The organism is Mucilaginibacter pineti, from assembly GCF_900101875.1.
Taxonomy (GTDB): Bacteria; Bacteroidota; Bacteroidia; order Sphingobacteriales; family Sphingobacteriaceae; genus Mucilaginibacter; species Mucilaginibacter pineti.
Map to the genome: position 1 here is coordinate 403,699 of NZ_FNAI01000002.1, position 57,671 is coordinate 461,369.

Genomic DNA, 57,671 nt, shown 5'->3' on the forward strand with positions numbered 1-57,671 from the left:
TTGGCAAATTGGGCGACGAACAGCTAACCTGGCTGGAAACCGAACTACAGCAAACTCCGGCCAATACGCCGGTGCTGGTTATGTCGCACATACCTATTTTAACAGCTACCAACCTTATTGATGATGATACGGTTAATAAATGGGTAATGCTTGGTGGCGATATGCACACCGATAATGCTAAGATCATTAAACTGTTTTACAAATACCCCAACGTAAAACTATGCCTGAGCGGGCATATTCACCTGCGTGAAAAACTGGTTTACAATAACGTTACCTATCTTTGCAACGGTGCGGTAAGCGGTGGCTGGTGGGAAGGTAACAGGAGAGAAACCCCGCCGGGCTACGGATTAATAGACCTGTACGCCGATGGTAACTTTGAGGAGCGCTATATCACTTATTAAATAATATACTTCATAATCGGCACCCAGCCGTAAATTTTTGGTGCTTTAGCTTAGTATTACGCTGTACGCCGGCATAACTTGTTGGTATATAATGTAATATTATTGATGTCTTGCAATACCTTCCGCTGTTTTTAGTTTATTTTAACGTGTGATTAAATTGTTATTATGCATCAACAAAATGTTAAATAACCTGCTAATATCATCTTGGTAAAATACGGTTATTGTATGCTAAATTGTTATACTAATGTGGTAAAGCATAACATTAATTTTGAAAAAAAATATTTAACCGATGATAACTTTTGAATGGAAAGGTGTAATGCCCGCGGTAACAACAAAATTTACCGATAATGACGAACTTGATTTTGAGGCATTTGATGTTAACTTAAACGCACAGCTTGAAGCCGGTGTCGATGGCTTTATTTTAGGTGGCTCATTAGGCGAAGCCAGTGTGTTGAGCGATGATGAAAAGTTTTCATTACTAAAACATACCGTTGCTTTTGTTAAAGGAAAGGTACCCGTAATACTTAACATAGCCGAGCAAACTACCAAAGCCGCTATAGCCTGCGCTCAAAGAGCACTTGATAACGGTGCCGATGGTTTAATGCTGTTGCCGCCAATGCGCTACAACAGCGAAGAGCGCGAAACACTGGCTTATATAGGTGCAGTTGCTAAAAGTACTCCGCTGCCAATTATGATATACAATAACCCGGTTGATTATAAAATTGAGGTTACGCTTGATATGTTTGAGCAGCTTGCCGTGTATGAAAACATCCAGGCTGTTAAAGAATCTACGCGCAATGTATCAAACGTAACGCGTATGTTTAACCGTTTTGGAAACCGTTACGCCATATTTACCGGTGTTGATCCGTTGGCTATGGAAAGTTTGGTAATGGGTGCCGATGGCTGGGTTGCCGGTTTGGTTGATGCCTTCCCTAAAGAAACCGTTGCTATTTACCGTTTGGTAAAAGCAGGCAGAATTGCTGAGGCGCTAACCATTTACCGCTGGTTTTTACCGGTGCTTGAATTAGATATTCATGCAAAACTGGTACAATACATTAAATTGGCCGAGGTTGCTACAGGTATAGGTACCGAAAATGTACGTGCCCCGCGCTTACCTTTAATTGGCGAAGAACGTGTTAAAGTACTAAAGATCATCAATGATGCGATAGCTATCCGTCCGGAATTACCTGTTGGCAGCTGGGGAAAGCTAAACGAAGTTGAAGCATAATACCCCTTTTATTTATAACAACAAAGGCAATCGGCTTTTAGCCTTTTGCCTTTAGCTTTAGGCTTATATATGAGCAGTAAAACTTTTTTTTGTATAGATGCGCATACCTGCGGTAACCCGGTAAGGGTTGTTGCCGGCGGCGGCCCCACTTTAAAGGGCGATAACATGAGCCAAAAGCGCCAGCACTTTTTAAAAGAGTACGACTGGATACGCACCGGCTTAATGTTTGAACCACGCGGGCATGATATGATGTCGGGAAGTATATTGTTTCCGCCCCATGATCCTGCTAATGATGTGGCTGTACTTTTTATTGAAACCAGCGGTTGCCTGCCTATGTGCGGGCATGGTACTATAGGTACCATAACCATTGCCATTGAAGAAGGATTAATTACCCCGCAGGTGCCCGGCGTAGTACGCATGGAAGCACCTGCCGGTTTGGTATTAATTGAGTACAAGCAGGAGGGTAAAAAGGTTACTTCCGTAAAACTCAGAAACGTTGCGGCCTATCTTGCAGCAACCGATTTGCAGGTGGAGTGCCCCGATCTGGGGATGCTTACCATCGATGTATCATACGGTGGTAACTATTATGCCATTGTTGATCCGCAGCCAAATTTTGGTGGTATTGAAAATTATACCGCCGGCCAGCTGATTGCCTGGAGTCAGGTATTACGCAAACGCATCAATGAAAAATACCAGTTTGTTCATCCGCAGGACCCTACCATTAATACCTGTACGCATATCCTTTGGGCCGGTGCCGTGTTAGACGAAACATCCACCGCCCGTAACGCCGTTTTTTACGGCGATAAGGCTATCGACAGGTCGCCTTGTGGTACGGGAACATCTGCACGTATGGCGCAGTGGTATGCCAAGGGTAAGCTAAAAGTAGGCGAGCCTTTTATTCATGAAAGCATCATCGGCAGTAAATTTATTGGTAAGGTAGAGGAAGTAGTGAAGGTGAATGATTTTGACGCCATTATACCAAGTGTTGAAGGCTGGGCCAAGGTTTACGGCTATAACACCATTAAAATTGACGACGACGATCCGTACGCACACGGCTTCCAGGTAATATAGAAATAGAAATAACATACGCATAAACCTGCCATTTCGGGTTTTAAAATCCGGGGACTCCAAAGGGATGACAAAGAGGCGAAAGACTTACGAAGTTTTTAAAACTTCGTAAGTCTGGGATCTACAACTTGTCATTTCGAAACGAGGTACGAGTGAGAAATCTTAGACGTGCGATGTACTGTACAATCGGCATGGAGATTTCACTAATGACAAGTGGTTTAATACAATAAAGATTTTTTAAATAAGCCCTTAGCATTACGCTTTGGGCTTTAAGCTTCAAAATAACATGTCAAAAGTGCTGATAATAGGTGGTGGAATAGTTGGTTTAAGTTCGGCGTATTACTTACATAAGGCCGGGCATCAGGTAACAGTGCTTGATAAAGGCGATCTTACCGATAGCTGTTCGTATGGTAATGCCGGTATGATAGTGCCAAGTCACTTTATTCCGCTGGCTACGCCGGGTATGCTAACACAGGGTATTCGGTGGATGTTTAACAGCAAAAGCCCGTTTTATGTACGCCCCTCACTAAATATGCAACTGATTTCATGGGGACTGAAATTTGTTCAGAAAGCCAATGCAGGGCATGTTGAACGTTCGGCAACACCATTAACCGAACTTTCGCTGTTGAGCAAAAAGCTTTATGAAGATTTGAGCAAAGAGCCAGGTTTTAACTTCGATCTGGTAGAAAAAGGCATCCTGATGTTTTATAAAACCGAGAAAGCCGGTGAAGAAGAAGCCCTCATGGCCGCAAAAGGCCGGGAGTTAGGCCTGGATATGGCAGTGCTTAGTGCAGACGAATGCCGTAAGCTACAGCCCGAATTGGAGCTTGATGTGCTGGGCGCGGTACATTACCGCTGCGATGCACATTTGTCGCCAAATAAATTAATGACGGCCCTTATAAAATACCTGAAAGGTGCGGGCGTAAGCCTGCTTACCAATAAGGAGGTTACCAAAATTGAAACATCTGCAGGTAAAGTAGGGCGTGTTTTAGCCCATGATGAAGCATTTACGGCAGATGAGGTAATTGTGGCCACCGGTTCATGGTCGCCGGCTATTGGCAAATTGTTGGGCATTAACATATTATTGATGCCGGGTAAAGGCTATTCCTTTAACGTTGCTGATGAGCATCCGGCTATGCACATACCAGCCCTGCTTGCCGAAGCCCGTGTAGCTATTACCCCAATGAATGGTGGTTTGCGCTATGGCGGTACTATGGAGCTGGATAAGATCAACAGCCGTATTAATATGAACAGGGTAAAAGGTATTGTGGAGTCGGTACCTAAATATTTCCCCGGTCTTAAACCGGCTGTACCTGCCGAAAAAGATATCTGGTTTGGTTTCCGTCCCTCATCTGCAGATGGCTTGCCTTACATTGGCCGCAGTAAAAAATTCAGCAATCTTACTATTGCTACAGGGCATGGCATGATGGGTTTAAGCTTAGGCGCAGGTACGGGGGCATTAGTGAGCGAAATTATTTCAGGAACTGCTCCATCTATCAATATAAATAGCTTTATTCCTGATAGAAAGTAATTAAAATTGCAAACTTTGCAGGAATTGCTGTATCTTAAGCTAAAATCTTCTATTAGATATGCTTTATTCTTGAAAAAAAGGTTTATAAATGTCAATAATACGCTTTTAAGCTATTATCGTTCTTTAAAGAGCTTATTTTTCGTTTTTATCTATTCTATATTATAATATTTAGAAATAAATATGCGATTTTTTTGAAATGTTGTAAAATTATCGTTGCAAAACAATAAAAAGTTGTAAATTGAGACTGGATTAACAAACAGAAAGATGAAGGTTTTACAATTTACTATTCCTCTTACCCATGATAAGAGTGTAATTGCAGAAAAAGTTTATCAGTCGCATCATTATCCGCACCTGCACCGGCATAATGAAATTCAGATTACATGGATAAAGAATGGTGAGGGCACATTAATGGCTGGTAATAACGTACACGATTATTCGTCTGGAGATATCTTTGTATTAGGCGCCAATCTTCCTCATGTTTTCAAAAGTCACCCCGAATACTTTGTACAGAATACCAATACTCAGGTAGAAACACTGACAATTTATTTCAACCCCGAAGGTACACTGGCCTCCATGTTTGACCTGCCCGAGTTAAGATCAAGCAAAATGTTCATGCAGCAGCATCAGCAGGGATTTAAAGTACCGCTCAATATTTCTGATGATGTATCGCAGCTGATGATCGGCATAAAAAATGCTTCGGGTTTCGATCAATTGATCCAATTTCTTAACCTTGTTAAAGGACTTACCAATATTAAAACCCGGTTAGATCCGCTTTCGTCTTACAGTAATCTGCCAAGTATCACCGAAAATGAGGGCATCAGGATAGGGAACATCTATAGTTTTATAATGCAAAACTTTAGTGAGCAGATTACCTTAGAAGATGCCGCCAAGGTAGCCTTTATGACACCCGAGTCGTTTTGTCGTTATTTTAAAAAGCATACCGGGCACACATTTATCTCCCTGCTTAACGAAATAAGGATTAATGAGGCCTGCAAAAAACTGATATCCCATAAATTTGAAAGCATAAATACCATAGCCTACAAATGCGGGTTTAAAAGTATTACCAACTTTAACCGGGCATTTAAATTCATAACCGGCAATTCGCCGCGTGGTTATGTAGAAGCTTACAATAATAATCTCATAAACCTTAACAGGGCTGCAAGTTAAATTATACCGTTTGATTATAAATTTACTTTAATTTTACCTTAAATATTGATGGCGTACAGGTTATAAGTCTGTACGCCATGTTTTTATAATATATTTATAAAAGACAAAATATAGCAATAACATGTTAATTTTCGTCAAAATACCGGGTTCAATAACGGTAATATTGTGTTTTACCCTCGGTATATTATCATACAAGTCATGAATATGCCCAAGGTATACTAACCCGCCAATTTTATGTAATGTTCATTAAATTGCGTTACCGGGGCAATCAATATCATGCGTAAAATTTTTTTAAGAATCTTTTTTTTGGTGTGCTTATCCTTAACCGCTTTGGCGGCATTGGCGCAAACCCAATCTGCTATTACTCCCGGTAACGGCAACCCGCTAATCCCAGGTTATTTTGCCGACCCAACCGTCAGAAAGTTTGGCGATACCTTTTACATTTACGCCACAACAGATGGCAATGGGGGCGGACATGGCCCGTCGCAGGTTTGGACGTCCAAAGATTTTGTTAACTGGACGATGAAGGACATGAACTGGCCCACAACAAATTATTACTGGGCGCCTGATGTTATTAACGGTAACGACGGCAAGTATTACATGTACTACTGCCAGCCTGTAGAAATATATGGTGCTTCGTCAGCAACTCCCGTTGGTCCGTGGACGCCGTTATTGCCCGACGGCAAAGCTATGATCCCCAATTATTTTATCCCTGGTGTTATTACGCTTGATGGGCAAACCTTTAAAGATGACGACGGGAAAATCTATATGTTTTGGGGAACCTGGGGCATTTACCCGGATCATGGCTGCGGTGTTGGTTTACTGAATGCCGATATGCACTCATTTGCCAAAACGGCTAAAATTCCCAATACCATAGCTAAAGATTTCTTTGAAGCGCCGTTTATGTTTAAACGTAAGGGCATCTATTATTTAACCTATTCATCCGGTGCTTGCGAAGATTCAACCTATCGGGTACAATATGCCATAAGTCGCACCGGCGCAATGGGGCCTTTTGAATTTGGTAAAAATAATCCTGTATTAAGTACTAATAGCGATGGCACCATTCATGGCCCAGGCCATGAATCGGTTGTACAGGTGGGCGATGATTTTTATATGGTTTATCACCGGCACAATAATCCACATTCAACAGGGGGCTATCACCGGCAGGTATGTGCCGATAAGCTGGTGTTTGATAAAGATGGCAACATCGAAAAGATGGTGCCCACGCATACAGGGGTAGGCTTATTGGGTAAAAACGAAATTATAACGCCAAATCTGGCTTATCAAAAAAAGGTGAGTGCATCTTCCTATTACAACGAAAATTACCGCCCCTCATTCGCGGTAGATGACAATAACGGAACGCTCTGGAAGCCGGCCGATAACAGCACGCAACCCGCCTCAATTACCATCGACCTGGGCGGGGTTATACCGTTTAATACCGTTGCTACCCAATTTGAATACGCAACCTGGTATTATCAGTATACTATTGAAACATCAGTTAACGGAACCGACTGGCAAGCATTCGCTAATCAATCAACAAATACGCATCATGGTTCACCCATGGTTGATTATGGCGATGTAAAGGCCCGGTTTATCCGCATCACCGTTACCGGTACAGAATATCCCGGTTTGTATAAGGCCATCTGGAACGTGAAAGTTTATAACAATAAAAAACTTGCTTCGGGCACAATTAAAGCAAATGTTTCAACTGATGCCAGTATCCAGCCGTATCAACAAAAAGGCCTGTTAATTGATTTGGATGCAAGCCAGTTTCAACCGGGCACAGTGGTTAGCGAATGGACGAATAAGGGCCTGCTGGGCGGTAAATTTATTGCAGGCGGTAAGCCACCATTAACTGATATCATTGGCGGTAAAAAAGCGCTGGTTTTTAACGATGCGCAGTCGCTGCAATCAACCGTGACTGTACCGGCTTCGCTGTATGGCAATAATAGCTATACCGTTGATTTTTGGGCATACAATACAAAAACAAAAGATGAAAACCCGGTTTTAAGCTGGACAAGGGGCGAATCTGACCATACGGGTGCTAATTTTGGTTATGGCAGCAACCGGGTATTTGGTGCCGCACAGCACTTTGGCGCTTCAGATTTTCAATACAAAGGAATACCTGAACCAAAAAAATGGCATCACGTTATTATCACTTTCGACGGTATTTTTGAAAAACTGTATGTAGATGGTGTGTTGAACAATATTGAAAATAAAATGCTGTTTTTGAGGGCTGCGGATAAATTCATCATTGGGGCAAAAACAAACCGGTCGGCCTTTTTTACCGGCGCTATTGCATCCTTAAAAGTATACGACAGACCTTTGGCTGATACAACCATACAACGCATTTCAAGCCAAACACAGCAGGCAGATATTGCGGTTTACCTTAATGCTTCTAAACTAAACTACGGTAGCCTCGGTAATTGGGCAAATGAGGGTGATGCCGGTGGTTTGTTTAAAACAGCAAATGAAAAAACTCCGGTAGTAAAAGATGTAGCCGGGCGTTTGGCAGTCAGCTTTTCCGGTAAAGATGCTTTGGTATTGGATACAAAACTAACCGATACCGTAAATTACAGTATTGCATACACCCTTTATAAGACTAATAAATGGCAATATATTGTTAGCGTTTTTGATGTGCAGGGCGTTAAAGAATATGTAAACGGTGCGCTTGTTTCACCCCCTATTCAGCAGGCGGTTAAAATTACTGACGGAACAATAACACTTGGCAATAATATTGGTGCAATAGCCGGCGTAACGCTGTATAAACATAGTTTACAGGTCGATGAAATTAAACAATTGAACGATGCATGGCTTCAAAATCTGCATCCGCCGGTAGCAGCTTCGGCTCAATTCAAGGTTAAGCCCAACGCGGTTACACCCAGCATGGTTTATATGGAGGCAGGAACAGATGGTGCCGAAAAAGCAAGTCTGCAATATTGCTTTACAGAAAAAGAAGGCAAATCGAGCGGGTGGATAGATGAGCCACAATACATTGCATACCAGTTATCGGCCGATAAAACGTACAGTTATTCCTTCAAAATAAAAGATAATTTCGGCAACGTGAGTACATCATCGGCACAGCTAAAGGTGAGTACGGCTACCACATTGTTCCACATTATAAGCGATGACTTTTCGAAAAACAGGAACTTTGTACAACAGGGGCAGGCGGGAACGGTATGGAATGGTTTGATTGGAAAAGGCAACCAGCAGCAAGCCAAAGTATTCATTGATAGCAGCAGCCTCACCCTGCAATCAAAAGGGACTAATTGGGATGGCGGCGCACCATACGGGCCTTTCCTTTATCAAAACGTTACCGGCGATTTTGTGGTACAGGTAGAAGTAACCGACGTAAGCGGCCTCAAAGAAAAAAAGGTAAAGGGCAATAATGATGTTGGGCTGATGATAAGAAAAGAAAAAGACACAACAGATACGAATACCGCCGAGCAACTATTACAAAGCAGTATTTTCCCCGCCTGGAATTGCGGTAACATGTTTACCAATTTTAAAGACGGTCAGCGTATGCAGGTAAACACACAAACCGGCTGGAATTACAACCGCTTTCTCCAGATCCAAAAATCGGGCGATGTGTTTTACATCAGGAGCAGCAAAGATGGCCTAACCTGGGAAGATATGCCCGGCAGCCCAACCACAAGACCCGATCTGGCAAATATCCCCTTACAGATAGGTTTGTTTCAATGCACGTATGGCCCGCAGGAATCGTATGTTAAATTTGGCGGTTATAAGCTCATTACTAAAAAATAAATTAACGGATAGGATCTGGCAATGATGGTTTTGCCGGATCATATACCGCCACTGCAACGCGAGAATCGGCGCAGCCATAGTACATGAACCATTTGTTATGGAAATATACCATGCCCTCTATAAATACAGTGCCGTTAACGTACTGCCCGCTTTTTTCAAAGGCCGCTAAAGGACGTAAAAATGGTACGTTTAAACGCGCTATGGGTTTAGCAGGATCATTCTTATCAAACAAAACCTGACCTGCACAGTAAGAGTTTTTGGTGAAACGACTGTCAGCATCGTCGCCTGCGCTGTTTTTGCCGTTGTAAAATAATATAATGCCTTTTTTGGTAAGCAGTGCCGGGGGACCGCATTCTGTAAGGCTGCTATCAAAATAGCCCTTCCTCGGTGAGATCAACTCTTTAAGCGAACCGTCGTTGTTTACAACCGGCTGCCAGTCTACCAGGTTTGCGGATGTGGCGGCGTATACATGCTGCTCGCCCCAGTACATCCAGTATTTGCCGTTTATTTTGGTGATCACCTGTTTGCCATTGCTGATCCTGGTTAATATCGAGGCTGATTTGTGTGGGATATTTAGGAACTTGCCATTGAACGCATCCTCAAAAATAGGTCCGTGTTTTATCCAATGTTTAAGGTCTTTTGAAGTAGCTACCCCAAGGCGCGGATTATCGCGGTTCCATTGGGTGTAAAATACAACGTAAGTGCCATTTTGGGTAACGGCAACGCGCGGGTCTTCACAACCACCGGGCCATTCATATTTCTTTTGCGTATCATCTGCAGGGTAAAATACCGGGGTTTTACTGCGTTTAAAATGGTAGCCATCGCTGCTGGATGCGTAACCCAACCTCGACGTACGGAAACCTATCCCAACGCCCGATTTGTCTTCGGAGCGATACAGTACAACAACTTTGCCTTTGTATAATGCAGCTGCCGGGTTAAAGGTATCGTTTGATTCCCAGGCAACGGCTTTTTTCAATATAGGGTCGAAAAATCTTGAGGTAGAATCTGGTGAGATAATGGGATTTACACCGGCGGTTCTTTTAAAGCCGCCAAAAGCCCAATCTGGCAGGTGGTTTACGCTGTCTTGCTGGGCAAATGTCGGTGCCGACAGGACAAGCAATAACGTAATAGTTTTAACAAAATAAAGGAAAGGTTTCATAAGTGTCAATTTGAAATAGTGCCAGGATCACCGTAAAGGTAATTTCCCGGCACTGTTCTTCAAATATCTACTTTTTCCATTCATTATCCGTCATGCGCCAAATTCCTAAAGGATTGGCGTTTTGAAGGGCAGGAGGAAGGATGTTATCGGGGCAGTTTTGATAGCATACGGGGCGTACCCAGCGTTTTACCGCGTTAATGCCAACAGCAGTGAAGCGGCTATCGGTAGTGGCAGGAGAAGGCCCGCCGTGCACCATACTGTTGCATACTTCAACACCGGTTGGCACACCATTAAATAAAATACGACCGGCAATTGACGGCAGCACCTGTATCAAAGCAGGATGATTGGCAAAATCGGTATCGGTACCCATTAACGTTACCGTTAACTGGCCGCTTACCGCTTTTAAAACAGCCGTAAGTTCTGCCTCATCGGCACAAATAACCATTAGGGAATAAGGACCAAATACTTCTTCGTGCAATAACGGGTTTTGTAAAAATACATCAGCCTTTACAGATGCTATGGCCGGTGATGCTTCGATATCATTTGCTTCCTTAGCGGCTTGTTTTACCAGCGTTACACCGGTTTGATCAAGCGCTGCATGGCTTTTTTTGTTGTAAGCGGTATGAATGCCCGCGTGCAGCATTTTAGCAGGTTGTACGGCCTCAATGCCTGCACCTAAATGATTGATGAACTCGTGTAATCCTTCACTTTCAATGGCTATCATTAAGCCGGGATTGGTGCAAAACTGGCCCATTCCTAAAGTGATAGAACCGGTGTATTGGTTTGCCAGGTCCTTAGCGTTGTGCTGTAAAGTATCGGGCAGTAAGATAACCGGGTTAATGCTTCCCATTTCAGAGAAAACCGGTATAGGATTTTTCCTTTGCGATGAATAATCATACAAAGCTTTGCCACCAGCCGTTGAACCGGTGAAGCCTACTGCTGCCGTATGATCGGCCTGTACCAAAGCCTTGCCTGTTTCAAATGAATTACCGTGTACATGCTGAAAAATATTTTCGGGCATGTTGCAGCTGGCTATTGCTTTTTTAATGGCGCTATACACCATTTCAGATGTTTCGGCATGGGCAGGGTGGGCCTTTACTACAACTGAGCAACCACCTGCAAGTGCACTTGCGGTATCGCCTCCTGCGGTAGAGTAAGCAAAGGGGAAGTTACTGGCGCCAAAAACAACTACCGGCCCCAGGGGGATCAGCATTTTGCGCAGATCTGCACGGGGCAGGGGAGCCCTTTCGGGCATGGCGGTATCAATGGTGGCCTCTACCCAGCTGCCTTCGCGCAGCATTTGGGCAAACATACGCAGTTGCCCGGTAGTACGCCCGCGCTCGCCGTTCAGGCGGGCGGCAGGCAGATTGGTTTCTTCGGATGCTTTGTTGATAAGTGCATCACCCAAAGCCTCAATTTCGTTGGCTATTGCTTCCAGGAACAGGCTTTTTTGCTCGGGCGTGGTTTTTTGATATTCTTCAAATGCGGCGTGTGAAAGCTGCATTACCTGGGCTATTTCTTCTTTACTTATTTCTGAAAAACTTACAGACATGGTGGATTTTTATAATTTATAATATGTGCTTCGCCGAAAATGTTTGCCGGTTATTTAACCGCCCATTCATGTATCCCTGTTGAATTGTCAACAGATAACTGGATTTCCATGCGCAAAGCGGTTGTATTAACGGGCTCAAAGGTAACAATGTTAAACTTGTCTTTGCTCACGTCATAAGGCGTTGTGTTTTTTACCGGGATCCATTGATCGCCTTTTTTGTAAAGTATTTTGTATGATACCGGGATACGGCAGCCGCCCCATGGTCCGTCATCATACCAATAAACCTTTGATTCGCTTACGGTATGCTCGGTATCAAAATTATACTGCACAAACTCGTTGGTGTTTTTGGCAGGCCACCAATGCATATAAGGGAAATTGGTGTCTTTTGAATCGGCGGGTTCATACTGGTCCTTAATAGCCGCAAACATCCGTTTGTTGCGTAATGATGAAGTTACCGTACTGGTACTGGCAATGGTTGCCGCCGGTTTTGGCCTTGCCGCCAGTGTATTGTAAGGTATCCAAACCGTCATTTCGCTTGGGCCGCGGTTTGCCCATGCGTAGTAGGGGATGGCTTTTACCTGCTGATTGCTTTCTAAAAGACTATCGCTGTTGAGTTGTCTTTTGGTGCTTTTACCTTCGGCGCTTATTACGTCTACACCGTTTAACAGATCGGCGTGGTAATTGGCATCGGCAATGGCACTTTTATCAATCATGATGTTTTGTACCAGGCTGTCTTTATTGTCGGGCCCTTCAAGGCAATAAACAATAGGGCCGCGTTCAAATGCAAAACGGTTCCTGTCGTCTTTAACCTGCTGATTGGCCAGTACTTTTTCGGTTTCCATTGGTAAAAGCAGGGAAACCTTGTCGCCTTTTTTCCAGTTGCGTTTAAGCACCGCGTAACCTTTTTCGGTAACAAACGAAGTAGCTTTTCCATTCACTGATAATATCACCGGTAAAACCGATTTATCAGCGAAGGTATACAGATCGCCGGGAACAGGTTGTTGTTTAGCCCAACCCGGAATCCTGATCCTCAGGGTAAATGGCGCGGCTTTATCCGGATTAACAGTAATATCTACTTTGCCTTTCCACGGATAATCAGTTGCCTGTACAATATTTACATTACCTGATGTTAGTTTAATATTGCTGGAGTTGCTCATAAACAAGTTGATATACAGGTCGTTTTTGTTTTTGGCATAAACGTAACCCGGTAACGACGGCAAAAAGCGCGTCATGTTACTGATACAGCAGGCGCAGCTGATCCATGCGCTGCGCTGATGCTGGTTCATAGAAGCCAGCGGGTTGGGGTAAAAGAACCTGTCGCCGCTTAGTGATACGCCGGATAAAAGGCCGTTATAAAGCGTACGCTCTAAAACGTCGATATATTTTGAATCACCGTGCAGTAAAAACATGCGGTTGTTCCAGTACACATTGCCGATAGCCGCGCAGGTTTCTGCATAGGCCGACATGTTGGGCAGCTGGTAAGCATCGCCAAAAGCTTCGCCCGCACCTGTTGCGCCTATACCGCCAGTGATGTATAGTTTTTTGTTAACTACATCGCCCCAGATATCATCAATAGCAGTAAGGTACTTGGTATCGCCGGTTAAAGCGGCAATGTCTGCCATGCCGGTGTACATGTAGGCTGCCCTCACGGCGTGGCCTTCGGCCTCGTGCTGGTCAACCACTTTTTTATTGGCCTGGTTGTAAGCATCGCCTTTAGGGCCGCGTACATCAAGGAAAAATTTGGCAAGATCAAGGTATTGCTTGTTGCCGGTAACGCGGTACATTTTTGATAAACCTATCTCCACAATCTGGTGACCGGGATACTCTTCAATTTTACCCGGACCAAAAGTTTTAACCAGCAGATCGGCATTTTTTATGGCGATATTAAGCAGCGTACGCTTGCCAGTTGCCTGGTAATGCGCCACGGCAGCCTCGTATAAGTGACCGCAATCATAAAGCTCATGACTCAATATTTCTTCGTTTACCCAGCGTTTGTCGCCTATCCACTCATGCGGTTTTTTAGCATGTACCGTACGGAAGGTGTACAGGTAACCATCCGGTTCCTGCGCTTTGCCGATGATGGAGATCAGGGTATCGATATACTTATCAAGCGTTGGGTTCTTTTTGTTTTGCATCGAATAGGATGCACCCTCAATTGCTTTGTAAACGTCGGTATCATCAAATGGAAACTCGCTTAGCTTGTCGCCATCCAGTTGTTTTCCGGCTCTTAAAAAGTTGTCCATACGGCCATTGGCCTTGCATTGTGCAAGTACATAGGGGATGGTAACGGTTGCGTTAACCTCCATTTTTGGCTGCCAAAAATTATCATTTACATGCACGCTGGTAAAAGCCACCGGCTGGATAGGATAATCTTTTTGCTGCGAAAATACCTGGCTCACAAACCCGGTTATGGACAGGGTTAGCACAATTGCCGCTTTTCTTTTATTTATCATGATATAGCTTCTTTGTATGTTATCTGTTTAGTTTTTAACCATGCGGCTGCCATAAACCGGACCAGCGCTGTTATCTTTTTTAGGCAGCAGCTTAACCGTTACCTTTTGTTTGCCCTTGGTAAGTTCAATAGGAATGGTATAGCTGATGTCGTAAAAGCGGCTTTCTTTGTATTTGTTCAAATCTTCGGTATCAAGCTTTACGCCGTCTATCAAAATATCAAACATGCGGCCGCGGTTATCCATGCCCCAGTAGGTATTAATGAGGGTGTTTTGCGCGTTGGCATCAACCTTCATCTCGTAGGCCAGGTAACCACCGTTTTCTGTCGACCGGAATTTCTTCTGGTGATCTTCGCCGGTGATGGCATTTTCGCCTACAAAATTATGATCGCGCTCGGGCTGCATTTCGCCTATGCGTAAAATATCGGTGGTGCGGGCTTCCAGTTCCTGTTGTTTTTTCTTTTGCTCGTCATAAGCCTTTTGCTGAACGGCCCATGTTTCGGGTGTGAAAACGTCCCAGTAAACCGAGTAATATTCGTTTTTGGTTTGATTAAAAGGAATAAGCTTAACTTCCTCGGGGCGCGAGCTGCTTGTTGTATTAAAGCTTAGTTGTTTTTTATCAACCATTTGCAGCCATTTGGCAGGGTCGGTTTCGCTGGTAACCAGTACTGGTACACCTTTAAGCGGATCGGGCTCGGTATTGCCTAAAACACCTGCTAATAGCACCGGGCCATAAAACATGGCGCGCCTGTTGGCGTTATCGGGCATTGCTTCGGTATAAATGGTTTCTGGTGTGGTGTATTCTATCTTGTCATTATTGCTCCATTTGCGGGTTAAAACAAGGTAGCCCTGCGCATCGGCAGTAACTTTTTGCTGTTTGCCGTTAACGGTAAGCGTGGCGTTGCTGGTCCATTTTGGTTTACGGATGCGGATGGCAAACGTAGCCGGTTTTAATGTGCTGATGGATAACGCAATATGATCGCTTGACGGGAATGTGCCTTCCTGCTTAATGGTAACCCCTTTTTCGCGCCAGTTTAATACCGATGGGATGAACAGGTTAACATAAACGCTGCCATCGGCACCTCTGAAATAAATACTCTCGTTATATTTAACATGGTTTTCCATGCCCGAGCCAACGCAGCAGGTAAAATCATCAAACGGGGTACTGTAATGTTTTGTGCCGCCCATCCTTAGCGGTACAAAGTAGCACATCATCCCGGTTTCATGGTTTTGAGAAGCCAATATGTGGTTATATAAAGCCTTTTCGTAAAAATCCATCAAATTGGCCGAAGGATCAACCGCGAATAAATGCCTGGTTAACTTAAGCATGTTATAGGTGTTGCAGGTTTCGGTAGTGTTTTCGGTAAGGCGGTCGTTGAGTTTGCCTGGCTCGCTTAGGTACTCATAATTACTGTTGCCTCCTGTTGCGTAGGAGTGGTTGTTTACAATTGTTTCCCAAAAGAAATCGGCAATGGCTTTATCTTTTGTATCGCCGGTAAGCTCATACCTGCGGGCGCTTGCAATTATTTTAGGTATTTGTGTATTGGAATGTTTGCCCGGTAAAATATCCTGCTTTTGTGCAAGCGGATCTAACACTTTTTTGTCGTAGAATTTATAAGACAGATCGAGGTATTTCTTTTCGCCGGTTATAGCGTATAAATTGGTAAAAGTTTCGGCCATGCCGCCGTATTCGCAAAGCAGCATTTTTTGCAGCTTTTCATCGTCGAGGTTTTTAATGGTTTCTCCTGTCCAGTCGCTCATGCCTTTACATATTTGCAACGCCTGTTTGTTATTGGTATATAAATAAGCATCCAGCAAGCCGGCCATAACCTTATGTACCGTATACCACGGCGACCAGCCGCCATTTAAATCAAATCCGCGCGAGCGTATATCACCGCGGGCAACTTCTGCCCATACGGTATCTTCTTTAGGTATGGCGCCAACATAACCGGTTTTACGGGCCACCTGGCATTCATTAAGTTCACTTACTATATAATTAACGCGTTTTAAAAATTCAGGGTCGCGGGTTGAGGCGTAGTGCATAGATATAGCCGACAGGTAATGGCCCAGGGTATGCCCAGCCAAACCCGATGACTCCCAGCCTTCATACTGCCTGCCCTTGGGTTTTAGACCCGAGTGCGCGCGAAATGCTGACAGCAAACGATCGGGCTCTATAGATAAAAGGTAGGCTTCATCAACCTTCATGGCCTGTTTAAACGGGCTTTCCAGTAATTGCACATCTTTTAAATCAAAAGTATAGGCCTTAATAGGTACCTGGGTTTTAACCTTCATCCGGGTATCATTCCACTCGGGCACGTATGATTGCGCATGTACCAGCCCGGCAGACGATAAAACTACCGCCGCGCATAAATTAAATTTTAACCACTTGTTTATTAACATAATATCGCTTTATATACAACAATAAATCAGTTTATAAAATTACTCCCGCACCCCTATTAATTATTGTTGATAATTTGCAGGAGATAGCAACATTTTAACACTTTTTGATTTAACGTTATGTGATATGTGTATTTATAAGGTAATAACGAAAAAATGAATGTTAAAATTACACATATTATATAGTGTGTTGCAAGTGCATTGTGTAACCTTTTTGAGATTTAATTTGCTGGTGGTTTTTGAGGAGTAGCGTGTCGGTGAAAATGTTAACATCTACGTCATTTTTCTGATTTTATTGCCCTTGCTGTTCAATAAATTATCAGATGATAACCGTATTTTATCCGTTTAGATTAAATTATTGCTTAATTGAGTTAAGTAATTGTAAATTAAGGCTGGATTAACAAATTAAACAGATGAAAGTTTTACAATTTACTATTCCAGTGACGCACGATAAGAGCGTAATTGCCGAGAAAGTTAGTCAATCGTATCATTACCCTTACCTGCACCGGCACAAGGAGGTACAGATCACCTGGATCCAGCGCGGAGAAGGTACCTTAATAGCGGGTAATAACATGCACGACTACTCTGCCGGGGATATATTTGTATTGGGCGCCAACCTGCCCCATGTATTTAAAAGTAATCCCGAGTACTTTGTTCCCAATTCAGATAAGCAGGTAGAAGCTTTAACCATCTTTTTTAATCCTGAAGGAGTATTAGCCTCGATGTTTGATTTGCCCGAGTTAAAATCAAGCAAAATGTTTTTGCAGCAGCATCAGCAAGGGTTTAAAATACCACATGCCATTGCTGATGATATTACAGAATTGATGATGGGCCTTAAAAATTCCTTCGGCCCAGATCAGCTTATTCAGTTCCTTAGCCTGGTTAAAGGGCTAACCAATATCAAATACAAGTTAGATCCGCTTTCGTCATACGGTAACCTGCCCGGTATTACAGAAAACGAAGGGATTCGCATAGGTAACATATATAACTTTATAATGCAGCACTACAGCGAACAGATAACGCTGGAAGATGTGGCCAAGGTAGCCTTTATGACGCCCGAATCTTTTTGCCGTTACTTTAAAAAGCATACCGGGCATACGTTTATCTCCTTTCTTAACGAGATAAGGGTTAACGAAGCCTGCAAAAAACTCATTGCCCATAAGTTTGAAAGTATTAATACCGTAGCCTACAAATGCGGTTTTAAGAGCATCACCAACTTTAACCGCGTATTTAAGTTTGTTATCGGCAATTCGCCGCGCGGTTACCTGGAATCATACAATAATAATCTTATCAGCCTTAACAGGGTAGCAAGCTAAAATAAAACGTATTTGATATAACTTTTACACTCCCTTACCCTTTAAATAATTAATTGTGCTAAAAACACTTAAATTTTCGTGCGCGCTGCTTTCGGCGTCATGTATCACTTTCTGCGCGTTTAATGCAACAGCGCAAACCGCCGCCGCCAATCTTTACGAGCAAAGCAGCGAAATTGCCGGTACCATTATTCAATACGGCCGCGATGTAAGCGCCGTACGTGATTTTTACTCGCCATACAGCGTAAATGAACGTTCCGAGTATCAATACAAATTAAACGTGCTCAACTCGCCCGAACAGCTTAAGCGGTTGATTGAAGTTGATAACGATTACCTGAAACGATTAGATCAGACAGATTTTGCAGCCCTGAGCATCTACGGCAAGGTAGATTTTACCCTGCTTAAAAAAAGGATCAACTTTGATCTTGGCGACCTGAAAAAAGAAGGCGAGCAATATAGTCAGATCACAAAATACCTCACCTGCGCCGACGGCATCTATTCGTTAGAAAAACTGCGCCGTCGCGGTACATTTGTTGATGGCGAAAAGGTAGCTACAGAATTAAACAATATTCTGAAGCAGATAAAAGCAGATACTGCCGAATACAAAAAGATTCAAAGCATTGATATGCCGCTTGCCAAAACCCTGCGTGATGCTTTGCTGGGTTTAAAAGACAGGCTGAAAGATTTTTATGGTTTTTATAACAACTTTGATCCTGCATTTACCTGGTGGGTGCCCGAACCTTACAAAGCGGTAAACGATGCTTTGCAGGATTACAGCGTACTTGTCCTTAAAAAAGGAAAGGTAAACACTACCCAAAAGCCTGATAACAGCGGCATTAAAGGTGTGCCTATCGGTCGTGATGCGTTGATAAGCCAGTTAAGGGCCGAGATGATCCCTTACACACCCGAAGAACTTATACAGTTAGCCAATAAGGAATTTGCCTGGTGCGATAAAGAAATGCTGAAAGCATCGCAGGAAATGGGTTTTGGCAACGATTGGAAAAAGGCACTTGAAAAAGTAAAGAACAGCTACGTACCCGTAGGCCATCAACCTGAACTTATTGTTAAGCTATATAACGATGCACTCAGCTTTATTAAAGAGCGCGACCTGATAACTATTCCACCCCTTGCCGAAGAAACATGGGGCATGGTTATGATGTCGCCACAGCGGCAATTGGTAAACCCGTTTTTTACCGGCGGTAAAGAGATCAGTATCTCGTATCCAACAAATAGCATGGAAGCTGAAGATAAGCTGATGAGCATGCGCGGCAACAATCCTTACTTTTCGCGCGGTACAGTGCAGCATGAGCTTATTCCGGGCCACAACTTGCAATATTTTATGAATAGCCGCTATAAAGCTTATCGCGGAGATTTTGAAACCCCTTTTGCGGTTGAAGGCTGGGCTTTATACTGGGAGCTATTACTTTACGAAAAAGGCTTTGCCAAAACACCCGAAGAAAAGGTGGGCATGCTATTCTGGAGGATGCACCGCTGTGCCAGGATCATATTTTCGCTTAACTACCACCTGGGCAAATGGACTCCGCAGGAATGCATAGACTTTTTGGTTGATCGTGTTGGGCATGAAAAAGCTAACGCAGCCGGCGAAGTAAGGCGTTCGTTTGAAGGAGGATATAGTCCGCTTTACCAGGTGGCTTACCTGCTGGGTGGCTTACAGCTAACAGCCCTGCAAAAGGAAATGGTTGGCAGCGGAAAAATGACCTATAAGCAATTCCATGATGCGGTAATGAAAGAGAACCTTATCCCCATTGAAATGGTAAGGGCCACATTAACCAACCAGCCATTAACCAAGGATTTTACAACAAGCTGGAAATTTTACGATTTTAATAAATAACAGTCCCCTCATTATTAATCAAATTTTAAAAAAGATCCCCATCATATATTTATATGGATAATAATACCTCTTTTAAGCCCTCACTAAGGTTAATGGATGCTACTATGTTGGTAGCCGGCAGTATGATAGGCTCGGGCATATTTATAGTAAGCGCAGATATTACCCGGAATGTGGGCAGCGCCGGCTGGCTATTATTTGTTTGGCTGATAACCGGTTTTATGACCCTCACGGCCGCCCTCAGCTATGGCGAATTAAGTGCGATGTTCCCAAAGGCGGGTGGTCAATATGTTTATCTGAAAGAAGCATACAATCCCCTGGTAGGCTTTTTATACGGATGGAGCTTTTTTACAGTGATACAAACCGCAACCATTGCAGCGGTGGGGGTAGCCTTTGCCAAGTTTACCGCCTATTTAATACCGCAGCTAAGCGAAGATCTGGTGGCGCTTAACCTGGGTTTTATAACCATATCGCCGGCACAGCTGCTGTCAATACTGGTTATAGTGCTGTTAACCTATATTAATACCCGTGGCGTAAACAGTGGTAAAATAGTGCAAACCATTTTTACAATGGCCAAGCTGCTGAGTTTACTTGGTTTAATTGTATTTGGGTTATTTGCGGTAAAGGCATCAGTATGGCATCAAAACTGGGAGAATGCCTGGAGCATGCACAGTTTAAAGGCCGATGGCAGCATATCAACCTATACAACTATAGCTGCTTTGGGTGCCATAGCTTCGGCAATGGTAGGCTCCATCTTCAGTAGCGATTCATGGAATAACGTAACCTTTATAGCCGGCGAAATAAAAAATCCGAAAAGGAACATCGGTTTAAGTTTGGCTTTGGGTACGCTTATAGTTACGGTTATATATATACTAACCAATATCATGTACACCGGCGTGCTCTCGTTACATGACATAGCCACTGCCGATAAGGATAGGGTGGGGGTAACTGCTTCGCAACAAATTTTTGGCAGCTCGGGTACGGTAATTATTGCCTTGCTTATTATGGTGTCTACATTTGGTTGTAACAACGGGCTTATCATGTCGGGCGCGCGGGTTTACTACTCCATGGCTAAAGACAGGTTGTTTTTCAAAAAGGTAGGTACACTCAATAAAAACTCGGTACCCGGTTTTGGTTTATGGCTGCAATGTGTTTTTGCCTGTTTATGGAGCCTGAGCGGCAAATACGGCGACCTGTTGGATATGATATCCTTCGTGGTAGTAGTTTTTTATGTGCTTACCATCATCGGCATCTTCATCTTACGCCGCAAAATGCCCAATGCCGAACGGCCTTACAAGGCATTTGGCTATCCGGTATTGCCCATAATTTATATTATAATGGGTATTGCGTTTTGCCTGCTGCTTATCAAATACAAACCTGCTTATACATGGCCGGGATTAACCATTACGCTGGCAGGTATCCCCGTTTATTACCTTATTAACCTTACGCAAAAGAAAGCTGAGGCAGCATAAAATTCACCAAAGCTTAACTGGAATTATACACTAAGGACATACTCCCTAAAAGTTGCTAAAGTTCATTATGGTAAATGGTTTTACCATAATTAGGGGTGTTTTGTTAGTAAATGGATAATTAGAGGTTAATAAATGGTAATTTATTGCAAATAAAGGGTAGGTTTTTTATTTAATTTTAGTGAATACAATTGTCATCAATATGTCTTGTAAGCGTTTGCAGCTATTTTCCCTTTTAATTATTGCGGTTTTTACTGCCGGTGGCAGTTATGCGCAGCAGGGTGGGGTTACACCATATTTACCCAGCCATGCGCAGGTTGTGCAAACGTATGGCAATGTCAATAAGCTCGATTCGGCGTGGAAAAAACTGCCGCTTAATTACAGCATCAGGCCAAACTGGCAAACAAGCAGCAAGCAATTCTGGTACGGCAAAAGGGTGGCCGACAACCAGAGCGATTATTATTTTGTTGATGCCGAAAAAGGTACAAAACATAAAGCCTTTGATACAAAAAAAATGGCCGATGCTATAGCCGCCGTTCTTGGTAAGCCTGTACCCGCAAATAAATTCAGGGTAACACAGCTGTTTTATGATACCGACGAAAAACAGGTAAAGCTTAAATACAACGATACCTGGTTTAAATGCAACCTTGATGATTACCATTGCGAAAAGTCTACCGATACCACATTTAAAAGTTACGACCCTACCCGGCCATTGCAGCGCCGCCGCTACCGTTGGGAAGGCGCTTTAAATGATTCGTTATCGCCAGATAAGCAATGGGCCGCTTTTGTAAAAGGTGGTAATATTTATGCAAAATCGGTAAAAGATAATTCAGAAATTCAGTTTACTACAGATGGTAATGCAGATAAACCTTATGGCGAGATCTCGTGGTCGCCGGATAGCAAGCATCTTGTTGCGTATCACATCGATCCACGCAAAATTAAGCCTGTTTATTATGTGCTCAGTTCTGTACCGGGAACAACCCGCGGTCAGCTAAAATCGCACGAGTATGATCAGCCTGGCGACGAGTTTACTACCTACGAACCATTTTTATTTAGCATTGCCGATAAAAGCAAGCTAAAAGTTGGCGATGAAAAGCTCGACTTTTTTGGTGTGCCGGCACTGCATTGGCGGGATGGCAGCAGCAGGTATTTTACATACGAAAAGGTAGACAGAGGCCATCAGCGTTTCCGCGTAATTGAGGTTGATGTACAAACCGGCAAAACACGCAATATTATAGATGAAAAGACAAACACTTTTATCTACGAGCAAAGAATTTATACCCGTTATTTACCTAAAACCCATGAAATAATATGGGTTACCGAAAAAGACGGATGGCGCCATACCTACTTGGTAAATGAGCTAACTGGTAATCAAAAACTTATTACCAAAGGTAACTGGGTGGTAAGGGATATTGATAGCGTGGACATTAAAAAAAGAGAGATCTGGTTTAACGCAAGCGGTAAAAATGAAGGCGAAGACCCTTATTTTTTACATTATTACCGCATCGGGTTTGATGGTAAAAACCTGGTTGATCTTACCCCCGAAAAAGGGAACCATAGTATCAGCTTTTCGCCCGATAGAAAATATTATATAGATACCTATTCTGAAGTTAATATTGCCCCGCGTGTTGTACTTAAAAATACGGCAACCCTAAAAACAATAACCGAACTGGAACACCAGGACTTGAATGACCTGCTGGCAACCGGTATAAAACTACCAGAAGTTTTTGTTGCAAAAGGACGCGATGGAAAAACAGATATCTGGGGCGTCATCTATCGCCCGGCCAACATGGATGCTACAAAAAGCTACCCGGTAATTGAAAATATATATGCTGGTCCGCAGGATTCATTTGTGCCAAAAAGCTTTTCAGCTATAAATGAAATGCAAAGCATAGCCCAACTGGGTTTTATAGTAGTACAAATTGACGGCATGGGAACGGCAAACCGTTCAAAAGCTTTTCATGATGTTTGCTGGCATAACCTTGCCGATGCCGGTTTTCCTGATAGGATTTTATGGATGCAGGCCCTGGCTGCAAAATATCCGCAAGCTGATATAACCCGTGTAGGTGTTTACGGAACATCTGCCGGTGGACAAAATTCCGCAGGCGCCCTGCTTTTTCACCCCGAATTTTACAAAGCAGCGGTGTCTGCCTGCGGATGTCATGATAACCGCATTGATAAACAATGGTGGAACGAGCAATGGATGGGCTATCCGGTTGGGCCGCATTATGAACAACAATCAAATATTACAAATGCGGCTAAACTACAAGGCAGTTTAATGCTTATAGTAGGTGAGGCCGATACCAATGTTCCGCCAGAGTCAACCTATCGTTTTGCAGATGCGTTGATAAAAAATAATAAAGACTTTGATTTGTTAACCGTTCCCGGAGCAGGGCATACGGATGGCGGACCTTATGGCCGGCAAAAAAAGCGTGATTTTTTCGTGAGGCACTTGTTAAAAGCCGAGCCTCCGGCAAGAAACTACCAGGAAGTTGCGGTAGAATAATAGTTACATCGGGTAGTAAACAGCGGCCTCGGTTTAAAATGTTTACTATGATCTGTTGATTGCCCGATGTAAAATAAGACCATAACGGTCTGTACTAAACTGGCGTCGGTATAATATTAAAATACATTTCGACGCGGTTATTATATCTATGATTGTTAATAATATATTATAATATACCGATAGGTGTACAGGGATTTTTATGTGCTATAAAATACTATAAACTAAATAATTGAACTGTTAAAAAATGTTAAAATTGGTTAATATAATGTTAAATTGAGATAATATAATGAGTAAATAATCGGCCCTTGAAATATATATTTGAGTTTATTAATTAACACTGTTCACACACAAAACTATTAATTATGACAAAAACTTTTACATTCTACAGGAAACTCTTGATTGTATGCATTTTTCTTTGTTGGCTAATTCCCTGGAGCGCATTTGCTCAGTCTTTTATAAAGGGGAAAGTAGTAGATAAAGATAATGTACCCATTGCAAGCGCTACAGTGACGGAAAAGGGTACTACAAACGTGACTTCTACAAATGAAAAAGGAGAATTTACCATCAAAACCACTAAACCAGGTGCCGTTTTGGTGGCTACAACTGTAGGTTTTATACCCTTCGAACTAACAGTGGGTGAGAAAACCACAGTAACATTAATACTTCAGGAAAATCAGCAAACGTTGAACGAAGTTGTACTTATTGGTTATCAGAAAATTGCCAGGAAGAAATCTACAGCGGCTATTTCCAGTATTTCGGCAAAAGAACTTGCCAACTTGCCATCTGCAAGTTTTGACCAACTTTTACAGGGTAGGCTTTCTGGTGTTAACGTGCAAAACTTTTCTGGCCAGCCAGGTGCAACACCTACAGTATCAGTAAGGGGTAACTCATTGGTTAGTAGTGGTTATGACGAGTACAACGTTGTAAACAGCCCTTTATATGTTGTTGACGGTGTACCTCAGCCAACAGAACAATATGTAGGCCCGGGTGCTGGTACAGGCGCCAACTACCTGGCAGGTATTAACCCTGCTGATATTGAAACCATCGACGTATTGAAAGATGCATCGGCTGCGGCAATTTATGGTTCAAGAGCGGCCAACGGTGTTATATTAATTACTACCAAGAAAGGTGTATCTGGCGAACCTCGTGTTACTATAGGTTCATACGTTGGTATTACTCAACGCCCAGAATTAAGGGACGTAACCTTGGGTACTACAGAACGCAGACAAAAAATGAGCATTTTGCAAAGCCAGCTGAGTTATGCCGATCAGACCCAACTTCCTTACATCTTAACAGATAGTTTAAACTCGGCCTTTAACGGCAATACCGACTGGCAGAGCCTTTTCTATCAAACAGGAAAAATTAACAATACCGACCTTAGTATGAGCGGTGGCGGTAATGGAAACTCAAGCTATCGTTTTAGCACCGGTTATTACAATGAGGAGGGTATTATAAAAGCTACAGGATTTAAGCGGTTTTCAACCAGGTTGAACCTTATTTCTCATGCGCTTAATGGTAAACTAACTATTAACCCTTTAATAGCCTTCGCACGTACTGATAATGCCAGGGGTAATGGCAATAATGCCAGCCCTATAAGTCTTGGGGCAGGAAATATGCCTTCATCGTTATTGAATTTAGATCCTGACAAAAAGGCGTATTATTTAGGTGCTTACAGCGAAAATTTAGATAAAAATATAGGTAATCAATTTACTTTCAATTTGAATTTATCTTACGATTTTTCTAAACACCTTACGCTTAATTCACAGTCATCATATTTATATAATACAAACCGCAGGGATTTAAGCCAAAGCAATTTGTTACAAAATGGTCAGGGTAATTATTCTTATAGCTATGCCGATAACTCCATTGCTGTAACTACGTCAACCTTTTTAACGTATAATAATGTATTTAAAAAACATACGATAAGCTTTATTGTTGGGCAGGATATTAATTATAACCAATTTCAAAATACTATCGCATCAGGTTCTAACGGTCCGTCAGATAATATTCAGGTTGTTAATGGTTTCCAGCAATCAAAAATTAGCGCCAGTTCTGATTACCAGGCCTACGGTTTATTGTCTTATTACTCAAGATTGTCTTATGACTACGATAGTAAATACTTATTCTCGGTAAGTGCAAGAACAGATGCATCATCCCGTTTTGGTAAAAATCACAAATGGGGCTTTTTCCCGGCAGCATCAGTTGGATGGTTAATATCAGAAGAGTCATTCATGAAGGATAATCCAGACAATATTTTCACCCTATTGAAATTAAGGGGTAGTATTGGTACTTCTGGTAGCTTGCCAAATCAAAATTATTTGCAGTATAACCTTTACAGCGTAAATAACGGTGGTTTCGATGGAAATGGCGGTGCTACTTCATATAATGGAGTAACAGCTGTAACCCCTAACTTTCACGATGGCGCGGCCCAGGATAACTTGAGCTGGCAGCGTTCAAAACAATGGAACATTGGTACAGACATTGAAATACAAAACGGTAAATACGGGCTGCAATTTGACGTGTACGATAAAGAGAATTCATTACAGCTCTTCGGTGTAAATTTGCCTGTAACCACTGGTTATGATGTGGCGTATACTAACTCAGTAGGTGTGCGTAACTCTGGTGTTGAGTTAACATTATCAGCCAATCCGCTTGGTGGTGCTTTCAGATGGGGTACACGCTTAAATATCTCTTACAACAAAAACGTTATCACAAGTTTACCGAACGGTGGCCGGGATTTAGTTTTAAGTGGCGACAGGTTTGATAAATCGCACGTTTTATCAGTAGGTAGCCCTATAAATGCGTTTTACTTGTACCAAACCTTAGGCGTTTTCCCAACTGATGCAAGTGTTCCTCAAAATCCGCTAACAGGCGAAAAGTTCCGAAATGGTAATGGTACATACCAGGCAGGTGATTTTCATGTGGCCGATTTGGATGGAGATTATTTTATAGATACTTTTAATAGTGGTATAAACCCAGATAAAAAAGTATCAGGAGACCCGAACCCTAAATATACTGGTGGTTGGACAAACAACTTCAACTACAAAAATTGGAGCCTGGGTATTTTCTGTACGTTCACTTTCGACAGGGATGTACTGAACTTATATGACTCTGACAGGTTTGCAAACTCACAGGATGGTAATGCTGTAAACAACTTTGCAGCCTATTCAACACCAGATTTGAGCAAGATTAATATCTGGACACCTACTAATACAAATGCAACTTATGCTAAATATGATATAGGAACCTACAGGTATTATTACACCAGTGCCCAAACATTTTTCCTTGAAAAAGGAGGCTATTTTAGAATTAAGAGTGTAAACGTTGGATATGATTTCCCTAAGAATGTTTTAAAAACACTTGGATTAAGCAAATTTAGGATATACGGTGTTGCCGATAACGTGAAAATGTTCCAGCAATCTAAAAAATTACCGGATGCGGAAGCTGTAAACCCTTATGGTGAATACAGTGGCGGAGGATATCCGATACCAAGTAAATACACATTAGGTTTTGAAATTAATCTATAATAAGAAATAACGATGAGAAATACATATAAAAAATTAAGCATATTTTGTGGTATACTGGTTTTTATAAGCTTAAGTTCATGTAAGAAATTACTGGAACAAGTGCCTAAAAACTCAACATACCTGCAAGTATTCTGGAAGAATGCGAATGATGCACGTTATGCAATTGCGGGTAACTATTCATTATTACGTGCTGCTGCAAACAGCTACAATGATAGGTATTATATGTACGGCGAGGCCGTGGCCAAAAATTATTTTACTATTCAGTATAATGGCGATGGGCTTGAAGGTATACAGGGCGGTGATTACACTTTTCAATATAACCTGCAAAATTTGGGTAACTATACCAATTATTATAAAGCCATCGCAATGTCTAACACCGTTATTAAAAACGTGTCGAAAATGACTGATGATCAGCTGTCAACTGAAGATAATCCTACTGCTTTCAGAAATAACATCCTTGGTCAGGCTTTATTTTTAAGAGCATTAAGTTATTTTATGATGGTTAGGGTGTGGGGCGATGTTCCAATTGTTACTGAGGCTTACGATGATGTAATTAATGCTCCTCAATTACCAAGAAGCCCTAAAGCCGACGTAATGAAGCTTATTGAAGATGATTGTCATAAAGCGGCAGGTTTGTTAACCTGGAGTTACGCCAATGTAGGTGATGCAAAAGTTACAGCTAACACTGGTGCAGTGTACGCACTACTTGCTCATTTATACCTTTGGAGAGCAACAATGCTTGATGTATCATCACCAACTGTTCCAGTAGCAAACCTTACCGATGTTGCCAGTGCCGATACAACAATTAATGCATTAATGTCTCGTGGAGGGTATGCACTTGTAGATACCAGCAAGTACAAAAGTATTTTTGTTGGCAGAACATCAGAAAGCATATTTGAGTTTAATATGAGCGAGAACACACTTGAAGGCTCAAACGGAAGTATCGGAATAAACTTTTTAAACCAGAGTTACATAAATCAAGGTACAACCAACCCGCGTGATTTTGTGGTTCCAGCTTACTTAAACGAGCATTATGGTGACGGATCAACGGATATACGTTTTAAAAATAATTTTGCACTTGTTGGAACTACACAGCCGATGTGTATTAAGTATAACAACATTATATACAGAAACCTTGCTCAACAATTAGATCCGTATTTGAGCAATAACATGATCATTTTCAGGTTTAGTGATTTTGTACTTTTAAAAGCCGAAATAGCATTGTACAGAGGGGATAAGGCTACCGCAATTACGATCATAAATAACTGGAGGATGAGAAATGATAAAAACCCGAGTTTAATAGACGATAGCTGGACGCTGGCTGATGTTTTTTATGAATATGGTATTGAGCGTGGTAAAGAGTTTTACCTGGAAGGTGAGATATTTTATGATCTGTTAAGAACCAGGGAATATCAAAATCATGTGGATTGGTTGCAAGATACCAGATTCCAGGCTGAAGGTTATTACTGGCCGCTTGATCCTGCTTTATTCCAGCAAAACCCATCATTAAAACAAACTAAATACTGGCTTGGTAAAGTTTAATAAATTGTATAGTACTAAACAACAAGAGAAAATCATGAGAAAATATATAAGTATATTATGTATATGTTTTGCGGCCTTTTTAATTGCTTCGTGTAAAAAAGATGGTTATAAAAACGATGGCGGCGTAAGTGACCCACATGTTAATATGACAACGTACGATTTCCTTAAATCAAAGCCCCAATTTGATTCATTGGTAAGAATGATTGACAGGGCAGGCTTAAAGGATGTGGTTAACAGTAATATTACCTTTTTTGCAACAACCAACTACGGTATTGTACCATATGTAGCAGCCAAAAAGTTTATAGAGTCACAGACACCTGAACATGGTAATAATGAAAATTTCGATTTCGGTATTAAGGATCTGCCGGTAAAAGAAATAAGTGATTCTTTAAAAACCTACATGTTTGCAGGTAAGATAAACAGAGATCAGATCACTTTAACAGGCAAGTTGTATGATAGTTTGCTTGGCCCAATCCCCGCAAAACCCGGACAGCCAAATTCTGCCGTAAAATACGAGATAAAATTCAGGCGAGCGTTTGACTATAGCAGCTATGTAGATCATGTTGATTATGTTGATTACATCAGGGTAACGGGATCAAGGGACGATCAGCAGCTTGATCCAAGCACTATTCCCGATGCTGAAAAAGATTTGGCGGTTGATTGCCAAACCTCTGGTATTATTACCACTACCGGGATAGTACATGTTTTAGATGGCCACCACCGTTTGTTTTTCAATGCACAATCAACCGGTAATTAATTAAACAACAAACTAATACAGATTGTATGACGTATATGTTTATACAATCTGTATCTAAAAAACAAATTATATGCAAGCAAAAAAATATATTCTTGGGATAATGCTTTTAGGAAGTGTTGTTGCCTGTAAAAAAGTCCCGAATGGTTTTCAAAGCGATGCTATTCGTTATAAGAATAACGAATTGGAAGCTAAACGTGGGTTGATCCTGTACCAGTCTGACAGGATAAATGCGGACGGCTCAACGCCGCCATATAGCTTTAAAATGCTTAATTTAAGAGGCATAGATGGCAGCCCTGCTCCAAAAGAGTTTACCACTCCCTACGAGATAGTGGTATTCAAGGACGGTTTATCTTTTGATGCCGCAACAGATACAACAGTAGCACAACTTAATGCAAAAAGGGAAACTAAAACAGTACCCCCTATGTCTTTTAACGAAGTGAGCGGGCAATTAACTTTTAACAGGGCATCCATACACTTACCGCTTGGTAAGTATACATTTGATGTGCAATTTAAAAACCCTACCGGTACTAAATTATTCCCGTCATTAGCAAATATTAATGTTGTTGATCCTACTACCGATGACCTTTTTACAAAGACTGACGGTGTTGATAATGCTTTTAATGATGTAACCGGTGTTGCAACGGGTATAAAAAACCCGGTAATCACCTGTACAAGAATCTCAGCCGACGGAGCAAGGGTTATATTGAAAATAGTAGATAAAAATGGTGTGCCGTTTAATCCTAAAATAGGGGAGATCATACAAAGGGGCGATAGGCCGGTATTTGAAAACTACGCTAAATTTAACCCGGTTTTAAAAAATGATACAGCTATGATCTGCGACTTCGAAGTTGCTCCTTTTCCATTGGCGAAATATGTAACGCCTACAACTGATTGGGGATTTTTAATGTATTACAGGATTCCAAGCAAGTTTGTTAAACCAGTTCCTGGTCTTCCAGCCGATGCAACATTCTCGATAAATCCAAGGTGGTCATGGCAGGTAAAACTTGAAGGAACCTACATAGTACAGGTTAAATTTCCTGACGTAGAGCATATATAATAGTTGGTAGGATATAGCATTTCAAACTATATTTTACAGATACCCCTATTAATGATAAAAATTACACTACCGGCGGCTGATGCTTGTCAATTAGCAGCCGGTAGTTATCAAAGGTGAAAGCCTGTTACTAAGTAATCTTTGTTCTTTATATTTTTTCATCTAGTTAATGAAAAAGTTAGTTATAGTTAACGAGTTAGAAGCGTGTACCGGTAAGATCGGTTCACGCTTTTTTTATACAAACAAGCCCCGCTGAAATGCGGGGCTTGCTGTTTTTGGGGTATTATTTAAAAGCCTTAAAGGTATTTCAGAGTTTATTTTCTAACAGTTTTTCCATTATCAGATACCCGTTTTTGTTGGGATGCACCCCATCGGCTGTTAACTCCTGTCTTAATCCATTCCTTTGATCTTTCATAGCCGTATGATAATCCACATAAATTAAATCATGAGCTTTAGCATACGCTTTTAAAAGATTGTTAAGCCTGATAATTTTCAGGGCTGGTTCTTTTCCTTTATTCCAGGGATAATCGTAAACGGGTAAAATCGATGATATAATAACTTTTATATGGTTGGCCTTTGCCAATTGTGCCATTGACACCAGGTTGCCAAATATCTGTGTTAGGGTAGCGGGGCCGGTATTGCCGGCAATATCATTGGTGCCGCCAAGTATCACAACCATTTTGGGTTTCAAATCAATCACATCCTGCCTGAAACGTAAAAGCATTTGGGGCGTAGTTTGTCCGCTGATGCCTCTGTCTATAAAGTTTTTATGCTTGCGGAAAAACTCCGGATGTATTTCGGCCCAAAGCTCAGTTATAGAATTTCCCATAAATACAACACGATTGCCGCTGTTGCGCTGAGCGTTTACTTTTATATTATCGTTTTGGTAATAATTAAGATTAGGCCAGTCGTTATGAAGTTTGTATTCTTCATTCTGGGCTTCGTTTTCGGTGGCTTTATTTTGAGTTGTATCTGATTTTACCTGCGTATAGGCAGATAAATGTGCAACTATCAGCAATATAAAAAGCTTAATATGTTTGATGTATTTCATATCAAATTTTGAATTGTTTATAAAATCAACAAGGAGAAGATTAACGCCTTCTCCTTGTTGATTTTTATTTTAAAACCCGGGGTTTTGTTTGGCCAAGGGGTTGGAGTTCATTTCATCAAGCGGTATTGCAAACAATAAGTAATTGACGTTTGCATCGCCTCTTTGTTGTTTGATAATATCAAGAGCGTTTACCTTGTGTACCGCCGATGGATCTGCGATGGTTTGTTTGCTGTATCGTACCAGGTCAAACCACCTGTCGCCCTGGAAGGCCAGTTCAAACCGGCGTTGTTTATCCACCTCATTCCTGAAACTGTCTTTGCTGGAAAGCACTGTAAGAGATGTTAAATCTAAGTTTGCCCTTTTCAGTATAGCATTCAATTTGTCAAGACCATCCGTTGTTGGGCCATTCAACTCATTTGATGCTTCGGCGTACATCAGGTAAACATCATCCAGTGTTAGCAACGGATAGTTATCTTTACTGGCAAAAAAGTTGGTGTTGCGCCATTTATAAACAAACCATCCGCCATCATTGCCATCTCCCGTACCCAATATGGCACTGGTGTAGCTTACACCGCCTTCTACTGTTCCCCTATTCTTCCAGCGTTCGTCATTTACCTTATCCACCGCATTCATCAGATCGTCTGTAGGGATATTGTATTTAGGAAAAGAATAAGATGCCGGCGGCGATGGTAAAACGAGGTCGGGCAGGGTGAAGCCGCCATCATCGGTACCTGCATATTGCACTTCGAATATCGATTCCTGTTTATTTTTGAAAGGCAGCAGATCATTAAACGGTGTTGTTAAACCTACACCATAATTGGAATTACTTATTACCTTACCGGCCGCGCTGATGCTTAACTGCCATTTGCGCTCGTACAAATAAACTTTAGCCTGCAGGGCATTAACCGCCCCTTTTGTAGCCCTTGTACGGTCGATGCCGGTATTGCCAAAGCTATTGGGCAACAAACCTTCGGCTGCGCTTAGGTCGCTTTCAATTTGCGCGTAAACCTGGTCGGTAGTTGAACGGGCTATGGCCGCCTGCGCTTCTGTTTCGGTTGGTGTAAGGTGAATGGATACACCGCCAAAACATTTTACGAGGTTAAAATAATGCAGGGCCCGTAAAAAATAAGCTTCGCCTACTATCTGCCCGCGTCGTTCGGGGGTAATGCCAGTAGTAATTGCGGGTACATATTTTATAACAGAATTAACGCGGTTAATTCCCTTAAACGCGTTTTGGAAAAACCTTCCTGGTTGGCTGGTGGTTGATGTCCATTGAATCTTGTCAAGCGTAAATACATCAGCATTGCTTGATGTGGCATCATCCGAAGGCATTTCGCCCATAATATTGAACACCGATCCATAGTACCCGTCGTCTTGCAGGGCATCGTAGCAGCCCGTTATAGCCGATTCGGCGTCATCGCCATTTTTAAAATAGTTATCGGCAGTAATGGCTGTTAGTGGTGGTTTTTCAAGTACTTTTTTGCATGACATGGTTCCGCAGAGCAGGATAGCCAGTACAAAAAGGAATTGATTTATATATCGTTTCATATGATTAAGCTATTTGGTCATGAATTAAAATTGAACATTGATTCCCAGCGTATAAACTTTTGCAGGCGGATATACCCCAAAATCCCTTCCAAAACCCGTGTTTGAAAGCGGATCGGCATTTACCTCGGGATCATAGCCCTTGTATTTGCTAAAAGTGAGTATGTTTTGACCGGTGGCATAAACCCTTAATGACGATATGCCTATTTTTTTAAGCATCGCCGGTGGGAAGGTATAACCCAGTGTAAGGTTTTTTAAACGCACATAGGTACCGCTTTCCAGGTATTGTGTAGAAAAGCTGCTGTTACCATTCGGATCGCCATATACCTCGCGCGGGAGGTTTGTTTTTTGCCCGGCATGGGTCCAGCTGTTTAACACATCAATAGATTGATTGAAGGGATTAACCATGTTTTCCAGCAGGGTACGGTTTTGATTATAGATCATATTACCAAAACTGCCCTGGAAAAAGAAACTCAGCTCAACACCTTTATAGGTAAACGTATTGGTTATCCCACTGATGAATTTAGGGTTAGGATCGCCGATGATCTTACGATCGTTGGCATCAATAACGCCGTCTTTTTTAATGTCCTCAAAACGCAGATCGCCGGCAGATGCATTCGGTTGAGTAGGTGCCGCGGCCACTTCTTGGGGAGTTTGAAAAATGCCTTGAACTACATAGCCATAAAATGCACCAAGTGGCTGTCCTTTTTGGCTTATGGAATAATCGCCTATGATGGTCCGGTCTACAGTTTTCCCATTCTCATCTACCAGCGTTCCCAAATCAAGCACCTTATTGCGATTAAGGCTAAAGTTGAACTGTGTATTCCATTTAAGGCCGTTTGATGAACGGATATTTACCGTGTTGATTCCAAGCTCGAACCCCTTGTTTTGTACCTGACCCAAATTTTCAACAATAGTAGTTACCTCGGCACCCGAGCTAATAGCCAGTGGTACTTCGGTTAGCAGGTCTTTAGTTCTTTTCAGATAAACATCCGCTGTAATATTTATCCTGCCGTTAAAAAGATCCATATCAAGCCCGGCATCATATTGATTGGTAGTTTCCCATTTAAGCTTATCGTTGCCAATTCGCTGGGCGGCTATACCGCCGGCAACAGAGCCATCGCCTGTGTAATTACTGTAGTTATACCCCGTGCCGTAAGTACTGTACCGATCATATACGCCTACGTTTTGGTTGCCATTGGCACCAAAACTTCCGCGCAGTTTAAGTTCAGATATGATGGAGCTTTTATCAAAGAAGGGTTCCTGCGAAATTCGCCAGGCGGCCGATATCGCCGGGAAGTAGCCATAGCGGTTATTGGCCGCAAAACGGCTTGAACCATCGGCACGCATACTGGCCGATGCGTAGTACCTGTCTTTATAATTATAGTTAGCCCTTAAAAAGTAACTAACCAAACCCCATTGTTCTTCATAGCTTGATATGGCTTGTTTAATACTGGCCGCATACAAATAAGGCACCGCGTTTGACGGGAAACCATAACCGGAGGCGCTGGAAGTAAACAGCTCAGAATTTTGTGCCGATTGACCTGCCAGCAACGTTAAATTATGATTGTTATTAAAAACAGTTTTATAGGTAAGTGTATTTTCCCACAACCATATGGTACCTGTATTGGTACCGGTGGCAGCACTGCCCCGGCTTGCCGATGTCGCGTTTTCAAAGCCCGGGTTTTCCCTGGCAATAAACTGGTTCTCAATCTGCGCGCGGTAATCAATACCTATTGACGAGCGGAAGGTTAAATTTTTGAGGATATTGTATTCGCCGTACATATTACCAAAAAGCTGGTTAAGCTTAATGATGTTATGCGTGGTTTCGTTATCGCCGTAAGGGTTATCTGATTGCGAAAAAGGGTTAAGCGCATAAGTACCATCGGGATTATATACGGCCAATGTAGGGATCTGCTCCAGCGCACCCAAAACCACTCCTGAGTTATTCAGCTGCATTTCTGAGCGGGTACTGCGGTTGTTTTGCGTATTAGCCAGATTTAAACTGATACCGATTTTAAATTCATCAGTAACCTGCTGATCGAGATTGATCTTAGCCGAATATCTTTCAAAACCCGAGTTACGGATAATACCATCCTGGTTAAAATACGAGCCCGATATATAATATTTGGTTTTATCGCTGCCGCCCGTTATACTTAACTGGTAATTACGGATAGGGGCATTATGATAAAGTAAATCCTGCCAGTTGGTGTTGGTAGTTACCGTATCAACATCATAAGCAGGATCTTCGCCCGCGTTTACCAGGGATTGATTAAATATAGATGCAAATTGTTTCCCGTTAAGGAGTTTTATCTTTTTAACCAGTTTTTGCTGACCGTAATACATATTAAAATCAACCTGGGGCTTGCCCGCTTTACCCCGTTTGGTAGTTACCAAAATAACACCATTTGAAGCACGCGAACCATACATGGCTGCTGCCGCACCATCCTTCAGTACCTCTATGGATTCAATGTCGCTGGTAGCCAGTGTGCTTAAAGGGTTGGGGCGCTGGTTACCTATTCCTAATTCCTCATCATACCCCGGTTGTACAGGTACATTATCAATCACGTACAAAGGTGATGTGCTTAAACTCAAGGAGTTTTTACCCCGGATAGAAATATTAATTGCCGACCCCGGCTGGCCCGTAGGGTTACTTACCTGCACACCGGGCGCCTGTCCCTGCAAGGCATTTTCAAAGCTGCTTACTATTTGCCTGCCCAAAGCTTTTGAGCCAACGCTTGAAATAGCAGTACTCAGGTCCTTTTTATTTTGCGTTCCGTAGCCAACGCCCACTACCACCACTTCGTTTAAGCTGCCGGTTTCTGGCGATAATACAATGTTGAGCGTGGTTGTACCAGACGCAATTGTTATTTGTTTTGATGCCAGACCAATGTATGATATGGTTAGCACATCACCGGGTTGCACATCTACGCTAAAAGTTCCATCAATCCCGGTAACCATTATGCCTGTTTTACCTTTTATGGCAATGGTGGCCCCAGGCAATGCAGCTCCCGTGGTATCGGTAACTTTGCCGGTGATTTTTATAGGCGTTTGTTGGGTGTCTGTTTTGTTTTTTGCCGGGGATATCACTATGGTTTTATTTTCAATAGTATAATCCAGTGGCTGACCTATAAAGCAGTATTTAAGTGCCTGCTCCAGCGGTTCATTAGTAATATCCAGGTTAATGGGTTTTGCATTTTGCAACAGGTCATAACTATAAAAAAAAACGTAGCCGGTTTGCTTACGGATAGATTTGAAAACCTTTTCCAAAGCCACGTTTTTACCAGAGAATGTTACGGTTTGTGAATAACTGCTTGCATGAACGTGCATAAATGCAATAGTTATTAAAATAAAGGTCAGCTTCATGATCCGCCAGGTTTGATGGTATGTTTTAGCGGGTTTACCGGCTGTAAAAGGTGCCGTAAACAGGCCGCATAAAATACGACAAGTAATTAAATTCATTACATTTGAATGGTTTGGAGTTAAAAAATGATTGAATTGCAAAAGAATTTTGTTTGAAACATCCGGGCTATTTATGCCGGGAGCGCGCCAACGCTTCCGGTTTTTTATGCAGATGTTTTTATTGAAGCGTAGGGGTTACTGCATAACAAGCACCTCCTTTCCACTGATGGTAAAATGCAGGCCGCTTTTTTCCAGAATGTGCAATACTTGCGATAGTTTAAGGTTACGCTGTATAGCACCGCCAAACTGCTTTGCCGAAACTGTACCGTCATACCTCACGTCCACATCGTACCAGCGCGATAGCTGCCGCATAATAGTTTGTATATCGGCATGGTTAAACTGAAAATATCCGTCGCGCCAGGCAACGGCCTCTTCAGTATCGGCATCGTTATTTATTATTATGCTGCTATTTGTACCTAAGGTTATTTTTGCCTGTTCGCCCGGTTTTAACAAGGCTGTGAATTGTTGGTAACTTACCTTTACGCTGCCTTCAAGCAGGGTAGTTTTCATCAGCTTTTCGTCGTTGTAGGCATTAATATTAAAATGTGTGCCCAATACTTCAACAGTTTGCCCGGCCGATGTTACCCGGAACGGCTTCGCCGCGTTTTTTGCGACCTCAAAATAGGCCTCGCCGGTAAGCTCAACGTTTCTTTGCTTCCCGGTAAATTGCGTTGGGTATCTTAAAGAAGATGCAGCATTTAACCAAACCTTGCTGCCATCCGGAAGCTCTACCTGGTACTGACCGCCGCGAGGTGTGCTCACCGTATTGTAACCGGCCGGCATGATATTATTGGCTACTGCATCATTGGTTGCTTTGTTTATTACCTTGCCGCTGCCTGTTTTAATAACTGCTATCCCGGCCTGTTTTGCTATAACCCCATTTTTTATATCATTCAATACTATCCGCGATCCGTTTGATAGCGTTAAAACTGCTTTGTTGCTGCCCGGCATTGCGTCGTTCTTAAGTTGTTTTACAGCAAGCTGGGCCGGTTGTGGTTTTACACGGTTAAGGGTTAAGTAATAAACACCAGCAAAAATGAATATTAGTACAGCGGCGGCTGCGGTTGCAAGCGGCCACATTTTACGATAACGTTTTTCGGGTACAACTACCTGTTCGCCAATTTGATCAACCAGCCTGGCGTGAACATCGGCAAGCGCAGCATCTACTTCGGCATTGGTCATAGCTTCGGTGTCTGCCGATTTTTCAAAATACTGGGCTATCGCAATTTTTAATGCCTCTTCGTTTTCAGGGTGGTTAAATTCCTGCAGCAGCACATCTATTTCATGGGGAGTGCATTGCCGGTTGAGGTATTTATTTATAAGGAGGTTAAGTTGGTTTATATCTTTCAAAGTACCTGTTTTTCTGCTAATACGCTGCAGAAAAAGTTTATGTCGGCTCGGGATGAAAAAAAATGAAAAAAAGATTGGCGGAAGGTAGTTAACGCCAGTTGGAGAAGATGATCACCGCCAGGGAATAGGCGGCCAGATCCGGGTGATTGTGCAGGTAGTTGCGTACAACTACATTGGCTTTTACCATGTGATCATGAATGGTTGAAGAGGAAATATGTAATTCTTTACTCACCTCATCATAAGTTTTCCCTTCGAGTCGGCAAAGGGTGTAAACCTTTTTACGTTGCGGGGGCAACTGATCTACAGCCGTTCGTATCAACTCCATGTTTTGTTTACTGATGATGTTTTCTTCTGTATCGATATAAGCATCTGCAGCCATCAGTAATATTTTATCCGCCAGTTGCCTGTCTTTGACTGCTTTTCTGAAATGGTCATACACAAGGTTTACACCAATGGTATAAAGATAGGACCGGAAGGAGCGTGAGGTATCTATATTTTTACGGCCCTCCCATATTTTCATGAACAGATCCTGCAATAGCTCCTTGGCGGTTTCCTCGTCATTCACCATCCGCAAAATTTTCAGGAATAACCGTTTGCTATACCGTTTATAAATTGCGGCAAAGGCATCAGGGCTCCCTAACAGGATTAATTGAATAAGCTCTTCTTCAGCAAGTTTATCTTCCCGGTCTATCTCCATTTTAAAACTTTAATTCTGCGCGCAGGCTAATTGGTAGGGGACAATATAGTGAATAAAAAACAATCCGGATTTTTAATAATTGGTCATGTCGTCCTTATAAAGCCTAATATATTGAAAAATAAGCATATCAAAATGAAAGGGTCTTTCTCCGGCTCATTTTTGCTGTTAATTATTTTACCGGGTTTAAATGCTTTAAACCCACATTGTCGCTATGCAGGCAAATTGCGGCATATGATTGGTTTAAAGGGTTTGTTTATAAATTAATTATATCATGACTTCATTTTATATCCTGCTTAAAATAATTGCCCTGCTGGCTGTTGTTATCATCCCGTTTTGCGGTCCTAAGCGTAAAAAGGCGGCCCCGCTCAGCGGCATCAGCAAGCTTGCGGTTAATGAGGATGGTTTCCTGGAAAACTTTGTTGATAACCCCGAAGACCATCATCATGCCTGATGATATCAAAACAGCTCAAATTGAAAACAAAAGCCTTTCAAAATGAAAGGCTTTTGTTTTTTGATTGCAAGACCCTAAAATATAAAATATTCATTTACACGGCCTAAACTTATGATTATAGGGTAGCGGTAATACCGGGCATTCTTTTGGCAACAGGGTATATACAGTTAATAACAATCCGTGCTTTTAACTGAAATAAACTAAAAAAAGAAATGGAAGATGAACGAATTATTATAAGGTCGGCCATTGCGGCCGATGTGGTTTTTGCCGATGAGATCATCAGGGAGATGGAAAGTTCGGCAATTGCAAGAGGGTCCGGGATCTCAAAAAGATCAGCCGAATCGGTTATTGAAAAAATAGACAGCGGCAAAGCCATAGTAGCAGTAACAGAAAACGGCGAATGGGTTGGTTTCTCCTATATAGAAACCTGGGACAATGAAAAGTTTGTGTCAAACAGCGGACTCATTGTATCGCCAAAACACCGCAGCCAGGGCGTGGCATCTCAAATTAAAAACCAAATTTTTGAACTCTCGCGCACAAAGTACCCGGCTGCCAAAGTGTTCAGCATTACATCCGGGCTGGCCATCATGAAAATGAACTCGCGCCTGGGTTTTGAGCCGGTAACCTATGCCGAAGTAGCCCGGGAATCAACGTTCTGGGACGCCTGCAAAAGCTGCGTGAATTATGATGTGCTGCAAAGTAAAAACAGGTGCAATTGTTTATGCACCGTTATGTTGTTTGATCCCCAATTAAATTAACAGAAACCATGGTTATGATAAAAGATATCAATAAAAGGCTCAATATTTCCCAGCTATGGGATGGCCAGCCAATAAATCCGTATTTATTCAGCGAATCGATAACCCTGCTGCAGAACCTTATCCGAACGCCATCGTTTAGCGGCGATGAAGGTGGCGTAGCCGATCTTGTACATCAATATTTATACGGTTACTCTATTAAGGTAAAAAGAAAAGGAAATAATTTGTGGTGTTTTAATAAGTACTATGATGAAACCAAACCGACAATATTGCTTAACTCTCATCTGGATACGGTTATGCCAAATGAGGGCTATACAAAAGACCCCTTCTGCCCGGAAATAGCCGAAGGTAAACTATACGGACTGGGGAGTAATGATGCCGGCGGTTGTCTGGTATCGCTCATTGCAGCCTTTCTGCATTTTTACAGCTACCAGGGTCTGGGCTTTAACCTTTGCCTGGCTATTACCGCCGAAGAGGAAAATTCGGGCGAAAACGGTATAAATTCCATACTGCCACTATTAGGCAAGCTGGAACTGGCCATTGTAGGCGAGCCAACTTTATTACAAATGGCCGTGGCCGAAAAAGGCAACCTTGTCATTGACTGCGTTAGCAAAGGCGTATCTGGCCATGCCGCGCGGGAGGAGGGTGATAATGCCATTCACAAGTGCTTAAAGGACCTTGATTGGTTTCGTAACTACCAGTTTCCGCATAAATTAACCGGGTTGCCGCCCGTTAAAATGAGTATAACAACCATCAAGTCGGGTTTGCAGCATAATATTGTGCCGGCCAGGTGCGAGTTTACGGTAGATATCCGCAATGATGATACCTATACCCAGCAGGAGATACTGAATGTTATTACAAAAAATGTATCGTGCCAGGTAACGGCGCGCCAGGGCTCGTTGCGGGCTTCTTCTGTTCCGATGGATCACCCTATAGTGAAAACAGGTATAGCTGTTGGCTGCAAAACCTATAGTTCGCCAACAACTTCAGATCAGGCGTGGTTGTCTGTGCCCTCTGTTAAAATAGGTCCCGGCGATTCGGCCCGGTCACACTCTTCAGATGAATTTGTATACCTCGAAGAGATAAAAAAAGGAATCAGCTTATACATCAGGCTATTGGATACCCTGCCGCTTATGCTGATCAACAATCCCAATAAATACAAAGATGAAATCAAGCATATTAATAATTGATGACGAGGTTAAGCTTAGCGAATTAATGGGAAGGATCCTGATGTTGGAGGGCTATAATGTACTACAGGCCTGCAATGCTAAAAACGGGATGCGCCTTATTGAACGGGAAGATATAAGAGTGGTGCTGAGCGATGTGAAACTCCCCGACGCAAATGGGTTAGACCTTGTTGAAAGGATAAAAAAGATAAAGCCCTACATTGAGGTTATAAACCTTACCGCCTTCGGCAGCATCAGCGATGGTGTTTTAGCCATTAAAAACGGCGCCTTTGACTACCTCACAAAAGGCGACGATAACGACAAGATAATCCCACTGGTGAGCAAAGCGATCGCCAAAGCCAATTTACAGTTTCAGATAAGCGAAATTCAAAAGCAAACAGAAGTACAGCATGGTTTCCCGATAGTTCTGGGGCAATCGCCGGCCATTTTAGAGGCAGTGGACCTGGCAAAAAAAGTAGCCAAAACAGATGCCACCGTTCTGTTATTGGGCGAAACCGGTACCGGTAAAGAGGTATTTGCCGAAGCCATTCATGTAGAAAGCATGCGGAACGATAAACCCTTCGTAGCCGTAAACTGCAGCGCGTTTAGCAAGGAATTGCTGGAAAGCGAACTGTTTGGCTATAAAGCAGGTGCCTTTACTGGTGCTATTAAGGATAAAAAAGGTTTGTTTGAAGAAGCCAGCGGCGGCACTATATTTTTAGATGAGCTTGGCGAAATGGGGCACGACCTGCAGGCCAAACTACTGCGTGTACTGGAAAACGGCACCTTCATAAAAATTGGCGAAACCAAAACAACCAAAGTAAATGTAAGGTTGATAGCAGCTACCAACCGCGATTTGCAAAAAGAATCCGAAGAGGGTCATTTCCGGCTCGATCTGTTTTACCGGCTTTCGGGGTTTTCCATTGTGCTGCCACCATTGCGCGAGCGGGTAGGGGATATTGAAGTACTGGCCCGGCATTTTATAAGGGTGTACGCTGCCAAGGTTAAAAAGAAGGCCCCAGAAGTAGATGAGCGCTTTTTTAAGCTGCTTAACCAGCATAAGTGGAATGGTAACATCCGCGAGCTTAAAAACGTGATAGAACGCGTTATTATCCTAATGGATGAACCTTTGCTGACTCCAAAGTTACTCCCAAATGAATTTCATAATGGTGGTTATTATGATCTGGTAGCGCTTGATCTTAACAGTGTGGAGAAACACCACATCCGCAGGATCTTAAAATATGTTAAAGGTAACAAGACCGAAGCCGCCCGTGTGCTGGGAATTGGTCTTGCCACACTTTACCGCAAAATAGAGGAGTACCATATACTCCCAAACTAATCATAATGAGAAAGCCTCCTTATCAAACCGAGAAGGCTTTTTACAACACTTTATCGCTTAAATAAAAGTGTGGTAAATAAAGTGCTGATAATCAAATAGAAGTAAGTCAGTCGCTCTAAACTGGAATAGGATTGGCAAGTATGCCATCAAATAAGCAAAAGGGCAAAGCAAATAAAAACATACACGGCTTTGCCCCAATGCTAACAAGTAATATCCATATTTAAAATGAAAAAACTTTTCTTCTCCATTCTCCTGGGCGTTTCAATAACCAACGCCTATTCCCAGGATCAGGCTGCTGTAAAAAAAGACAGCACACTGGTTAAAGACACCGTTAAAACCGCAGCCGAACCATTTGCCTTCGGCGATTTTACCTGGCTTAACGGTAACGACCGCAGGCACAAGGCCCTGCTTGACAGCAAATATTTCACCGGCCGTTTCCTGCTTGATTTTAATTATACGGCATCAAACAATAACCCGATTGACCATACCGTAGTGGGTTCAACCGCGCTGGCCCGCGATCATGAATTTGAAATATCAACAGTAGCATTAGGAGGCGATTTTCATTACGATAACGTACGTGCCAGTATACTTACCCAGTTTGGTACACGCTCAACCGTTGTACCTCGTAATGATTTCAGCGTAACCCGGGGGCAGTTTGATCTTTCAACGGCTTACCGGTACCTGAGTGAGGCCAACGCCGGTTATCACTTTAATGTACTGAACGGTATCAATGTAGATGCCGGTATCTTTATGTCGTACATCGGTCTGTTCTCTTATTATAACGCTGAGAACTGGGCCTACCAACCTTCATTCACCAGTGATAATACGCCCTGGTTCTTCAACGGCGTTCGTGTCCAGATCTTTGTGTCGGACAAGCTAAAGATAGAACCGTGGTTGATCAACGGCTGGCAATCATACGGTATGTTTAACAGCAGACCAGGCATTGGCGGGCAAATTTTATGGCGCCCTGTTGAATGGCTGCAGGTACTCACCAATAATTATTATGGTGCAGATACGCAGGATAAACCTGGCCGTAAACGGTTCCATACCGATAACAGCATAGAGGTAAGGTATTTCAAAGGCAAAGGTAATTTTGTAAACAGTGCCGCATTCTCCATAACCGGCGACCTTGGGGATGAAAAGGGCGATGGTGTTAACGGTTTTACATCAGACCCGGTTAAAGGGCCTGCACAATACTTTGCAAGCGCCATGATCTATCACCGCATGGTAATGGCAAAAGGCCACCTTGGCTGGACAGTTGGCGGCGGCGTGATGAACAATCCCGGTCGTTACCTGGTGCTTTACCCAACTGGTGATGCTAACCCTATCCCGGCTATTAATACCGGCGCTGTTGGTACACACCCGTTCTCTGCAAACCCCGGCGATAAGTTCCATGCTTACGATTACTCCACCACGGTTGACCTGATGCCGAATGACTATCTCACTTTCAGGATGGAAATTGTTCATCGCCATGCCGATGTACCTTATTTTGCCGGTCACGGCGGCGTTACTTCGCCGGATGGCTATAATACTACCCCGGTAGGCAGCTTTACCCCAGATCTGGTTAATTCAGAAACCAGGTTTATTGCCGCTCTGCTGGTGCGGTTTTAACTAAAATACTCATAAAACCGGCAATAACTTAGTCTGGTCGGATAACTAAGTTTAGTAAGGTTGGAAGCCGGGAATTGCCGCCCGGCTTTTTTTAAGGCGCTGTGCTTTAACAGCATATTCCACAATAATTAATGATCATGAAAAATTCAATCAAGGTGCTCGTCGCAATGATGGTAATCGGTATACAAGGTATACGATTGCAGGCACAAACCACAAAAGCTGCTGCAGGTGTTTATTTAACCATGCAGGATTACAAAGCAGGCAAGCTGAGTTATACCCCGGACAATAAAGATAATATGCAACTCCACTCTTTTTTAAGCGGAAAACATATCGGCGTTAACTATGGGGGTAAAAATATCAGCCTGGCTAAAAACGAGATCTTCGGTTACAGAAAAGATGGCCTGGATTTCAGGTATTTCCACAATGAGGCCTACAGGATATTGGATACCGCCGGCTTTTTGCTTTATAGCCGTGAGGTATTAACACCGGGGAGCAAAGGCCTTAAACCTGTTGAGCAATATTTTTACAGCACGGATGCGGCAACGCCAATACTTAATTTAACGATAGATAATATCGACAAAAGTTTTGCGGCGCAGGCAGATTTCAGATACAACGTGCAGAACTATTTTCATGGCGATGCCGGACTGATGGCCTACGACCGGTCAATTAATCAGTACGAGCTTAAACACCTGTATTTTGAATACCGCCACAACGGTACACCCCAACATGCCGCCCTTTAATTAACTATTGATACCCCTGTTGAAAGTCCCGGTTCCCTGCCGGGGCTTTTTGTTTTTGAACATGCCGACGTAGGTTTCTCATTAGGAATTACCAATAAAAAACAGGTTATTTATAAACAGAAAAGTTTGTAACCTGACTAATAACAATGCACAAAAGCTTTTTTAAATACCTTACTATTAGCGAAACGGAGGAGAAATGGGGAGCTTATGTTACTTCGGTAGGGTACTCCAAAGTAGAGCCTAATGAGCATTATCCTAACCAGGAACATCCGCAAAGCCACACCCTGACCTGGAACCGCGGGCGGATCTTAAATGACTATTACATTGTATTTATTTCAAAGGGGAAAGGTGTTTTTGGCGCAGGTAATTCGCAGCCGGGAACCGTTGATACGGGTACATGTTTCTTTTTATACCCAGGGATATGGCACCGCTACAAGCCCGATCCAAAATCGGGATGGGAAGAATACTGGATAGGCTTCAATGGCTCTTATATGGAGCACCTCATGAAAAGTTTTTTTGATGCAGCTACCCCCTTTGTTAACGTAGGCGCCAGTAAAGATATGCTGGTGCTGTTTCATAAACTGATAGATACGGTTGCCGCTTCATCCATAGGTTACCCGCAGCAGGTTGCCGGTATTACGCTGCAAATTCTTGGACTGGTAAACACAATTTCCAGGTTTAAGGCGTATGAAAATGACCCGGTGGGTAAGCTGATCTCGAAGGCTAAATTTATATTGCAGCAGTCGTTTGAAAACCAGGTAGACATGGAGGATATAGCCCGGCAACTACCTATGGGCTATTCATCTTTCCGCAAGGCTTTTAAAAAGATCTCCGGCGAATCGCCAAATCAATATCACTTAAACCTTCGGCTGAATCGTGCCAAGGATCTGTTAACCACCACGGTTTTAAATATTAACGAGGTGGCAGATCAAACCGGTTTTGAATCGGTGTATTACTTCTCCAAGTTATTCAAAAAGAAAAACGGTGTTTCGCCCAACGCATACCGCAAAATGCCGCCCGATCAGGAAAACTGATAACGTTTTTGCAAGAGATTTTTCATAAAACAGTTCACTTCAAACTGATCGGCCAGGGGAGTATTTTCAAAAGGTTTGGATGGCATATACGGCGCGGGCCCAAACTCGGTAGTAATTGGGAAGATCTCTTTGCCCAATTGCCTGTTCACCTCAATGATCTTGTCCCACCATTCTAAAAATTGATCCAACGCATACTTCCATTCTGGTGCCCGTGGATCGGAAACCTGCGGACCTTGTTCAAAACCTACCCGCGCGTGGATGTGCCTTGATCTGTTAATAGCCTTGTTAACTATCCCGGTAAAGTTTTCCAGCATGCTTTCCGTAACGCATACCCAGTGTGAAAGATCGGCAGTAATCAAATAATCGTCCCGAAAATCAAAAAATGGATCTATCATCTGCGGGCAAAAGCCAAGCCTGCCCCGGTGGGTTTCATGGGCAACGGTAATCCCCGTTTTTGCGGAAAACTCCGCGGCAATATCTACCAATTCCAGGTTTTGCTGAAAAGAAAAATAGTCCCTGCCGGTATGTGAGTTTATAAGTATAGGTCCAGGCTCGGCGCATTTGTGCAGGTTTTGCTGAAACGAAGCTTTAAACTCTTTGAACGTACTGCCATACGCTTCATGTTGATGAGTTACTATGTGCATTTCGTGCTGCTGCAGGTAATCGTACAGTAGCTTTTTATCGTTGTCGTCTTCGGGAACCCATGTGTCAATCCCATTATAACCTGCGTTCCTTATTTTATCAAGAAAGGTTTTCAGGTCGAGGTGTTCATGTCCCCACAACGGGCAAAGTATTTTTATCTCCATACAATTTACCGTTAAACCGCAATTTTAATTAGGAATTTTGTAGCATCGCGGCAGACTTTTTTTATGGTTAAACTGCCGTCATTCCCGGCCTTGATCTTTTGCATTTGGTTATTTATTTGCAACTCATACAAACTGCCCGGCTGCAAACCTTTAAGCGTAAACTGATAACTGTTGGGCGTAGTGATGGTCCATGAAAAAGCATTGGGTTGCCAGCTGTTTACCTGCATATTAATACGGTCGGCAGTTTTGGCGGCTATCTGCAGCAGCATAGCATCTTTATTACCGGGATAAAAGGTTAGCTGGTTCCCCGTTTTATTTGCGCCGAAGCTCTCTTTGCTGGTAATCGAAAAACCGCCGCTGCTCATGGTATAGTTATTAACGTTTAGGTTTAACTGGTACACCGTATCTCGCAGGGTATAAGAAAACTCGGTTCCGTTAAGGCTGGCAGACATGTTGGGTTCTATACCCATCCGGTTCCATTTGGGGCGGATGCCGTAGATATCCCGGTATAACGCGGTTATACTGGTAGAAATTCCGGCCAAAATATCCTCGCCAGCACCCAACTGGGTACCCCTTAGGTAGCGCTGCGATGAAAGACCATCCTTTTTATATTGCTGCAGCAGGTTGTTGATGTATTTAAGGGCGATACCTTTATCATAATTTGCATAGGCCCGGATGCCAAGATATCCCCAGGTAGGAAAAATATCGCCATTTTCATATTTGGGAAATGGCCAGTTGCCGCCAGATACTTCTTCCTTCGTAAAAGAATCAAAACAGAGCGGCCAGTGAAACAGGTTTTCTTTTACGGCGCGGGTTTCTATCTGATCGAGGATCTGAGCTATTCGCTCCTTATCATCACAGATCCCGAACGCGATGGCCGCAAAGTTAACAGGCGTTACTAAATTATCCCCATGAACCGAGCCATCATTATCGCGCCAGTAAACGTATTGCCGCTTCTCGGGCGACCAAAACCCACCATCTTGAATGGGCTTGTTAAAAGCTGTTTTGAGGCGCGCTGCAATTGCAGCGTAATAGGCTGATTTTTCCCGGTTGCCCAGTACGCTTTCGCAGTTTGCCCAAAGGTTTAATGCCTCATACATCTGGGCGTTTACAAAAGAGTTTTCATAGCTTGCCCAAACAATATCCAGCCAGTCGCTGGCCTTCTTTTCGGCAATATTGTTGTTCAGCATCTCAAAAATGCCGTTATGGTTGGCGTCGCGTTTTATCAGCCAGTCGAGCGCTTTTTCGCAGCTAATTTGATGCGATTTTAGCCAGGCGATATCGCCGTTCAAATCAAACTGCTCACTGGCATTTATAACATAGCCGGTTTGCGAATCGATTGTGTAACCCCACATGGCCTCATAATAGCCGGTTTTGAAATTATATGTACCCGGGATCTCATCGCCGGCCGCATTATGCCAGCGCGATAATACACGGCCATCGGCAAGCATGGCCTCGTCGCGCTCCTGGTTTAGCGTTGCCGACATGTTTTGGGTGTAATTTTTATCGTCAACCGCCATACCAATTTGGGCAAAAAATGGTTCGTGCAGGCATTTCCAGTTGGTAAGCCAGCCGTTGGCACCTATAATGTTATTGTCTACCACGCCATAACGCCCGGTGGTGTTTAAAAGCTCGCGTACGGCGGTTGCATCAATTCCCGGTAACGATCCGCGGGAGTATGCGGCAAAGTAGTTGATATATTGCAGATCAATATCTACCTTAACAATCCCTTTCTTTACTTTAAAGGGCGCAAACACATCAGCTTTTTGCCCTACAAAGCGGTTCAGGTCATAACGCTGATTAAGTGTACTATCCGTAACCAACTGGGTAGCGGTAAACTCATTTTGCAGGCTATGCGAGTATTTTGACGCAACGGTATGCCCATCATCCGGTTTTGTGCTGATGCGCAGGGCATTTCCTGTTTCGGCGTTCCAAAAGGTAACACCGCCGGTATGTACGCCGTAAGTATCATTTACCTGTTTCAGGTACTTGCACCATACCATCCCCCCATTATCTAAAATGCCACCTTTCCATACGTTCAAATCGGTGAAATTGTATTGTGGAAATGCCGTTTCTTCGAGTTCTGCATCTGTGTTATACGCCCTTGTGATATTCCAGTGGATCTTATCGCCGGTTACTTTAAATTTCCATGTTTCGCTCACGGCAATGGTTCCATCGCCATAAACCAATCCCGATAATGTTATTTCGCCGTCCTTTTCAGTTAACCGAACATTCTGAGCCCTCTCAGCAGAGGAAAACGTGCCCTTTTTTGTTTTGATACCGGTGTAAATACCATTGGAGGATAAAACATTCTGCCCCTTTATTTTCAGTTGTTTAATTACATATCCTGCCGAGTAATCTATAGTGATAGACAAATTTTTATCGGGAACGGTAATTGTGATCGTTTTTGCAGCGGGATCACGTTGTATTCCACTTGTTTTTGCAGTGTGGGAAAACCCCGGCTGATGAGCGATAAACAAAAGTAACAGCAGGGGCGTTAGCATCCTCCGGATCATGGGCTTGGTATTTGAAGTGTGTATAAAAATAGGTTTAAAAGCAGCGATTTATGAGTTTTTGCTGTAGATGAGCGGGGTGATAGCATCGTTATTCAGCAGATCACCGATTTGTAATTTTGCCAGTTCATCGGCCGATAAAATATTGGCGGTGCCGTTAAAAGTGTTGCCATCGGGCATGTAAGCACAGGTCATGGCCCGGCGAAATCCTGGGGTCATATTTGCATGGGCGCCGTGAATGGTGAGGCCATTGTGAAACGAACAACTGCCGGCCTTCATGGGGGCGGCTACAGACTTACTTCCCTTGAACTCGGGATAGGTGCCAAAAATAGCGCCCATGTTTTTTCCTATGCCGGGGTTTTCAAAGGTGGTGGTGTGGTAAGATCCGGGGATGAAAAACAGGCAGCCATTTTCATAAGTGGCATCATCAAGCGCAACCCAAATGGAGAGCGCCCGCCTGTCGCTGAACGACCAATACGGCGTATCCAAATGCCATGAAGTTGGATTGGCCCAGGGCTTTTTAATAAGTGCCTGATCATGCCAGATCCGGATACCATCGGCCCCCGAAAGCTGGGCGGCCATTTTGCCAAGCCTTTCATCCAGCATAACTTGCTTCATCTTATCGTTATCAACCCAAAGGTTAATCAGCTGGTCGAAAACATTATCATAGTATGATTTGTCGGCATCATCACCCTTGCCATATACCTCTTTGCGGTCGGGCATTTTATTGCCGTTGCGTTTTGCTACGGCCTCATTTAATGCACTTCTCCAAAAGTCAAGTTCCTGGGGCGATAAAAAATCTTCAATTACTAAAAAACCATCGCGACGGTATTGCTCAATGGCATCGGGTGTTAGCTCGTTTTTCATTTAGGTTACAAGTTATTGGTTAACTAATCAAAATTAGGGTAAACCTATTTTTGAAAGCTATTCATAGCGCGCATTTTTTTGTACTTTCTGATAAAAAGTAAAAGACATTCAAGCAGATAAATTCCATCCCTATAAAATGTTTTCGGGTTTAAATCGTCTGCTTAGGTAAGTGTAATTAACCATGATAGCCATTTTAGAATTTGTTGCCATTTTTTTGCTGATGCTGGTTACCGGCGTGTTTTGGGGACCATGGTTTGCACTTAGCCGTTCGTTAAGTGCATTTAGCGCCGGCGAATTTATAAAGATAGCCAAAATCATGTCGGCCAATTTGGGTGCGCCCATGCGTTTTCTTTTGCCATTATGCATTATAGCCATGCTATTAACCGTTTGGTTTTATCCGCAAAAAAGCGCAATTGGGTTTTATGCCGGTATTATGGCTGTAGCGCTCATTATTATATCATTGATAATTACCATCGCCATTGAAGTCCCTATTGTAAAAGGCGTAGAAGAGTGGACAGTGGAAACAATCCCAACCAATTGGACGGCAATACGTGACCGTTGGATAAAGTTTCATGTGGTACGTACGCTTACTTCGCTCTGTAGTTTCGCTTGCTTTGTGGTGGCTATTTTGTATTGAGATAGGGTAACGTTCACCGTAATTCATTCTTATCAATAATTGCCGTTTAATACCCTGTAATGCTGGGTATTTTGGGTTTTACAGCAAATTGTATCTCGTAATCTTTATTTTAATAAAATGTTGCCTGTTTGGGTATTAATTTTAACTTTGTGTGCGCACACGCATTTTATTGTTGTAAAATTATACCTGCTTTTTAATTGATTGTTTAATATGTCAAAAAAACTTGAGGCGCAATATATTCCTGCCGCCTTTAAAAAGGAGGGACTAAGTGAATTATCGTCGGCCCTCGACCTGCAGCCAAACCACAAGCTTGATAATTTATTATGGAGTAGTAACGGCTATTTTCCCGAGGCAGATTTTAGCATAGCTTATACCGATGAAAGCATCCTGCTAAAATATTTTGTAAAAGAGAAACACATCAGGGCGGTTTACACCCAGGTAAACGACTTGGTTTATCAGGATAGTTGTGTTGAGCTTTTTATTACCTTCAACAATATAGGATATTACAATATTGAATTTAACTGCGCGGGTACCCCTTACGCCGCGTATGGACCGGACAAGCAGAACCGGGTTTTGCTGCCCGTAAATGTGGTGCAGGAAATTGGAATATTAAGCGCTATACAGCAGCCCAATAACGACGGACTTATAGCCTGGGAGCTCACTTTACAAATTCCCCTCAGTGTTTTTATACATGATGATATAACCCGGCTAAAGGGAACCGAATGCCGGGCGAATTTTTATAAATGTGGCGATGAACTGCCCCAACCTCATTATTTAAGTTGGAACAATATTTTAAGCAATCAACCCAATTTTCATGTACCCGAATTTTTCGGCAGCCTGGCCTTTAACTAAATCCCAATAATTTAACATTTTTATAAACTATGGCAATTGCAACACTTAAACCTACTACTCCGGTTAAAAAAACTATCATCAGCCCGATAGCCATTATCGGTATGCTGTTTTTCATTTTTGGTTTTGTTACATGGATGAATTCCGTGCTCATTCCCTATTTAAAAATAGCCTGCGAACTTAATAACGTAGAGTCATACCTTGTTGCCTCTTGCTTTTATATTTCTTTTTTGGTGATGGGCATCCCATCAGCTGCAGTACTTGAAAAATTTGGTTTCAAAAATGGTATGGCGGTTGGTTTACTGGTTGTGGCAGTAGGGGCGCTGATATTTATTCCGGCGGCGCTAACACGTACCTACGGCTTGTTTTTAACCGGTTTATTTATCCAGGGAACAGGCATTACCATATTGCAAACGGCCTCAAATCCATACATCACCATTTTAGGTCCGCCTGAAGGTGCCGCCCGTCGTATCAGCATTATGGGCATTTGTAACAAGTGTGCTGGTGCAATTGCACCTATTGCGCTTGGTGTTGTTGCGTTGAAAAATATTGATGCTATTAAAATAAAAATAAACTCCCTCACCGGGGCCGCAAAAGCCGCCGAATTGGATGCGCTTGCTACAAGGGTGATATTGCCTTACATAATTATAGTTGTGGTGCTGGTTATACTGGCCGTATTGATATACTTTTCGTCGCTACCCGAAATTGATACCGAGCATGAGGATGAAACAGTGGCCTTAGCTAATACCAACAAAACAAGCATTGTACAATTCCCGCACCTGATGCTTGGCGTTGTAGCCCTGTTCCTATATGTAGGTGCCGAAGTAATAGCCGGTGATACCATCATCAGTTACGGAGCTTCACAGCATATTGCGCTCTCGACTGCTAAATTCTTTACTACGTGTACACTTATATCTATGATAGCCGGTTATGTGGTGGGTGTAATTTGTATCCCAACTTATTTCACGCAGCAAAAGGCACTTGTTGCATCGGCAATATTGGGTGCAGTATTAACCGTACTGGCATTGTTAACAACCGGTTATACATCTGTATTTTGCATAGCATTATTAGGTTTGGCTAATTCATTAATGTGGCCGGCTTTATGGCCTTTGGCATTGGCTGGCCTGGGCAGGTTTACAAAAATCGGCTCATCATTGCTGATAATGGGTATAGCCGGTGGGGCAGTAATTCCTTTACTTTACGGTGGAATTATCGACAGACATTTTACAGCGCAATTTGCCTATGTTATATTGATCCCTATTTACCTGTTTATACTATACTATTCAACGTTAGGTTATAAAGTGGGTAAAAGCGCGGCATAACACAATAACCGCCGGATATCGAATACCGCGGCTTACTTTATGTATGCCGCGGTATTTTTGCTTTAATACTTATAGCTATATCATAATATCGGCATAGGAATTAAACTTTCGCCAATTTTATGCTAAAATTGTAGGCTGAACAAAAGCAGACCAAAGGCATAAGCCCAATTTTTTATATTTTAGCATAAATACTTCATTTAAATAAATGAAAATAGATCCATCTTCTAAAAATACCCCCATTCGTATTAAGGACATTGCTGTTAAGGCCCAGGTGTCGGCAGGCACTGTTGACAGGGTGATCCATAACCGGGGCAGGGTGGCCGAAGATGTTAAAGAGCGCGTACTAAAGATCATTAAGGAGCTTAACTACGAGCCTAATTTAATGGCCCGGGTGCTGGGTTCAAAAAAGCAATACTATTTTGCCGCCTTGTTTCCAGATCATAGTTATGATGTTTTCTGGCTTGCCCCCAAATTGGGTATTGAAAAGGCCGAGCAGGATCTGAAGCAATATAATGTAGTGGTTGAGCAGTTTGTTTTTAATCCGCATGATGTGGCTGATTATGAAAAAAAGGCTGCCGAGCTCACCGCCAAAAAGCCCGATGGGATCTTATTATCTCCCATTTACTATAAAGAAACCCTCCCGTTTTTTGAAAAGTGGAACAAAGAGAAAATTCCGTTCGTGCTGTTTAATACGCAAATAGCAGATTTTGATCCCCTAAGCTACATAGGGCAGGACTCGTACCAAAGCGGTTTACTGGCCGGCAAGCTTGTCCATTACGGGCAGCCCGAAGCTTGTTCTATTCTGATAGCCCATATAGACGAAAAAATAAGCAACGCGCAGCACCTGGTAAAAAAGGAGCAGGGGTTCAGGAATTATTTTGCACAAAAAGATTTGGGGCATAAGTATAATATCCTGCGGGTAGAACTGAAAAGATCAAGCCAATCCGACTTTATAAAAAGCCTTGACGAACTTATTGAAAGCACGCCGGATCTGAAGCATATCTTCGTAACCACGTCGCAGGCTTATGACATTGCCAAATATTTAGAGCAGCGGCGTATTACCCACATAAAACTCACCGGATATGATCTTATCCCGGCCAATTTGCATTACCTGGCTAACGGTGCTATCAGTTTCCTTATCAATCAAAACCCAAAAGGGCAGGGGTATTGGGGTATATATCAACTGGCCGATCACCTTGTTTTTAAAAAGGAAGTAGCCATTATTAAATACCTGCCCTTGGATGTAGTAACCCAGGAAAACCTCAACTATTTTTTAGATGAGAAAGAACAGGTGTTTGTTAGTATCTGATTTTAGTAGCGGGTGTGTACTTATCATAGCTTACAATAAATAGTTCTGCAACCGTGTACGTACACGCGGTAAAATTGTATATTTGGTTTCATGACTATCATACTTTAAAACTGTAATAGTTTTTATACATTGGTAGTATCCTTTTTCATCGGGTTTGCCAGTTAACCCGTTTTAATATTGCTCCGGATTGTGTGTTTGCTGATGTGTTAGGGCATGTTATGTTTTGTAATTAACCGGCGCATATAGTTTACACTAAATTTTAATCGTAATATGATTTGTACAACAAAGAGCTACCAAAGGTTTAAATCAGCAAAAGGCAATTTTGCTTTAATGCTTGGCTTGGTAGCCATGGCATCTGGGGGCTTATCGCTTCCAGCCTTCGCGCAGGATGCATCGGTATTAAAGGCAGAAAAAGCCGGGCCTGATATGCAATGGGTTGATTCAATGGACTTAAGCCAAATTGAGCAGGGTTGGGGCCAGGCCAAAGCAAGAAGATCAGTGGGCGATAACCCTATTACACTGGCGGGTGTTGTTTATCCGCATGGTGTGGGTTCTCATGCTGCCAGTACTATTACAATAGCCCTTAAGGGTGCAGCAACACACTTTGCGTCAATGGTTGGTATTGATGATGAAACCGGCAAAAAGGGTTCTGTTATTTTTATAGTTAAGGCTGATGGAAAGCAGCTTGCAAAAACGCCCGTTTTACACGTTGGCGATTCGCCGCAGCTTATTTCTGTTGATGTTACCGGGGCCAAACAATTAACCCTGGAGGTAGATGATGCCGGCGATGGAATTACCGAAGATCACGGCGACTGGGCAGGGGCTATACTTACCCTAAAAAAAGGTTCAACAGTAAAGCCAAGTATTTTTACGGTACCATCAGCGCCGCCGCGTATTGTTTTGCAGCAGGTATCAGTAGTACCGCAAATTCACGGGGCAAGGGTTGTTGGCGCTACTCCGGGCCATCCGTTTTTGTTTTTAATTGCGGCAACTGGTAAGGGGCCGTTATCATATAGCGCAAAAGGGTTGCCGGCCGGGCTTACATTAAATAAAGAAAATGGAGTAATCTCGGGATCACTTTCATCAGCGGGTAGTACTAATGTTTTGCTAACTGTAACAGGAAGCAAAGGTGTTGCAAAACGCCAGTTAACCATAGTTGGCGGCGAAAATAAACTGTCGCTTACTCCGCCAATGGGCTGGAATTCATGGAATGTTTGGGCCGGTAAAGTTGATAAGAAAAAAGTTGAGGACGCGGCCGATCAGATGATTGCATCGGGATTGGCTGCTCATGGCTACTCATACATTAATGTGGACGATACCTGGGAAGCCGGGCGCGATGACCAGGGTAACATCCTGTCGAACGAAAAATTTCCGGATATGCCGGGGTTATCCGCATACATTCATGATAAGGGTTTAAAATTCGGGATCTATTCATCGCCAGGCCCAAAAACCTGTGCCGATTTTACCGGAAGCTATCAGCATGATGATAAAGATGCTGCAACCTACGCCGCCTGGGGTGTAGATTACCTTAAATACGATTGGTGCAGCTACGGAGAAATAGTAAAAGACGACCACTCTATTGCCGCCGATATGAAACCATACCAGATCATGGGATCTGCATTGGGCAAGGTAAACCGCGATATTTTATATTCACTATGCCAGTATGGTATGGGCGATGTTTGGAAATGGGGTGCAGATCCCTCCATCAATGGTAACTGCTGGCGCACAACAGGCGATATTACGGATAACTGGGGCAGTTTAAAATCAATCTTTGAAAGCCAGCCGGGGCATGAAAAATATGCTGGTCCGGGCCATTGGAATGATCCCGACATGCTAATGGTGGGTATAGTAGGTTTTGGCAACACACACCCTACAGGTTTAAAACCTAATGAGCAAATTCTGCATGTATCAATGTGGAGCCTCCTGGCCGCGCCGCTGCTTATAGGCTGCGACATGACCAAACTTGATCCGTTTACGCTGGCCTTATTAGCTAACGACGAAATGATTGATATAGATCAGGATCCGCTTGGCAAAGGCGCAAGTCTGATCATAAAAAAGGATGGTAAACAAGTTTGGGTCCGCCCGTTATTTGATGGCACTAAAGCTGTTGGTTTGGTTAATACAGGCTCGGCCCCACAAACCGTAACTGTTAAATGGGCCGATCTGGGTATAAAAGGCGCACAGCCCGTTCGCGATATCTGGCTGCATAAAAATGTAGGCACACTAAAAGGAAGTTACAGCGTAGAGGTACCTGCCCACGGTTGTGTAATGCTAAAAATTGGAACTGCAAAAAAAGTTTAAACCTCAATGACTTTTAGGAGGTGTGTGTAGTTTAACACATCGAAAATAGCCTCCTATATAGTGAATATTTCTTGATATTACAGGTAAGGTGAGCCAATGCTAACCTTACCTGTAACAAGAATAAAATAGGAGTAAATAAAATATTTTTGAAAAGTGTGTGCGCACACGCAATAATTACTATCTTTGATTATTGAATACAATGCAGGGCTCATAACCCCGTTAATTATCACAATTACCGCTTAGCTATAAACCGCTATTGCTTATACCAACGTGCTGTTTTTATATGAACAACAAAACAAAAGCTTATAATTTCCCCTACATTATCTCGCGTTTTAAAGTTGGTGAGGGCATATTTGATATTGCGCCTTTTGGATCTGGCCATATCAATGATACCTTTTTATTAAAATCAACCGTTGGAGATGACTATCTGCTGCAAAAAATAAATCATTTTGTTTTTAAGGATATTGATGGGTTGATGAACAATATGGTTTATGTGACAAATCACCTGAAGCAAAAATCGGCCAACCCGCAAAGCGAGGTATTAACGCTTATTGAATGCAAAAACGGCAAATATTACTGCCAGGACGAATTAGGCAACTACTGGCGCATGACCACCTTTTTGCACAATACAAAAAGTTACGATCTTGTTACCACACCCAAACAGGCCCACCAGGGAGGGGTAGCTTTCGGCAGGTTCCAATACCTTTTGTGCGATTTTCAGCCTGGTATGCTGGTAGATACCATCCCCAATTTTTTAAATATCGAAAAAAGGCTTAACGATCTTAACGAAACGATACGTGCCGATAAGGCAGGACGCGTTGAATCTGTTTTGCCCGAGCTGGATTTCTTGCAAAGTCGTGCTGACAGCATGAATGAGATTTTACAATTGGGCAAAGCCGGCATTTTACCCCTGCGTATTACACATAATGATACCAAGTTTAACAATATTCTGTTAAATCAAAAAGACGAGATACAATGCGTTATCGATCTGGATACAGTGATGCCGGGCTACGTAGCCTATGATTTTGGCGATGCCATCCGCAGTATTATAAGTACTGCTACCGAGGATGAAAAAGATCTTGCTGCAATTCAGCTCAATATACCGTTGTTTGAGGCGTTTACAAAAGGATA

Annotated in this window: 39 protein-coding genes (2 of these 39 only partly in view); 27 read left to right on the forward strand and 12 right to left on the reverse strand. The window is 42.7% G+C overall.

Annotated elements, in window-relative coordinates:
- The 6 genes from BLS59_RS06015 to BLS59_RS06040 form a co-directional block, all read left to right on the forward strand.
- Positions 1-401, forward strand: the 3' end of a protein-coding gene (locus tag BLS59_RS06015; protein ID WP_091146165.1) for a metallophosphoesterase family protein. The gene continues 499 nt to the left of window position 1, outside the view; only the last 401 of its 900 coding nucleotides appear in the window; its start codon lies beyond the left edge, outside the window; its stop codon occupies positions 399-401.
- Positions 402-690: 289 nt separating this feature from the next.
- Positions 691-1,629, forward strand: a complete 939-nt coding sequence (locus BLS59_RS06020; RefSeq protein ID WP_091146169.1) for a dihydrodipicolinate synthase family protein — start codon at positions 691-693, stop codon at positions 1,627-1,629.
- A 69-nt stretch (positions 1,630-1,698) separates the two neighbouring features.
- Positions 1,699-2,700 (forward strand): 4-hydroxyproline epimerase, encoded by a 1,002-nt coding sequence (locus BLS59_RS06025; RefSeq protein ID WP_091146173.1) that lies wholly within the window; start codon positions 1,699-1,701, stop codon positions 2,698-2,700.
- A 283-nt stretch (positions 2,701-2,983) separates the two neighbouring features.
- On the forward strand, positions 2,984-4,228 hold the full coding sequence (locus BLS59_RS06030; protein ID WP_091146177.1) for an NAD(P)/FAD-dependent oxidoreductase: 1,245 nt from the start codon (positions 2,984-2,986) through the stop codon (positions 4,226-4,228).
- A gap of 264 nt (positions 4,229-4,492) precedes the next feature.
- Entirely contained in the window at positions 4,493-5,395 is a 903-nt protein-coding gene (locus tag BLS59_RS06035) for an AraC family transcriptional regulator (RefSeq protein ID WP_091146180.1), read from the forward strand.
- Positions 5,396-5,671: 276 nt separating this feature from the next.
- The gene (locus tag BLS59_RS06040) at positions 5,672-9,160 is read left to right on the forward strand and encodes a family 43 glycosylhydrolase (RefSeq protein ID WP_091146182.1); all 3,489 of its coding nucleotides are present in this window, start codon (positions 5,672-5,674) and stop codon (positions 9,158-9,160) included.
- Between the two features lies 1 nt (position 9,161).
- Here the strand turns inward: BLS59_RS06040 and BLS59_RS06045 are convergent, their stop codons facing one another.
- The 4 genes from BLS59_RS06045 to BLS59_RS06060 all read right to left on the reverse strand — a co-directional run bounded on the left by BLS59_RS06045 (position 9,162) and on the right by BLS59_RS06060 (position 16,721).
- Positions 9,162-10,319: a glycoside hydrolase family 130 protein gene (locus BLS59_RS06045; RefSeq protein ID WP_091146186.1), complete on the reverse strand. Its 1,158-nt coding sequence runs from the start codon at positions 10,317-10,319 to the stop codon at positions 9,162-9,164.
- Between the two features lie 67 nt (positions 10,320-10,386).
- Positions 10,387-11,871: an aldehyde dehydrogenase (NADP(+)) gene (locus BLS59_RS06050; protein ID WP_091146190.1), complete on the reverse strand. Its 1,485-nt coding sequence runs from the start codon at positions 11,869-11,871 to the stop codon at positions 10,387-10,389.
- A 50-nt stretch (positions 11,872-11,921) separates the two neighbouring features.
- Positions 11,922-14,324 carry a glycoside hydrolase family 127 protein gene (locus BLS59_RS06055; RefSeq protein ID WP_091146194.1) on the reverse strand — a complete coding sequence of 801 codons (2,403 nt, stop codon included), beginning with the start codon at positions 14,322-14,324 and terminating at the stop codon, positions 11,922-11,924.
- A 27-nt stretch (positions 14,325-14,351) separates the two neighbouring features.
- Positions 14,352-16,721 (reverse strand): glycoside hydrolase family 127 protein, encoded by a 2,370-nt coding sequence (locus BLS59_RS06060; protein ID WP_091146197.1) that lies wholly within the window; start codon positions 16,719-16,721, stop codon positions 14,352-14,354.
- 410 nt (positions 16,722-17,131) lie between these two features.
- Here BLS59_RS06060 and BLS59_RS06065 point away from each other — a divergent pair, with 410 nt between their 5' ends.
- From BLS59_RS06065 to BLS59_RS06100, 8 genes are all read left to right on the forward strand, one after another.
- The gene (locus tag BLS59_RS06065) at positions 17,132-18,034 is read left to right on the forward strand and encodes an AraC family transcriptional regulator (RefSeq protein ID WP_091146201.1); all 903 of its coding nucleotides are present in this window, start codon (positions 17,132-17,134) and stop codon (positions 18,032-18,034) included.
- 55 nt (positions 18,035-18,089) lie between these two features.
- Complete coding sequence (locus BLS59_RS06070; protein WP_091146204.1) at positions 18,090-19,883, forward strand: DUF885 family protein; 1,794 nt, start codon at positions 18,090-18,092, stop codon at positions 19,881-19,883.
- A gap of 53 nt (positions 19,884-19,936) precedes the next feature.
- Entirely contained in the window at positions 19,937-21,352 is a 1,416-nt protein-coding gene (locus BLS59_RS06075; RefSeq protein ID WP_091146206.1) for an APC family permease, read from the forward strand.
- A 178-nt stretch (positions 21,353-21,530) separates the two neighbouring features.
- Positions 21,531-23,855, forward strand: a complete 2,325-nt coding sequence (locus BLS59_RS06080) for a S9 family peptidase (protein ID WP_240315157.1) — start codon at positions 21,531-21,533, stop codon at positions 23,853-23,855.
- Between the two features lie 362 nt (positions 23,856-24,217).
- The gene (locus BLS59_RS06085; RefSeq protein ID WP_091146209.1) at positions 24,218-27,382 is read left to right on the forward strand and encodes a SusC/RagA family TonB-linked outer membrane protein; all 3,165 of its coding nucleotides are present in this window, start codon (positions 24,218-24,220) and stop codon (positions 27,380-27,382) included.
- A gap of 12 nt (positions 27,383-27,394) precedes the next feature.
- Positions 27,395-28,924 (forward strand): RagB/SusD family nutrient uptake outer membrane protein, encoded by a 1,530-nt coding sequence (locus BLS59_RS06090; RefSeq protein ID WP_091146213.1) that lies wholly within the window; start codon positions 27,395-27,397, stop codon positions 28,922-28,924.
- A gap of 34 nt (positions 28,925-28,958) precedes the next feature.
- Positions 28,959-29,681, forward strand: coding sequence for a hypothetical protein (locus BLS59_RS06095; protein ID WP_091146216.1), 723 nt, complete (start codon positions 28,959-28,961; stop codon positions 29,679-29,681).
- Positions 29,682-29,751: 70 nt separating this feature from the next.
- Positions 29,752-30,738, forward strand: a complete 987-nt coding sequence (locus BLS59_RS06100) for a DUF5007 domain-containing protein (protein ID WP_091146219.1) — start codon at positions 29,752-29,754, stop codon at positions 30,736-30,738.
- A gap of 304 nt (positions 30,739-31,042) precedes the next feature.
- On the opposite strand, the gene BLS59_RS06105 is transcribed toward BLS59_RS06100, so the two are convergent.
- The 5 genes from BLS59_RS06105 to BLS59_RS06125 all read right to left on the reverse strand — a co-directional run bounded on the left by BLS59_RS06105 (position 31,043) and on the right by BLS59_RS06125 (position 38,840).
- Complete coding sequence (locus tag BLS59_RS06105; RefSeq protein ID WP_091146221.1) at positions 31,043-31,786, reverse strand: SGNH/GDSL hydrolase family protein; 744 nt, start codon at positions 31,784-31,786, stop codon at positions 31,043-31,045.
- A gap of 69 nt (positions 31,787-31,855) precedes the next feature.
- Positions 31,856-33,334 (reverse strand): RagB/SusD family nutrient uptake outer membrane protein, encoded by a 1,479-nt coding sequence (locus tag BLS59_RS06110; RefSeq protein WP_205411196.1) that lies wholly within the window; start codon positions 33,332-33,334, stop codon positions 31,856-31,858.
- Positions 33,335-33,358: 24 nt separating this feature from the next.
- On the reverse strand, positions 33,359-36,793 hold the full coding sequence (locus BLS59_RS06115; RefSeq protein ID WP_091146224.1) for a TonB-dependent receptor: 3,435 nt from the start codon (positions 36,791-36,793) through the stop codon (positions 33,359-33,361).
- 135 nt (positions 36,794-36,928) lie between these two features.
- The gene (locus BLS59_RS06120; protein WP_091146227.1) at positions 36,929-38,143 is read right to left on the reverse strand and encodes a FecR family protein; all 1,215 of its coding nucleotides are present in this window, start codon (positions 38,141-38,143) and stop codon (positions 36,929-36,931) included.
- An 88-nt stretch (positions 38,144-38,231) separates the two neighbouring features.
- Positions 38,232-38,840: an RNA polymerase sigma factor gene (locus BLS59_RS06125; protein WP_091146231.1), complete on the reverse strand. Its 609-nt coding sequence runs from the start codon at positions 38,838-38,840 to the stop codon at positions 38,232-38,234.
- A gap of 271 nt (positions 38,841-39,111) precedes the next feature.
- Between BLS59_RS06125 and BLS59_RS06135 the strand changes: the two genes are divergently transcribed.
- The 7 genes from BLS59_RS06135 to BLS59_RS06165 all read left to right on the forward strand — a co-directional run bounded on the left by BLS59_RS06135 (position 39,112) and on the right by BLS59_RS06165 (position 45,936).
- Positions 39,112-39,291, forward strand: a complete 180-nt coding sequence (locus BLS59_RS06135) for a hypothetical protein (protein ID WP_091146236.1) — start codon at positions 39,112-39,114, stop codon at positions 39,289-39,291.
- Positions 39,292-39,503: 212 nt separating this feature from the next.
- Entirely contained in the window at positions 39,504-40,049 is a 546-nt protein-coding gene (locus BLS59_RS06140) for a GNAT family N-acetyltransferase (RefSeq protein WP_091146239.1), read from the forward strand.
- 8 nt (positions 40,050-40,057) lie between these two features.
- A complete protein-coding gene (locus tag BLS59_RS06145; RefSeq protein WP_317039753.1) occupies positions 40,058-41,236 on the forward strand; it encodes a M20 family metallo-hydrolase in 1,179 nt (392 codons plus the stop codon).
- Complete coding sequence (locus tag BLS59_RS06150) at positions 41,211-42,551, forward strand: sigma-54-dependent transcriptional regulator (RefSeq protein ID WP_091146241.1); 1,341 nt, start codon at positions 41,211-41,213, stop codon at positions 42,549-42,551. The genes BLS59_RS06145 and BLS59_RS06150 overlap by 26 nt, the downstream gene beginning before the upstream one ends.
- Positions 42,552-42,776: 225 nt before the next feature.
- A complete protein-coding gene (locus tag BLS59_RS06155; protein WP_091146244.1) occupies positions 42,777-44,162 on the forward strand; it encodes an outer membrane beta-barrel protein in 1,386 nt (461 codons plus the stop codon).
- A 137-nt stretch (positions 44,163-44,299) separates the two neighbouring features.
- Entirely contained in the window at positions 44,300-44,902 is a 603-nt protein-coding gene (locus BLS59_RS06160) for a hypothetical protein (RefSeq protein WP_143014049.1), read from the forward strand.
- Positions 44,903-45,048: 146 nt separating this feature from the next.
- On the forward strand, positions 45,049-45,936 hold the full coding sequence (locus BLS59_RS06165) for an AraC family transcriptional regulator (RefSeq protein WP_091146250.1): 888 nt from the start codon (positions 45,049-45,051) through the stop codon (positions 45,934-45,936).
- Here the strand turns inward: BLS59_RS06165 and BLS59_RS06170 are convergent.
- The 3 genes from BLS59_RS06170 to BLS59_RS06180 are packed head-to-tail and all read right to left on the reverse strand — an operon-like array spanning position 45,924 to position 50,122.
- Positions 45,924-46,742, reverse strand: coding sequence for a sugar phosphate isomerase/epimerase family protein (locus tag BLS59_RS06170; RefSeq protein WP_091146253.1), 819 nt, complete (start codon positions 46,740-46,742; stop codon positions 45,924-45,926). The two genes, BLS59_RS06165 and BLS59_RS06170, sit on opposite strands and share 13 nt — an antisense overlap.
- 11 nt (positions 46,743-46,753) lie before the next feature.
- Entirely contained in the window at positions 46,754-49,258 is a 2,505-nt protein-coding gene (locus tag BLS59_RS06175; protein ID WP_091146256.1) for an alpha-L-rhamnosidase-related protein, read from the reverse strand.
- 48 nt (positions 49,259-49,306) lie between these two features.
- Positions 49,307-50,122 (reverse strand): phytanoyl-CoA dioxygenase family protein, encoded by an 816-nt coding sequence (locus BLS59_RS06180; protein ID WP_091146259.1) that lies wholly within the window; start codon positions 50,120-50,122, stop codon positions 49,307-49,309.
- Positions 50,123-50,303: 181 nt separating this feature from the next.
- On the opposite strand from BLS59_RS06180, the gene BLS59_RS06185 reads away from it, so the two are divergent.
- The 6 genes from BLS59_RS06185 to BLS59_RS06210 form a co-directional block, all read left to right on the forward strand.
- Complete coding sequence (locus tag BLS59_RS06185) at positions 50,304-50,759, forward strand: anthrone oxygenase family protein (RefSeq protein ID WP_091146261.1); 456 nt, start codon at positions 50,304-50,306, stop codon at positions 50,757-50,759.
- Positions 50,760-50,969: 210 nt separating this feature from the next.
- On the forward strand, positions 50,970-51,611 hold the full coding sequence (locus BLS59_RS06190) for a carbohydrate-binding family 9-like protein (RefSeq protein ID WP_091146264.1): 642 nt from the start codon (positions 50,970-50,972) through the stop codon (positions 51,609-51,611).
- A gap of 29 nt (positions 51,612-51,640) precedes the next feature.
- Positions 51,641-52,930 (forward strand): sugar MFS transporter, encoded by a 1,290-nt coding sequence (locus tag BLS59_RS06195; protein ID WP_091146267.1) that lies wholly within the window; start codon positions 51,641-51,643, stop codon positions 52,928-52,930.
- Positions 52,931-53,135: 205 nt separating this feature from the next.
- Complete coding sequence (locus tag BLS59_RS06200) at positions 53,136-54,239, forward strand: substrate-binding domain-containing protein (protein ID WP_091146269.1); 1,104 nt, start codon at positions 53,136-53,138, stop codon at positions 54,237-54,239.
- Between the two features lie 270 nt (positions 54,240-54,509).
- Positions 54,510-56,540: an NPCBM/NEW2 domain-containing protein gene (locus BLS59_RS06205; RefSeq protein WP_091146272.1), complete on the forward strand. Its 2,031-nt coding sequence runs from the start codon at positions 54,510-54,512 to the stop codon at positions 56,538-56,540.
- Between the two features lie 283 nt (positions 56,541-56,823).
- A protein-coding gene (locus tag BLS59_RS06210; protein ID WP_091146274.1) for a phosphotransferase enzyme family protein crosses the window boundary here: on the forward strand, positions 56,824-57,671 show its 5' portion. The gene runs 307 nt beyond the window's last position; only the first 848 of its 1,155 coding nucleotides appear in the window; it begins with the start codon at positions 56,824-56,826; the stop codon falls past the right edge of the window.

Excerpts from the sequence above, each read along its gene's own strand:
- BLS59_RS06020 (WP_091146169.1), top strand. The coding sequence starts at position 691 with ATGATAACTTTTGAATGGAAAGGTGTAATGCCCGCGGTAACAACAAAA.
- BLS59_RS06025 (WP_091146173.1), top strand. The coding sequence starts at position 1,699 with ATGAGCAGTAAAACTTTTTTTTGTATAGATGCGCATACCTGCGGTAAC.
- BLS59_RS06030 (WP_091146177.1), top strand. The coding sequence starts at position 2,984 with ATGTCAAAAGTGCTGATAATAGGTGGTGGAATAGTTGGTTTAAGTTCG.
- BLS59_RS06035 (WP_091146180.1), top strand. The coding sequence starts at position 4,493 with ATGAAGGTTTTACAATTTACTATTCCTCTTACCCATGATAAGAGTGTA.
- BLS59_RS06040 (WP_091146182.1), top strand. The coding sequence starts at position 5,672 with ATGCGTAAAATTTTTTTAAGAATCTTTTTTTTGGTGTGCTTATCCTTA.
- BLS59_RS06045 (WP_091146186.1), bottom strand. The coding sequence starts at position 10,319 with ATGAAACCTTTCCTTTATTTTGTTAAAACTATTACGTTATTGCTTGTC.
- BLS59_RS06050 (WP_091146190.1), bottom strand. The coding sequence starts at position 11,871 with ATGTCTGTAAGTTTTTCAGAAATAAGTAAAGAAGAAATAGCCCAGGTA.
- BLS59_RS06055 (WP_091146194.1), bottom strand. The coding sequence starts at position 14,324 with ATGATAAATAAAAGAAAAGCGGCAATTGTGCTAACCCTGTCCATAACC.
- BLS59_RS06060 (WP_091146197.1), bottom strand. The coding sequence starts at position 16,721 with ATGTTAATAAACAAGTGGTTAAAATTTAATTTATGCGCGGCGGTAGTT.
- BLS59_RS06065 (WP_091146201.1), top strand. The coding sequence starts at position 17,132 with ATGAAAGTTTTACAATTTACTATTCCAGTGACGCACGATAAGAGCGTA.
- BLS59_RS06075 (WP_091146206.1), top strand. The coding sequence starts at position 19,937 with ATGGATAATAATACCTCTTTTAAGCCCTCACTAAGGTTAATGGATGCT.
- BLS59_RS06085 (WP_091146209.1), top strand. The coding sequence starts at position 24,218 with ATGACAAAAACTTTTACATTCTACAGGAAACTCTTGATTGTATGCATT.
- BLS59_RS06090 (WP_091146213.1), top strand. The coding sequence starts at position 27,395 with ATGAGAAATACATATAAAAAATTAAGCATATTTTGTGGTATACTGGTT.
- BLS59_RS06095 (WP_091146216.1), top strand. The coding sequence starts at position 28,959 with ATGAGAAAATATATAAGTATATTATGTATATGTTTTGCGGCCTTTTTA.
- BLS59_RS06100 (WP_091146219.1), top strand. The coding sequence starts at position 29,752 with ATGCAAGCAAAAAAATATATTCTTGGGATAATGCTTTTAGGAAGTGTT.
- BLS59_RS06105 (WP_091146221.1), bottom strand. The coding sequence starts at position 31,786 with ATGAAATACATCAAACATATTAAGCTTTTTATATTGCTGATAGTTGCA.
- BLS59_RS06110 (WP_205411196.1), bottom strand. The coding sequence starts at position 33,334 with ATGAAACGATATATAAATCAATTCCTTTTTGTACTGGCTATCCTGCTC.
- BLS59_RS06115 (WP_091146224.1), bottom strand. The coding sequence starts at position 36,793 with ATGAATTTAATTACTTGTCGTATTTTATGCGGCCTGTTTACGGCACCT.
- BLS59_RS06125 (WP_091146231.1), bottom strand. The coding sequence starts at position 38,840 with ATGGAGATAGACCGGGAAGATAAACTTGCTGAAGAAGAGCTTATTCAA.
- BLS59_RS06135 (WP_091146236.1), top strand. The coding sequence starts at position 39,112 with ATGACTTCATTTTATATCCTGCTTAAAATAATTGCCCTGCTGGCTGTT.
- BLS59_RS06140 (WP_091146239.1), top strand. The coding sequence starts at position 39,504 with ATGGAAGATGAACGAATTATTATAAGGTCGGCCATTGCGGCCGATGTG.
- BLS59_RS06145 (WP_317039753.1), top strand. The coding sequence starts at position 40,058 with ATGGTTATGATAAAAGATATCAATAAAAGGCTCAATATTTCCCAGCTA.
- BLS59_RS06150 (WP_091146241.1), top strand. The coding sequence starts at position 41,211 with ATGAAATCAAGCATATTAATAATTGATGACGAGGTTAAGCTTAGCGAA.
- BLS59_RS06155 (WP_091146244.1), top strand. The coding sequence starts at position 42,777 with ATGAAAAAACTTTTCTTCTCCATTCTCCTGGGCGTTTCAATAACCAAC.
- BLS59_RS06160 (WP_143014049.1), top strand. The coding sequence starts at position 44,300 with ATGAAAAATTCAATCAAGGTGCTCGTCGCAATGATGGTAATCGGTATA.
- BLS59_RS06165 (WP_091146250.1), top strand. The coding sequence starts at position 45,049 with ATGCACAAAAGCTTTTTTAAATACCTTACTATTAGCGAAACGGAGGAG.
- BLS59_RS06170 (WP_091146253.1), bottom strand. The coding sequence starts at position 46,742 with ATGGAGATAAAAATACTTTGCCCGTTGTGGGGACATGAACACCTCGAC.
- BLS59_RS06175 (WP_091146256.1), bottom strand. The coding sequence starts at position 49,258 with ATGATCCGGAGGATGCTAACGCCCCTGCTGTTACTTTTGTTTATCGCT.
- BLS59_RS06180 (WP_091146259.1), bottom strand. The coding sequence starts at position 50,122 with ATGAAAAACGAGCTAACACCCGATGCCATTGAGCAATACCGTCGCGAT.
- BLS59_RS06185 (WP_091146261.1), top strand. The coding sequence starts at position 50,304 with ATGATAGCCATTTTAGAATTTGTTGCCATTTTTTTGCTGATGCTGGTT.
- BLS59_RS06190 (WP_091146264.1), top strand. The coding sequence starts at position 50,970 with ATGTCAAAAAAACTTGAGGCGCAATATATTCCTGCCGCCTTTAAAAAG.
- BLS59_RS06195 (WP_091146267.1), top strand. The coding sequence starts at position 51,641 with ATGGCAATTGCAACACTTAAACCTACTACTCCGGTTAAAAAAACTATC.
- BLS59_RS06200 (WP_091146269.1), top strand. The coding sequence starts at position 53,136 with ATGAAAATAGATCCATCTTCTAAAAATACCCCCATTCGTATTAAGGAC.
- BLS59_RS06205 (WP_091146272.1), top strand. The coding sequence starts at position 54,510 with ATGATTTGTACAACAAAGAGCTACCAAAGGTTTAAATCAGCAAAAGGC.